This is a genomic window from Borborobacter xinjiangensis (assembly GCF_047739745.1).
Classification (GTDB): domain Bacteria; phylum Pseudomonadota; class Alphaproteobacteria; order Rhizobiales; family Rhizobiaceae; genus Pseudaminobacter.
This window is the reverse complement of record NZ_JBLLVA010000005.1, coordinates 1-57671: the sequence shown is the minus strand read 5'-3', so window position 1 is coordinate 57671 and position 57671 is coordinate 1. Positions and strand designations below refer to the sequence as shown.

The following is a 57671-nucleotide window of genomic DNA, read 5'->3' as shown; positions in this document are numbered from 1 at the left end:
CCACCGGCGTCATCGCACGGGCGAAGGCCGCCTCGCCTCGGTCGCTTGCCGCTTCGTCAAAGGAGCGCGCAAGCCGGAACGAGAGCGCCGTCGCCCCCGCGACATCCAACGCCATGTCGGCAAGCACGCGCTGCATCAGCGGCTGCTCGATCAGCGCAGTGCCGAAGACATGGCGATGACGCGCGTGATGCACGGCTTCGGCCAGTCCGGCGCGCATGATGCCCGACGAGGCTACGGCGCAATCGAGTCTGGTCAAGGTGACCATGTCCATGATCGTCCTGATGCCGGCCCCCGGCTCACCGATCATCTCACCAATGGCGTTGACGAATTCAACTTCCGACGAAGCGTTGGAGCGGTTGCCGAGCTTGTCCTTCAGACGCTGGAAGCGAAAGCCGTTACCGGAGCCGTCGCCGAGGATGCGCGGCACCAGGAAGCACGACAATCCTTCCCGCACCTGCCCCAACACCAGAAAGGCATCCGACATCGGCGCGGACATGAACCATTTATGGCCGGTGAGCTTGTAGAAGCTGCCACCGGCGCGCTCCGCCTTCGTCGTGTTGGCACGTACATCGGTGCCGCCCTGCTTCTCGGTCATTCCCATGCCGAGCGTGAGCCCGGCCTTCTCGACGGGTGGCTTCTGCGACTGGTCGTATTTGCGCGTGGTGACGCGCGGCGCCCATTCGCGAAACAGCTTTGGGCTTGCCATCAACGCGGCCAGAGAGGCGCTGGTCATGGTGATCGGGCATAGATGCCCCGATTCCAGTTCGGCAGTGAGATAGAACCGTGCAGCGCGGACCTGGTGCCGCTTTCCGGTTTCACCGGCACCATTCTCCCACACCGACGAGTGCAGCCCACCGGCTATCGAGCGGCGCAGCAGTGCGTGATAGGCCGGATGATACTCGACGATGTCGATCCGATTGCCAAAGCGATCATGCGTCTTCAGCCTGGGCACTTCGATATTGGCGAGCCGTGCCAAATCCTGCGCCTCGGCCGACATGACGAAGCGGCCAAGGCCATCGAGATCCTTGCGCACGGACTCGGAAAAATCCTCCGCCAGTTGCACCAGCAACGGATCGTCCCGCCAGGCATTGCTTCCGGTCAACGGCGGAGACTGGTTCGTTGCCTCGTCGGTCACGCGCAATCCTTATACGACATTCTCGACGCCGGGCGAATCCGGCGCGCTCGGTCGGCTTTATAGCCCATGCACCGTTGACTGCGCGATTAAAAAACCCGGTGGAAATTGCCGCCAGCCGGTGCGAATGCTTGCGATGCCTTTCACGCACGCCTATAGCACGGCCTTGAGATGACAGACGCCTCGTCCCTGCCCCTATATCCGCACCGCCATCTGCTCGGCATACGGGAGCTATCTCCCGTAGATATAGAAATATTGCTCGACCGAGCCGACGCCGCGGTAGCTGTGTCACGCCGGCCGGAAAAGAAGATGTCGACGCTGCGCGGACGCACGCAGATCAATCTGTTCTACGAGGCATCGACGCGTACGCAATCCTCCTTCGAACTTGCCGGCAAACGGCTCGGCGCCGATGTCATGAACATGTCGGTGGCGAGTTCGTCGGTGAAGAAGGGCGAGACGCTGATCGACACCGCAATGACCTTGAACGCGATGCGACCGGACATATTGATCATCCGGCATGCCTCCGCGGGTGCTGCGGCCCTGCTGGCACAGAAGGTCGGCTGTTCGGTGGTGAATGCCGGCGATGGCGCGCATGAGCATCCGACACAAGCCTTGCTCGATGCGCTTACGATACGCCGCGCCAAGGGCCGCATTGCCGGCCTGACGGTCGTCATCTGCGGCGACATACTGCATTCGCGCGTCGCGCGCTCCAACATCCTGCTGCTCAATGCGCTTGGCGCCGGCGTGCGCGTGGTGGCGCCCTCCACGCTGCTGCCGTCGGGCATCGCCCAGATGGGCGTCGAGGTCTGCGCCACCATGGCCGAGGGCCTGAAAAACGCCGATGTCGTGATGATGCTGCGGCTGCAGCGCGAGCGCATGGAAGGTGCCTTCGTGCCTTCGGTGCGAGAATATTTCCGCTATTTCGGGCTGGACGCCGAAAAGCTGAAGGCCGCGAAGGAGGATGCGCTGGTCATGCATCCAGGCCCGATGAATCGCGGCGTCGAGATCGCTTCCGAGATCGCCGACGGCCCGCAAAGCGTCATTCAGGAACAGGTGGAAATGGGCGTTGCCGTTCGCATGGCGGTGATGGAGGCGCTGCTCGACCCGCGCCGCAACCCCGACGAGAGCGAACGATGAGCGTCACCGTTTTCAGCCGCGCCCGCATCGTCGACCCGTCGCGCGGCCTCGATGAGGTGGGTACCGTCATCGTGGACGGCAGGAAGATCGTAGCCGCCGGCGCTGACGCCCTCAACCAAGGCACACCCACAGGCGCCGAGACCATCGACTGCGCCGGCAAAACCATCATTCCGGGTTTGGTCGACGGGCGCGTTTTCATCGGCGAGCCGGGCGCTGAGCATCGCGAAACAATCGCCTCGGCAAGCGTTGCCGCCGCCGCCGGCGGCATTACCTCGGTCGTCATGATGCCGGACACGCATCCGGTTATCGACAATGTGGCGCTGGTGGAGTTCGTGCTGAGAACCGCGCGCGACACCGCGATCGTCAATGTCTTTCCGGCAGCCGCCATCACCAAGGGCCTTGAAGGCCGCGAGATGACCGAGTTCGGCCTGCTGCGCGAGGCCGGCGCGGTCGCCTTCACCGATGGGCGCCGCACCATAGCAAACGCGCTGACCATGCGCCGGGCGCTGACCTATGCCCGCGACTTCGGCGCAACCATCGCGCATGAAACGCAGGATCGCGACCTGGCCGCCGCCGGCGTCATGAATGAAGGGCTCTATGCAAGCTGGCTCGGCCTTTCCGGCATTCCGCGCGAGGCGGAAGCCATCCCGCTGGAACGCGACCTGATGCTGGCGCGCCTGACCGGCGGCAGCTATCACGCCGCCAAGATCTCCACCGCCATGGCGGCAATGGCAGTGGCCCGCGCCAAAGCGGACGGCGCCAAAGTCAGTGCCGGCGTGTCCATCAACCATCTGGCGCTCAACGAAAACGACGTCGGTGAGTATCGTACCTTCTTTCGCCTATCGCCGCCGCTTCGCGCTGAAGAAGACCGCCTGGCGATGGTCGAGGCTCTCAGGGACGGAACCGTCGATATCGTCGTTTCCTCGCACGATCCGCAGGATGTCGATACAAAGCGCCTCCCGTTCGCCGATGCAGCCGACGGGGCGATCGGTCTGGAAACGCTGCTTGGCGTGACGCTGCGGCTTCATCACAACGGCGACATCCCACTGTTGCGTCTGATCGAGGCTGTGTCGACCGCACCGGCAAAACTGTTCGGGCTACCGGGCGGCACGCTGAAGCCAGGAGCTACCGCCGATCTCGTTCTGGTCGACCTCGATGAGCCCTGGATCGTTCGCGAGAACGCCATTCTTTCACGCTCGAAAAACACCTGCTTCGAGGGTGCGCGTCTGCAGGGCCGGGTCTTGCAAACGCTGGTGGCCGGCCGCACAGTCTTTTCAGCCTGAGTTTTGGGGGAAATGAATGGCTGATTCCGCGCTACAGATTTCCTTACCCTACCTCCTTGTGGCGCTGGCCTTCGGCTATCTGCTGGGGTCCATTCCCTTCGGCCTGCTGATCACGCGTGCTGCCGGGCTCGGCGATGTGCGCAAGATCGGATCGGGCAATATCGGCGCAACGAATGTGCTGCGCACTGGAAACAAGGGCCTTGCAGCCCTTACCCTCATTCTTGACGCGCTGAAGGGCACGGCCGCAGTGCTGATCGCAGGTTCCTTCGCTCCCGAGGCGGCGCTGGCCGCCGGCTTCGGCGCTTTCATCGGCCATCTGTTTCCCGTCTGGCTCGGCTTCAAGGGTGGCAAGGGCGTCGCCACCTATCTCGGTGTGCTGATCGGCCTTGCCTGGCAGGGTGCGCTGGTCTTCGCGATCGCATGGCTCGGCGTCGCGATTATCACGCGCTATTCGTCACTGGCCGCGCTGATCGCCGCGGTCGCGGTGCCGGTAGCTCTTTATATTCTTGGCTTCCCGACCATCGCGGCGTTGTTTGCGCTGATGAGCTTGATCGTGATCGTGAAACACCGCGCCAATATTTCCAGGCTGCTTGCCGGCACGGAATCGCGGATCGGAGCGAAATGATGAATGTCGCCGCCGGTCCACGTCTCAGCGACCGGCAACGGCTCAACTGGCTTCGGCTGATCCGCACGCCGAACATTGGCCCGGCCAGTTTTCGCGATTTGATAAACCGCTTCGGCTCGGCCGAAACGGCCATCGAAATGTTGCCGGAATTGATGCGCTCGGGCGGCGCAAGGCGCAGCGCGCATGTTCCCTCGATTGCACAAGCCGAAGCCGAAATGGAAACGGCGCGCAAATTCGGTGCGCGTTTCATCGGCGTCGGCGAAGCCGATTATCCACCGGCGCTGCGGCGCATCGAAAACCCGCCGCCGCTCCTGGCGGTCAAAGGCTCGAGCACCGTCTTCACACCGACACCGGTGGCGATCGTCGGGGCACGCAATGCTTCTTTAACCGGCGTGAAGATGGCGCGCATGCTGGCCACCGATCTCGGTCGCGACGGCTGCGTCGTAGTCTCCGGGCTGGCGCGGGGCATCGATACGGCAGCCCATCAAGCGAGCTTGCCGACAGGCACCATCGGCGTTCTCGCCGGTGGACTTGATCGTATCTACCCGCCGGAAAACGTCGGCCTCTGCGAAGAAATCGCGAAAAATGGCGGCGCGCTGGTCTCCGAGATGCCGTTCGGTTGGGAACCGCGCGCCCAGGATTTTCCGCGCCACAACCGCCTCATCGCCGGCATCGCGCTTGGGCTGGTGGTGGTCGAGGCAGCCTTGCGTTCCGGCTCGCTGATAAGCGCGCGGCTTGCCGGCGAAATGGGCAGGTTGGTGTTTGCGGTGCCCGGCTCGCCGCTCGATCCGCGCGCCGCCGGCACGAACGGCCTGCTCAAGGACGGGGCGACGCTGGTGACCAATGCGCGAGATATTGCCGAGGCATTCGCACCCCTAGCCGGCATGAGACAAGAGCCATCTTCGTCGCTCCAGGAGCCTCCGGACTTCGCCGCCGCGCATCCACCCGCCGACGACGATCGCGCCCGCGTGGTCGAGGCGTTGGGGCCGGCGCCCGTTGCCGTCGATGACCTTGTACGCCACACAGGTCTGCACCCGGCGCAACTGTTCATGATCCTGCTGGAGCTCGATCTCGCTGGCCGGCTGGAGCGCCACTCAGGAGGAGCGGTATCGCTGCACGCGTGACGGCCGTTCACCGCGAATGATGTCGCTTGCCTCGATGTAGGCCATACCTATGAGATAGGCGAGCATGTCGCATCGTTCAGCCTCGGCCATCGTACGTAACTGGCCAAGCATAGATTGCAAATAATCCAGCGTGTCCGTACGTCTTGTCGTGAAGGCCTGCTGCATGCGCACTACTCCTCCAGCCTGCGCGGCACATTTGCCATGACGCAGGGTCATGTGACATGTTCGGTTCGGCCGAACTCGCTAGGGTCGCTCAGGCCATCATCAATAAGGTACATTGAATATACCAAGGATTGCAACACGTAAGTTATACAATCAAAAATTGTAAGCCTGTCGCAGCGCCCGTTTTTCCACCCCGCCACTTGACCGAACGGGAAAGCGCAGCCATGTGACTGACCATCAAGGAAAATCTGTCGCGCGCCGCGTTCGGTACGGCGCGGCCCGGAAATGCGAGTAAATATGGACGTCGTCGTCGTCGAATCGCCCAACAAGGTCAAAACCATCAACAAATATCTGGGCAGGAACTACAAGGTTCTCGCCTCCTTCGGGCACGTTCGCGATCTGCCGGCAAAGGATGGCTCCGTCAGGCCTGACGACGATTTCGCCATGTCGTGGGCCGTGGACACGGCTTCGTCCAAGCGCCTCACCGATATCGCCAAGGCGGTCAAGGACGCCGACGGCCTGATTCTCGCCACCGACCCGGATCGCGAGGGCGAAGCGATTTCCTGGCACGTGCTGGAGGTGCTCAAGCAGAAGCGCGTATTGAAGGACAAGTCGATCAAGCGGGTCGTCTTCAACTCCATTACGAAACCCGCAGTCCTCGAAGCAATGGCCAATCCGCGCGAGATCGATCCGCCGCTGGTTGACGCCTATCTGGCGCGCCGCGCGCTGGATTATCTGGTCGGCTTCACGCTTTCGCCGGTTCTGTGGCGCAAGCTTCCGGGCGCTCGCTCGGCAGGGCGCGTGCAGTCCGTGGCTCTGCGTTTCGTCTGCGATCGCGAGGCGGAGATCGAGCGTTTCGTGCGCGAGGACTACTGGCTGATCGCCGCCATCCTGAGCACGCCGCGCGCGGAAAATTTCGAAGCGCGCCTGATCGTCTATGACGGCAAGAAGCTGCAGAAGCTCGACATCAAGAGCCAGGAGCAAGCCGACGCAATCAAGGCCATGCTCGACGGCGCAACCTTCAAGGTCGCATCGGTCGAAGCCAAGCCGACCAAGCGCAACCCCGGCCCTCCCTTCACCACCTCGACCCTGCAGCAGGCTGCCTCGTCGCGGCTCGGCTTTTCGGCCAGCCGTACCATGCAGGTGGCGCAGAGGCTTTATGAGGGCATGGACATAGGCGGCGAGACCGCCGGCCTGATTACCTACATGCGTACCGATGGCGTCCAGATGGCGCCGGAGGCGATCTCGGCTGCCCGCGATGCGATCGGCAAGGAGTTCGGCGCAAGATATGTGCCTGACAAGCCGCGCTATTATTCGGCAAAAGCCAAGAACGCGCAGGAAGCGCACGAAGCCATTCGCCCGACCGACTTTTCGCGCACTCCGACCCAGATGCGCCAATATCTGGACGCCGACCAGGCCCGTCTCTACGAAATGATCTGGAAGCGTGCCATCGCCAGCCAAATGCAGCCGGCAGAAATCGAGCGCACCACGGTTGAGATCGAGGCGCGCAACGGCGCGAACACGGCGGAACTGCGGGCTGTGGGCTCGGTCGTGCGTTTCGACGGCTTCATCGCCGCCTATACCGACCAGAAGGACGAAGACGCCGAAGACGAGGAGAGCCGCCGGCTTCCCCAGCTTCGTGCCGACGAAACGCTCGCCCGGCAATCGGTCAACGCCACTCACCACACCACAGAGCCGCCTCCCCGCTACTCGGAAGCCTCCTTCATCAAGAAGATGGAGGAGCTCGGCATCGGTCGGCCCTCGACCTATGTCGCGACGCTGAAAACGCTGGAAGACCGCGACTATGTGAAGATCGAGAACCGCAGATTGGTACCGCAGTCCAAGGGGCGTCTCCTGTCGGCGTTTCTGGAGAGCTTCTTCGAGAAATATGTCGAGTATGATTTCACTGCGTCGCTCGAGGAAAAGCTCGACGAGATTTCCGACGGCAAGCTCGCCTGGAAGGATGTGCTGCGCGATTTCTGGAAGGACTTTTCCGGTTCCGTCGACGACATCAAGGAATTGCGCGTCACGGACGTGCTGGATGCGCTGAACGAGGAACTCGCGCCGCTGGTGTTTCCGGAGCGCGAGGACGGTTCGAACCCACGCATCTGCCCGAAATGCGGCACCGGCAATCTGTCGCTGAAACTCGGCAAATACGGTGCTTTCGTCGGCTGCTCGAACTATCCCGAATGCGGCTACACCCGTCAGCTTGGCGACGCCGCCAATGGCGACGGCGAGGCGGCCAATGGCGAAAACGGCACCAAAGTTCTCGGCAAGGACCCGTATACCTCCGAAGACATAACCCTCCGCAGCGGTCGCTTCGGCCCCTATATCCAGCGCGGTGAAGGCAAGGAGGCCAAGCGCTCCAGCCTGCCCAAGGGATGGTCGCCGGCAACCATCGACCATGAGAAGGCCTTGGCGCTCTTGGCTCTGCCGCGAGATGTCGGCAAGCACCCGGAAAGCGGCAAGATGATTTCGGCCGGCCTCGGCCGCTACGGTCCGTTCGTGCTGCATGACGGCACTTACGCCAATCTCGACTCCATCGAGGAGGTGTTCTCGATCGGCCTCAACCGCGCGGTTTCGGTGATCGCCGAAAAGCAATCCAAGGGCAGAGGCGGACGCAACGGCACGGCGGCCGCAGCCCTCAAGGAGCTTGGCGACCATCCGGACGGCGGCGGCAAGATCGTGGTGCGTGACGGCAAATACGGGCCTTACGTCAATTTCGGCAAGATCAACGCCACCCTGCCCAAGGGCAAGGACCCGATGTCCGTGACCGTCGAGGACGCCGTGGCGTTGATTGCCGAGAAGGAAGCAAAGGGCGGCGGCAAGAAGCCGGCGCGCGCCAAGACGACCGCAGCCAAAAAGCCCGCTGCAAAGAAGCCGGCCGCCAGGAAGGCGGCAGCGAAAAAGCCTGCGACGAAAAAAGAGGACTAGGCCCCGTTGGCAAGGAACATCTCCGGGCGGAAAGCCTCTGGCGGCAAGAGCCGCCCATCCGCTGCATCCGGCTCCGGAGATGGATCGCGCGATTTTCGCCCCTCGCGCGACGACATCCTGCGCTATATCGCCGACAACCCCGACAACAGCGGCAAGCGCGAGATCGCCAAGGCCTTTTCCCTGAAGGGCGAAGGCCGCATCTGGCTGAAGGATATGCTGCGGGACCTGCAGGACGAGGGCCTGCTGGCGAAGGATCGCAAACGGCTGAGGCGGCCAGACGCCCTGCCCAATGTCGCGGTTCTCGACATTTTCGCGCGCGACGCCGATGGCGGGCTTCTGGCCCGCCCGACCGAACAGCCGGAAGGAGCAGCGCCGATCGTCGTTTCAATCCGGGCGTCGCGCAATGGACCTACTGCGGGGGTCGGCGACCGCGTGCTGGCCAAGACGTTTCCGACCGAGGCGACGCAAGGCCCTGCCTATACGGCGCGCGTGATGAAGGTGTTCGAGAAACGGAGCGAAGCCGTTCTCGGCGTCTTCCGCGTGCTCAAGGATGGAAGCTTCCGCATAGAGCCGGTCGAAAAGCGGCAAGCCGAGTTGGTCGTCGAGGAAGAACATCGCAACGGTGCGAAGAACGGCGATCTCGTCGAGGTAGAGCCGCAGCGCGCCTCACGCTACGGGCTCGCGCGCGCCAAGGTGCTGACGGTTCTCGGTTCGCTGACCAGCGAAAAGGCGGTCTCGATGATCGCCATCCACACGCATGACATTCCGCATATCTTCCCGTCCGAGGTTCTGGCCGAAGCCGATGCCGCAAAGCCCGCAGCCATGGAGCGGCGCGAGGACTGGCGCGACATTCCGCTGATCACCATTGACCCGGCGGACGCCAAGGACCACGACGACGCTGTGTTCGCCGAACCGGACACGGACGAAAAGAACCCCGGCGGGGTCGTTGCAATCGTCGCGATCGCCGACGTCGCGGCTTATATCCGCTTTGGCACGGCGCTCGACCGCGAGGCGCTGAAGCGCGGCAATTCGGTCTATTTTCCCGATCGCGTGGTGCCGATGCTCCCCGAGCGCATCTCCAACGACCTGTGCTCGCTGAAGGAGAATGTCGACCGGCCGGCGCTTGCCGCCCGCATGGTGTTTTCGGCTGACGGGCGCAAAATTCGCCATTCCTTCCACCGCATCATGATGAAGTCGGCGGCTCGCCTTGCCTATTCGCAGGCGCAGGCGGCAATAGACGGCGTGCCGGACGATGTGACCGGACCCATTCTGGAACCGGTGTTGAAGCCGCTGTGGGCGGCTTACGAGGTGTTGAAGCGCGGTCGCGAATCGCGACAGCCGCTCGAACTCGACCTGCCGGAGCGCAAGATTCTGCTGAAACCCGACGGCACGGTCGACCGGGTCATCGTGCCGGAGCGTCTCGACGCTCACAAGCTGATCGAAGAATTCATGATCCAGGCCAATGTCGCCGCCGCCGAAACACTGGAGGCGAAAAAGCAGAGCCTGGTCTACCGCATCCATGACGCACCCTCGCTGCTGAAGCAGGAATCGCTGCGCGAGTTTCTCGCCACGCTTGGGCTTTCCCTTGCGCATGGCGCGCAGATGAAGCCGTCGCAGTTCAACCAGATTCTGAGCCGCGTTCGCGGCGCCGAAAATGAGGCCCTGGTCAACGAAGTCGTGTTGCGTTCGCAAAGCCAGGCGCTGTATTCGCCGGAGAACCTCGGGCATTTCGGGCTGAACCTGCGCCGCTATGCGCATTTCACCTCACCGATCCGACGCTATGCGGACCTGATCGTACACCGGGCGCTGATCGGCGCGCTGAAGCTTGGTCCGGACGGGCTGACGCTGGCCGAGGAAGAGCGTCTCGACGATATTTCCGAGCTGATTTCAGCAACGGAGCGCCGCGCCATGGCGGCCGAACGCGACACGGTCGACAGGCTTATCGCCGGCTATCTCGCCGGGCGGCTGAACGACACGTTTGACGCGCGCATTTCCGGCGTGACCAAAGCAGGACTTTTTGTCCAATTGCCGCAGTTCGGCGCGGATGGTTTCATACCCGTGTCATCCTTGGATGGCGATTACTACGTATACGATGAAATTGCCCGAGCCCTTTTTGGAGATCGTACAGGCCAAGGATATCAGCTCGCCGATCGCGTCGAGGTTCGCCTCGTCGAGGTCGCGCCGCTTGCAGGCGCCATGCGCTTCGAGATGCTGACCGATCCGAAACCCCTGCCCGGCTCCAAGAGGTCGTTCCACAAGGCGAAGGCGCAGAAATCGCGAAGCCGCGCGGCGCAGGCGCGCAAGCCGGAACGCAACAGGAGACGGTGATGGAAGAGCAGGTATTCGGCGGCGAACATCACTCCGGCAGGCCTGCGCGCCCAATCTGGACCGCAATGAAGCGAGGGCTTCTCGGCCGCTGCCCGCATTGCGGCGAAGGCAGGCTGTTTTCGTCTTTCCTCAAGGCGGTGCATCAGTGCGAGCATTGCGGAGAGGAAATGCACCACCATCGCGCCGACGACCTCCCGGCCTATCTCGTGGTGGTGATCGTCGGCCATATCGTCGTCGGCGCCTTCATGGGCGTCGAGGCGACCAGCACCATGTCCACCTGGCAGCATCTTGCGATCTGGGTGCCTTTGACCATCATCATGGCACTCGCCATGCTACGCCCCACCAAGGGGGCCATCATCGGCCTGCAATGGGCACTTTATATGCACGGCTTCGGTGGCGAGGACGATTTAATCGAGTCGCAGCCCGAAGCCTGAAAACTGGAGCAATGTCCTCCCTTGGAATAATTCCGTCTTCAGCGAGTTTTCCCTAAAGCATGATCCCGAGTTGGGAACCGGCTTTCGGAAAAGATCATGCTCCAAAGGAAAGATAGACGCCGATTCCGATTCACCCGAAAAGGAACAGGCTCTAAGGTGCGCATATGGACGGAATGACGAAATCCCAGGTGGATAGGGCCGAAGCGCGCGATTCCGCGCTCGGCCCCGGTCCGAAAAGGCCCCGCGACGCCGCAACCCTCATGCTTCTCGACCGCCAGGGCGGTGAAGTTCGGGTGCTGATGGGCCGTCGGCACGCCCGTCATGCCTTCATGCCCGGAAAATTCGTCTTTCCCGGTGGCCGCACCGATCCCTCCGACAGCCGCATACCGGTCATCGACGGCATGCATCCCGCCGACGAGGCCAAGCTGATCGCAACGACCGCGCGCGCAAGCATCGCGCGTGCCCGCGCCATCGCCTTGTCGGCCATTCGCGAAACCTATGAGGAAGCGGGCCTGCTGATCGGGCGCAGGCAACCCTTCGCCACTCCCAAGCACGACTGGCAGGGCTTTGTCGAACACGAGGTGCAGCCAACGCTTCGGCCACTGCGTTTCATCGCCCGAGCAATCACCCCTCCCGGACGCGTTCGCCGGTTCGATACCCGCTTCCTTTCCGCCTGGAAGGAGGATGTCGCCGTGGAGTTGCCTGACGGCGGACCCACCAACGAACTAGAGGAGCTGGTCTGGCTGCCATTGTCCGAGGCCAGAGAGGCCGACATTCCGGCGATCACCCGTACCGTGCTCGGTGAACTTGAAAAACGGCTGGCCGACGATCCCGACCTCAACCCGGGCGCACCCGTGCCTTTCTACCGCATGCTCCACAACCGCTTCGTTCGAGCCGTTCTCTAGGACTAATCGACATTCAGAAATGACAGTGAGTTCCCAGCCGGTTGCCGACGACGTTCCCATGCGTTGGCTGTCGATTTCGGCAGCCGTCGCTTCCATCAGCGTTGTGGGCATTGCTATCGGGCTCGGCATGCCACTGCTCAGCATCATCCTCGAAACGCGCGGCCATTCCGCATCGATGATCGGCCTGAACACCGCCGTGGCCGGCATAGCTTCGATCGCCGCGGCACCCTTGGCGACACCGCTTGCGGTGCGTTTCGGTGTTGTCTGGACGATGCTGGCGATGATCCTGCTCGGCGCATTTGCCTTTGTCGGCTTCTATTTCGCACCCGCATTCTGGATGTGGTTCCCGCTGCGCGTCTTGCTGCACCTTGCCTTGACCGTCCTGTTCATCCTGTCCGAATTCTGGATCAGCAGTTCGGCTCCGCCGCGCCGGCGCGGGCTGGTGCTGGGCATCTACGCAACAGTGCTGTCGCTCGGCTTTGCCGCGGGTCCCTGGCTTTTCGCCCAGATGGGCAGCACCGGCTTCCTGCCCTTCGGCACGGTTTTCGCGCTGGTCGTGATCGCCGCCGTCCCGGTGCTTGCCGCATGGCGCGAAAGCCCGGAAATCGTGGCGGAAGGCGGTTCGGCCGGCTTTATACGCTACACCTGGCTGATACCCACCGCGACGGCGGCGGTATTGGTGTTCGGAGCGGTCGAAACCGGCGGCTTCGCGCTGTTTCCGGTATATGGCAGCCGCGTGGGCTATTCGGAAGGCGACGCGGCGCTGCTCTTGACGATGATCGGTCTTGGCAATGTGCTTCTGCAGATACCGCTCGGCATGGTTTCCGACAGAATCAAGGATCGCCGCCATCTGCTGCTTGCCTGCGCCGGCGTCGGGCTGATCGGAATGCTTGCCCTGCCCTATATAGACGTCAACTGGCATTTGATGGCGGGCCTGCTTTTCGTGTGGGGCGGCGTGGTCGCCGCGCTCTACACTGTCGGGCTGGCGCATCTCGGCTCGCGCCTTGCAGGGCACGAGCTTGCCAACGCCAATGCCGCCTTCGTTTTCTGCTACGGATTCGGCATGATGCTCGGCCCGCAGGTCATCGGCATCGGTATGGATCTATTCGGCGTCGACGGCTTTGCCTGGTCGCTCGCGCTGTTTTTTGCCGCCTACATTGTGCTGTTGTTGAACCGACTTGCCCGGCCCAACTGCTGACAGACTTGACTTTCCGCGCACGTTCTTTATGTGTCGCGGCAAGTTTTCCGCGTCCGGCTTTTGCCGTGGTCAGGCGGCCCGAACTCTAGAACTCAACGGACAAGCAAAATGGCCAAAGCCGCAAACATCAAGATCAAGCTTCTGTCGACCGCAGACACCGGTTTCTTCTACGTGACGAGCAAGAACAGCCGTACCAAGACCGACAAGCTGTCGTTCCGCAAGTACGACCCGATCGCGCGCAAGCACGTCGAGTTCAAAGAGACGAAGATCAAGTAATCTTCGCCACTCCTGCGAGATCGAAAAGCCGCCTTTGGGCGGCTTTTTCATTTTTGCGGATCGGGGGCCGATCGGCGATCTGGCAGCGGTACGAGGAGGCCACTATATGCCAGTGCCGACCGGCCGACCCCACGGACCCAGGAGATGCGGCGGACCTGAGCATCATGGGGTATGCGAAGACCTGCGGGGTGGATCTCCATGCCCGCGCCGTCTTAGGCTGTCAGGTAGACAGTCGCGCGAGAACGCTTGGAAATCAACACTTTCTTAACCACTCCGGTCAATTCGCGTGCATTAACGTAAACGGCTAACCAAGACCTATTGACGCAGGCATCAGGCTGCCTTGGCAACCACACGATTGCGTCCCCCGATCTTGGCTTCGTAGAGTGCCACATCCGCTCGCTTCATCAGGTCCTCCACCGAATCGCTCCCCCGCCGCAGTGACGAAACGCCGATGCTGATAGTGACTTCCAGCGTTTTGCCATCCTTGCCGATCGGAAACGGCGTCTGCGCAATTTCGGCGCGGATCCGCTCCGCGACCTTTTCCGCCACCGGACCATCGGTATCGGGCATGACCACGACGAATTCCTCGCCCCCGTAGCGACAAGCCAAATCAATGCCGCGCACATTCTTGCGCAGGCGTCTGGCGAACTCGCGTAGCACATCGTCCCCGCCATCATGACCGTAGGTGTCGTTGACGTTCTTGAAGCGGTCGAGGTCGGTGATCATCACCGATAGCGAGCGACGGCGCGCCACCGCGCGGTCGAACAATGTCTGGAGGTGACTGTCCAGATAGCGGCGATTGTGGAGGCCGGTCAGCCCGTCAGTCACCGCCATCTCGATGGTCTGTGTGACGCTGGCACGAAGATGATCGTTGTAGCGCTTGCGTTTCACCTGCGTGCGCAGACGCGCGGTCAGCTCCTGCTGGTCGATCGGGCGGACCAGGAAGTCGTTTACGCCAAGATCGAGGCCACGAATGATCCGGTCCTCCTCGCCGTTCTCCGCCAGAAGAATGATCGGCACGAAGCGCGTGCGGTCGAGCGAGCGCAATTGCGAACACAGCCGCAGGGGATCGAAATCCGCAAAGCTGGTCGAGACGATGATGCATTCATAGGCCGCTTCAGCCGCCTGGAAAAACCCGGCATGCGGGTCGGTCGCCAGATCGATTTCCGCCGTCTGGCGCAACATCTGGCGGATGCGCTCATGAGACGACGCTCGTTCGTCTACCAGCAGCACCTTCGCCATCATCTCCTGCGAGGGCTGACGGCGCGACAGCAATTCCTCGATGCCGATATTGCGTGTCGTGGAGGCGCGCAGGCGAAGTTCGTCGGTCAGCATTTTCAGCCGCACCAGGCTCCTGACCCGCGTCATCAATTGCAAATCGTTGACCGGCTTGGTCAAAAAGTCGTCGGCGCCCGCCTCAAGCCCGCGAATGCGATCCGATACCTGATCAAGCGCGGTGATCATGACCACGGGAATGTGAGAGGTTGCCGGATCGCTTTTCAGGCGTCGACAAACCTCGAACCCGTCCATGTGCGGCATCATTACGTCAAGCAGGACGACGTCAACCTTGCCATTCTCGCAGGTTTCGATCGCATCGAGGCCATTGGTTGCCGTCAGAACTTCGAAATACTCGGCCAGCAAGCGGACCTCGAGCAGCTTCACATTGGCCGGGATGTCGTCGACGACCAGAATTCGCGCGGTCATGATATTACTCGATCACGTATGGAAATGCGGACGGCCATCAAGCGTCGCCAAGGTAGGATTTGATGGTCTCGATGAAGCGCGGCACCGATATGGGCTTTGAAATATAGGCTTCGCATCCGCCCTGCCGGATGCGTTCCTCGTCGCCCTTCATGGCAAAAGCGGTAACCGCAATGACGGGAATGACATGGAGTTCATCGTCCTCCTTCAGCCACTTCGTCACTTCGAGGCCGGACACTTCCGGAAGCTGTATGTCCATGAGAATCAGGTCCGGGCGGTGTGTCCGGGCCAGTTCGAGGGCTTCAAGGCCATTGCGCGTGCGCACGGTCTCGTAGCCGCTTGCTTCGATCAGGTCGCGGAAGAGCTTCATGTTAAGCTCGTTGTCCTCGACGATCATAACCTTCTTAGCCATTGATTTCCCGTCCCGACTGCCGCTCGCGGCAAGCGCGAAAATGGGCAGCCTTTTTGCCGACCGGCACCAAACCCGTCGTCAGACTAACTCAAGATGATTGATGAAACGGAAACCCCAGGCGAATGGCAAGCCCGGCTTTCAACCGCAGGCGTTTTTCTGGACTTCGCAGCTTGCATGGGTAGGATGCGCCGGCGCCGCCGGCGGTGGAACCAGGCCCAAAAACAGGAAAGACGCCCGAATGATTTCCTCGTTGCCCTCACGCGAACACGCCGAGGCTCTCGCAATCCAAGCCTTGTCCTTCATTGCCGCCGATCCGGAGCTTTTGCCACGTTTCCTGGCCCTCACCGGCATCGAAGCGCAGGCCATTCGGGCGGCTGCGCGCGAACCTGGTTTCCTGGCCGGCGTATTGCAGTTCATTCTTGCGCATGAACCTACGCTGCTGCGGTTTTGCGAGGAGACCGGTATCGCACCGGGCAGCGTCGGTGAGGCGTATCGGCATCTGCCGCTTGGCGACGAACGCCATCAAACCTCGGTGTGACGGGTACACTTCAGAGTAGAAAAACAGGAACCACAAGTTCCGCCATTGGTTACCTCTCATCCTCAATCCACCAAAGGACGATGAAGATGAGACCAATCGCTGCAATGATAGCTGCTGTATCAGTGACTGCCTTGGCATCCGGAACAGCCTTTGCCGCCTGCCCGGAAACGACAGGTTCCGTTTCCAACGAAACGACTGCCACCGCAGGCATCGCCAAGGATGGAACGCATGCGCCGCTGGAGACAGACGCCGAGGCCAAGTCGGGCATGAATGCCGATACGGCTCAAAAGGACGGCAAAACCATGCCTCTGGCCGAGCAGGAAGCTGGCGGAAACAAAGACCTTGCTACATCGCAGCAGGACGTAGAGGCGCAACAGCAGGGTGAACAGACAGCAGCAGCCGAGGCGGAAGACGAGGCTTGCAAGGAGTGAACCTAGCTGTCCGGAAGGGCCGAGCCGATAAGCACGCAGCGCAGATTGGGGCTGTCGCGAACCCGGCAGCCCCTTTTCTCTACTTATCTCGCGATGCCGGAAATCGATTTGAGGATCGATGTGCCGACAGTGTATTTCGGGTCAACCATATTGCCGAGCCGGGCGCGTCCCGCCTGGGTCAGCAGCATGTAGGCGTCGAGCTCCTCGAAGCCGAAATCCGCAGCCAGCCAGCGCACCAGTTCGCGATAGGCCTGACGCGCAGCATCTTCCATCGGGCGGGCCGAGCCGATGGTCATGTAGAACTTATCGTTTTCCAGACGCGGCGTCTTGATCGTCCATCCCTTGATCAGGTCGACCTGAACCGTCGTCACCGTCGGATGCTCGATGGCGACGCCGCAGAGCTCGCCATCGCCTTGTGCGGCATGACAGTCTCCGAGATAAAGATATGCGCCGGCGGTCTGTACGGGCAGATAGATGACCGCCCCCGGCGCCACATCCGGCAGGTCCATATTGCCGCCGTAATAGTCCGGAACCAGCGCGCTGATTACCTCGATTTCGGGCGCAGTCCCGATGGTGCCGATGAACGGCTCATAGGGCAGCGTGATGCGATCGTTCCACTTGACGCCCTTCTCGGCATCGATATGCACCTTCTTGACGATTTCCGGCAGCGGCGAGTTGAGCATGGCGGTATCGCCGGTCGGGACGAGGCCGCCAAATTCGGGCATCAGAACCGTGGTGCCGGAGGGCTGCGCACCGCGAGGCCTTATATCCTTGATCAGGACGGCGAGTGTATCGCCCTTTTCCGCACCCTCGACGCGGATTGGCCCGTTTTGCGGGTTCAGGAACGGAAAGTTCAGGATCTCGGAGGGCTTGTCCGTTTCCTTGGCGATCTTTCCCTCGAAGGCGTCATGCGTCTCGGCGGAAATCACCGCGCCCGGCTCCACCGTCAGAACCGGCTCCGCATAGGGGCCGTAGACATAGTGATACTTGCCCTGCGTGGCCTCGGTGATTGCGTAGGATGTTCCTGCCTTGCCCTTGGCCACGCCCTTGCGTGCCATGATGGACTCGTCAAACCAAGACATTACGTACTCCTTGCATGCGATTTTCGTTTGAATTGAAGGGGCGTTAAACGGCCAGATATCTGCGCACGGTCTCGCGATCCTCGAGCATCTCGGGCGTCAGCGTCGCGGTGATCCGCCCCTTGTCCATGACATAGCAGCGCTGGGCCATGGCCTTGATCATGTCGATGTTCTGCTCGACCAGAACGATCGAAACACCGGTCTTTCGATTGAGATCGACCGACAGCCTGGCAATATCCATGACGATGGAGGGCTGAATGCCTTCCGACGGCTCGTCGAGCAGAATCAGCGAGGGCTTGCCCACCAGCACGCGCCCGATGGCCAATTGCTGCTGCTGGCCGCCAGACATGGTGCCGGCACGCTGGTTGCGCCGCTCGGCCAGGATCGGGAAATGGCCATAAACTTCCTCGAACACCGCCTGCGACGACGAACCCGAGATAGACAGGCCAACAGCCAGGTTCTCTTCAACCGACATGCGCGGAAATACGTCGCGGCCCTGCGGCACGTAGCCGATACCGAGACGGGCACGCTTGTGCGCGGCCAGTTTGGCGAGCGACTGGCCTTTGAAGTCGATAGTGCCGCGATCTGCAGGCAGAAGACCGATCAAACTCTTCATCAGTGTCGACTTGCCGACGCCATTGCGGCCGATCACCGCCACGATCTCGCCGGCGCGCACCTGCATGTCGACGCCTTGAAGCACCGGCTTGCCGCCATATCCGGCCCAGAGACCACGTGTTTCCAGGAGAATGTCGCTATGCATCGCTCTGCCCCAGATAGATTGCGGCGACGCGATCGTCGCTGATGATCTCGTCGATGGTGCCCTGCGCAAAGACCTTGCCGAAATGCAGCACCGTCACCTTGTGGGAGATCTGGCGCACGAACGACATGTCGTGCTCGACGGCAAGCACGGTCACACCCTCGGCATTGAGCGCCTGCACCATTTCGCCGGTGGCAAAGGTTTCGTCCGGCGTCATTCCCGCGGTCGGCTCGTCCAGCAGCAGGAGTTGCGGCTTGAGGCTGACCGCCATGCCGATCTCCAGCCACTGCTTCTGACCGTGGCTGAGATTGCCGGCGAGTTGATGCGCGGCCTCTTCCAGCTTGAGGAAAGACAGCAGCCGCGCAATCTCGTTCTTCAGAGAAGCGCCGTCCAGATGATGCTGCAGCGCGATCTCGAGGTTCTGGCGGACGCTCAGTGCCTTGAAGATGCCCGGAACCTGGAACTTGACGCTGATGCCGCGCCGGATGCGCTCGAACGACTTGGCGCGCGTAATCTCTTCGCCGCGATAGAATATCTGTCCGCTGGACGGCAGATATTCACCGAGGATCAGGCGGAAAAACGTGCTCTTTCCCGCGCCGTTCGGCCCGATCAAACAATGGATCTCGCCTTTCTCGAGGGTGAAGTCGACATCGTTGGTGACATGCAGGCCACCGAAGCGTTTGTTGAGGCCGCGTGTTTCAAGGATTGCCATCACGCCTTCTCCTTCCGCCGCGAGCCGCTCATGCGCGCCACGAGGCTGGCAATGCCAAGGATGATTCCCTCAGGCGCCAGCAAGACCGTGAAGACCAGCAACGCGCCCATCACGATCAGCGCATACTGGGCGCCATAGATCGTCAGCGCCTGAAAGCCGCCGAGAACCACAAGAGTGCCGATCAGGGTGGCGGTGATATCGCCGCGTCCACCGACCGCGACCCAGACGATCGGCAATGCGGCAGCCGTGATTCCCATGCTGGACGGGGTGATGTACTGACCCCACGAGGTGTAGAGCACGCCCGAAAGGCCCGCGAGCATGGCGCCGATGACGAATGCGCCGAGCTGGTATTTGCGCACGTCGTAGCCAAGCATCTCGGCACGCTGCGGGTTCTCGCGGATGGCGACCAGAACGTTGCCGAAGGGCGAATTCACCAGAATGCGCAGGCCGAGATAGACGAGAACCACGAGCGCAAGCACGACATAGTAAAGAGCGACGTCGGCATAGAGCACGATATCGCCGCCGAACCAGGGAATGGTCAGTGGCGGCATGCCGCTCATGCCGTTGAAGCCGTTCAACCTGGCCGAACCGATCGCCCATTCCGGGCCGCCGGTCTGCGCCATGAAGCGTTCGAGAACCAGCGTTATGGAAAGAGTCACGATACCGAGGAAGACGCCGGTGATCCGGCCGAAGAACAGGAAGTAACCGATCACCGCCGCAAACACGCCAGCCAACAGCATGGCCAGAAGCAAAGCCGCGATGGTGAAACCGTAGGCATCGCCGATGTTGATCGTCAGGATGCCATAGGCGTAGCCGGCGACGCCGAAAAAGGCAGTCTGACCGAATGACAACGCACCACCGTAACCCCAGATCAGGCTGAGCCCCATGGCCATGAAGGTCCAGGTGAGGAAGTAGACGGTGTTGCCGATCGTGTATCCGTCGGAAAACAGCGGATAGGAAGCGGCCGCCGCCACGACAATGGCGAACCCGGTCCAGAAGAGCGGACCGCGCCCCTTGGTCTGGGGCCCTTCAAGGCGCTCGAGAAGCTTGAAACTCATCAGCTGCGCCCCCGCAGAATGAAGCCCGACAAGCCGTTCGGCAGCAGGCGGATGACGATGATGACCGCAACCAACAGCCCGATCTGTCCAAAGAGCTGGCCGTGCCAGGAGGTGAGCGCGGCCTTGACGACGGCAAGGATTGCCGCAGCCGGCGCGGTGCCCAGGAATACGTCCGCTCCGCCCACCACGACGGTGACGAAAGCCTCGACGATGAAACTCGCGCCCATGGTGGGTACAAGTGTCATGGTCGGGGCGTAGAGGCCGCCTGCGAGCCCCGCGAGTGCCGCACCCAGACCAAATGTCAGCGCATAGACGTAGCTGGTATTGACGCCGAGGCTCTTGGCCATGTGCGGCACCTGAATGGTGGCGCGCGCCAGCACGCCAAAGCGCGTCTTGTTGAATATGAGATAGAGCCCGGCCAGGATGGCGAACGCGGCCAGCATCAGGACGATCCGATAAAGTGAGAACGACAGGGCGCCGAACGTGAACGACCCGAGCGGCGTGCCGACGCCCTGCATGGTCGAACCGAGCAGGATCAGCGTGCCCTGCGTTGCCATAAGGCTGATGCCCCAGGTTGCAACGATGGTATCCAGCGGGCGGCCATAGAGATGGCGAATGACCAGGCGCTCAAGCACGATGCCGATGAGACCGGCGACAAGCGCGCCGCAAAGAATTGCCAGCGGCAGCGGCAAGCCGGCATTTTTGGTCATCACGGTGACGTAGGCGCCGCACATGATGAATTCGCCGTGGGCGAGATTGATGACGCCCATCATGCCGAAGATGATGGCCAGGCCGCAGGCGGAAAGCACCAGGAAGGCGAACGCGTCGCCGAACTGGTAAAACGCGGCAAAGAGGGAACTCAAAAGCTCCATCGTGGAAGATCCCTAAAACTGGAGGCTGCAGGTGATGCAGGCAGGTCCCGGCGCGGGCATTGCCGCGCCGGGAGTTTGGTCGTCAGTCCTTGGCGGGAGGATTGGACGGCGTGTACTGCTCGCTCGGGTCGCTCTTCGTCAGGTCGCAACCGGCGTCGCCAAGCCAATAGGGCTTAACGTCGTTCCAGACCTTTGGGAAGGTGACCGAGTGATCGGCCTCGACCTTGGCGAGATAGATCGTGTGCGACATGTGCTGGCTCTTCGGGTCGAGGCAGACATTGCCGGACGGACCGTCGAAGCAGACATCGCCTTCAGCCATGACCTTGCGCAGGTCGTCGCGCTTGGTCGAACCATCGGCGCGTTCCACCATCTGCTTGTAGAGGTTCAAGCCGATATAGGAGTTCGCGGCTTCCTGGTTGATGTATGGCTCGTCCGGGAATTTGGCGCGGAACTTCTCGATGAAGGCCTTGCTCGCCGGCGAATCGACTTCCTCGATGTAGTTCGTCGTCACATGCATGTTGGCCAGGCTTGGTGGCGTGAAGCGCTTGTGCTCGTAGCCCTGCCCGACATTGACCGAAGATGCCATCGGCAGATTCAGGTTCGCCGAAGCGGCCTGTTCGTAATAGGAAGCCTGGGCGGTGCCGACGAGCAGCGTAACCACAAAATCCGGCTTCGCCGTCTGGATGTTCTGGATGGTCTGCGAGAACTGCGACACGCCGAGCGGGATGAACTCCTCGCCGACCATTTCGCCACCCGCTTCCTTGACGATATTGCGCACCCACTCGGCCGAAATCTGGCCGAAATTATAGTCGGCAGCGATCGTGTAGACCTTCTTGCCGTAGGTCTCCATCATCCAGGGGATGAGAGTGGAGAACTGCTGCTCGGGCACGGCGCCGGTGACGACCATGTTGGCGTCGCAAACGCCGCCTTCATACTGATTGTTGTAGAAGGCGAAGCCGTCGAACTGGTTGACGATCGGGCGATAGGCCTCACGCGAAGCGGAAGAAAAACCGCCGAAGATCACGTCCACCTTGTCGCGCTGGATGGCGCGGCGCGTGAACTCCTGGAAACGCGTGTTATCGGACTGGGTATCGTAGATCACCAGTTCGAGCGGACGTCCGGCAATGCCGCCACCGGCGTTGATCTCCTCGGCGGCGAGCTGCAGCGCGTGCACCTTACCGATTACCGGCACGACGAAATCGCCTGACTGGTCCTCCAGAACGCCGATCTTGATCGGCTCCTGAGCCGTGGCTGCGCCTGAAAAAAGCACAATCGAACCCATCGCCGCGAGCGCGGCGTTTTTCAGTATCCTGGGCATATCTCTCTCCCTCGGGGTTAACTCGCGACCATCGGCCTTTCTCAGGCTCTCGATCGCTGCTGGGCACTTCGGTCCATCTGCCGGACGAAGTGTTCGGAAAAAGCCTCGACGCTCAGTCGGGCCTTCATGCTTTCTCGACGCAGCAGATTGTAGGCTTCGTCGTCGTCGACACCATGAATGCGCATGATTTCGACGATTGCCTTGATGACGCTGTGGCGCTGGCGCCGGCGTTCCTCGTGAAGCGCGATCGAAGCTTCCATCTGCTGCTGTCGCTGGTAGGCGTTCACCGCCAGCACCAGCGCGGAATAGACGATGGCGCCGTGAACGGGTTTGCGCAGTATTGCCGTGGCGCCGAGCTGAAACAGGCCCTTGAGCCGGCTCGGCGCCTCGATGCCAACCAGCCCGATGATAGGCACCACCGTGGTTTCGCTGACTTCGCTCACCGGCAGATCGAGCGGGTTGTTGAGGTCGCCATCCACCAGCAGGATGTCGCGCTCGCAATCCAGGTCGCGGGCTTCGAGCGCGGCTCGATCTCCGCTCAGCGGAACGTAGGACACCGAGAGGCCGAGCTTCATCAGCGTCTGGTCGAGAGCCTCGAGCGCGCGGCTGTCGCGCGACACCACGATGGCCCTTCTGTTCTTGAAATTCTGGATGAAGCGAGGCGCGTTCATGACACGATCCTCAGTGTCGGCCGGCCGTGCATCCGGGGTGCCGGAGCCTCGACCGAAACAAGATAGGGATCAGGCCGCACCGGGCCGGCCGCCTCGGCAAGAATCTCGAACTGCCCTGCCCTGTCTGACCGGCCGATCCGGGGCGTGAGGTAGGCATGATGCGTTTCGGGGTCGATCGTGACCAGGCCTTGGGGAGCCTGCATCTTGAGCCCCGCCACCGCCGCGCGTGCAGCCAGCGCGTCATCCGAACCTATCGCCTGAAGTGCGGCGCCAAGGAATTTCGTCGCGATATAGGCCGCCTCCCCTTCTGCCGAGGGGGGCGGACCATCCGGAAATTCCCGCTCATGGGCGGCGACGAACCAGCGGTTCTCGCAGGAGGGCAGCGAGGCGAAATAAACGCTGGAACTGATATGGCCGTCGCGGCAATCCTCCGCGACTTCCGAAAGGTCGGGTTCGGTCAGATTGCAGCTTGCGATGGGAAAGCGAACGCTCTGGTCTATGCCGCGTGCGATGCACGCGCGCCGGAATTGCTCGAAGAAGGCATAGGAAGAGCTGCCGATCAGCGCGTTGAAGACGAAGTCAGGCTCCTCCTCGAAGATCATGTCGATGACCTGGGCAAGGTCTGTCTCACCGACGGCAATGTAGCGTTCGGCCATGACCTGGCCGCCGCGCGGCGAAATATACTCGCGAAGCACCCGAATGCTTTCCCAGCCCCAGATATAGTTGGAGCCGACGCAGAGCGTTTTCTTGCCGTAGGTGTCGAGCAGGAAATCCATCAGCGGCGACATATGATGATTGGGCGCCGCGCCGGTGTAGATGACGTTGGACGAGCTTTCGAAGCCCTCGTAATGCGCCGGATGCCACAGCAGCGCATCGTGCTTTTCGAAAAGCGGAATGACTTCCTTGCGGCTCGAAGACGTATAGCAGCCCACAATATGCCGGATTCCCTGGTCGAGCATCGTCTTGGTAGCTGGCGAATAGGCGCTCAAATCGCCTGCAGGGTTGCTGTGCTGCGGAACCAGCGTGATCGTCGAAGCCGGGTCGTCATTGATCTCCCGACACGCCAGCAGCGTACCGTTCAAAATGGACCTGCCCACCGTTCCGTAGGAACCGGTGGTGGAGATCAGTATACCGATGGGGTAAACCGCCCTGCCCATGTCATGCCCAAAAACAAAAAGCCCGCCAGCACACAATGTGCTGCGGGCGACGCTGCCATCTTCGATTATCAGAAACTGTTGCAACGCATTGATGAGCTACATTGCCCTGCGTGCAACGCCAAGTAGGACCAATATTACAGACATGTCAAGCCCTGGCGCCTGGCAGTCCACAGGCAGCGACGTTACAGATAAGCCAAGGCGCAAGTTCCCGGTGATCTCTTGCGGTCCAACCGCTCGCTATTGGGCGAATTCAGGTTCCCGACGCGTCAGTATCCGCTTTACACTTTCGAGGTGCAGGCGAGCGCTTTCCGGGTCGCCGTCACGCATCTGTTCGTAGCATTTTTGCGCCACATCGGCGCTGACGGGCTTCAGTTTGCGGCCGGTGCTCATGGCCTTGAGTTGCACTTCGCAAGCGCGCTCAAGATAGTAAAGGTCGTCCCAGGCCTCGGCGATGGTCGGCCCGATCACCATGACCCCATGGTTCTTCATGAACAGAAGATCGGCCTGCCCCATGGCGGCGCTGATGCGATCGCCCTCGCTCTCGTCCAGCGCCAGACCGTTATAATCCTCGTCGATGGCGGTGCGTCCATAGAACTTCAGTGCCGTCTGACCCGCCCAAACCAGCGGCTCGCCCTCGAGCATGCTGAGCGCGGTGGCGTTTGGCATGTGGGTGTGAAAGGCCGCCCGTGCCCGCGGGTTGTTCTTGTGCAGTCGTGCATGAATGTAGAATGCGGTCGCCTCCGGCATGTCCTCACCAGCGACGACATTGCCCTCGAAGTCGCAGATCAGCAGGCTCGACGCGGTCACCTCCTCGAAGGCCAAGCCATAGGGATTGACGAGGAACAGATCGTCATGCCCCGGCACCATGGCTGAGAAATGGTTGCAGATGCCCTCCTGAAGCCCCAGCCGCGCAGCCATGCGAAAGCACGCGGCAAGATCGACCCGTGCCTTGCGAATTGCCTCGTCGTCATAGCTCGCGTTGCGCAGCGCGGCCGCTGCACCTTGCCCCCTGGGGGTGAATTCGTGAGCCATTCTGTCTTCTCGCTTGCTTTCGATATTGCTCTTGAAGGTTCAGACGATTCTCTGCCGCGCTGCTTCCAGAATGAATTCCTTCATGCGGGCTGCGGCTGGCGACAGCATGCGCTGACGAAGCTGCAGGACGGATATGTCCCGACTGATCATCGGTTCGACGAGTTCGACCGTCTTGACGTTGACTGCCGTGGCAAGCTGGCGCGAATTTTCCGGCAGGATCGAGACACCGAGCCCCTCGGCTATCATACTGATGGCAGTGGTGGAAAAGCGTACTTCGTATTTGGTCCTTATGTCGGAGCCAACCGCAATCAACGTATGGTCCACCAGGTCGCGTAGAGGGTTTTCCTTGGCCAGGCCGATCAGTGTCTCGCTGGACAAATCGGACCAACGCACCGAGCCTTTCCGGGCAAGAGGATGATCGGCATGGCAGACCAGGGTGAGCCGGTCACGCATCAAAACCGACGCGTCGATCTCCTCGTCTGTCCCGGACACCGTGCCGATACCGAGATCGACCTCGTTGTGCTTCAGCGCCGGCCTGATCTCCTCTTCCGGCATGTCGCGGATCTGGACCACGATATCGGGATAGCGGTTGGCGAAACGGGCAATCACCGGCGGGAGCATCGTCGCAGCCAAGACGATCGCGGCGGCGACGGTGACGCGACCTCTTCGCAAGGTCGCCAGTTCCTGGATGTTGCTGACGGCGAAATCGAGATCCGTCAGGAGGTTCCTCGCATGCGGAAGGAAATCACGACCTGCCTCCGTCAGGCCCACCATGCGGGTGTGCCGGTCGAACAGCCGCACCTTGAGTTCGGCCTCCAGTTCCTTGACCAGCATGCTTATGGCCGATTGGGTGAGATTGAGACGTCCGGCCGCCAGATTGAACCTGCCGAGATCGGCTATCGCGACAAAGGCCTGTATCTGCCGGAGGGTCAGGTTCACGCGCGCATGTCCATCAGTGTTCTGGGCCGGGAACGGCCCGCTTGGCGGGGCTGAACCATACAAGCCGGCTGACTTGCTCTGCAAGGCGTTGGACGAAAACGTTGCCGACAACTTCACGTCCCTCGCCTTACTCACATCCTCACAGAGGACATGATCGGCCCACCTGAAGGCCCTGCATATCAAACCCGATGCGCAAAGGCGGCCAGTATTTCCGGCTGGCGCTCAAGCCGGATGAGCCGCGGCCAGCTTCTCGGCTTCGGCAGTGTTGCCGGCCATCAGCAGCCCCATTTCCTCCAGCCGCGCGCGGTCTGGCGGGAGTTCACCAAGCAGACGCCCTTCATAGATCACCATGATGCGGTCGCAGACGCCGAACAGTTCCTCCAGTTCGGTGGAAATCAGCAATATGGCCTTGCCGGCGTCCCGTTCCTTCAGAACTCGTTGCATGACCAGTTCCATGGCGCCGATGTCGATGCCGCGAGTAAGCTGATTGATGAGCAGGAAATCGGGATTGCGCGCCAGTTCGCGGGCCACCACCAGCTTCTGCTGATTGCCGCCGGACAGGTTCTCGATCAGTTCATTCTCGCCGGCTGTCTTGACCTTGTAGCTGCGGATCAGTTCGCGCGTGTGCTCCGCAATCTCGTTCGACTTCAGCAGGCCGCGCGACGAAAATGGCGCCTGATCGTAGCGATGGAGGATCGTGTTTTCGGTCAGCGGCAGCGGCAGCACGATGCCCATCTTGTGCCGATCCTCGGGAATATGCGCCATCGGCAGGCGATTGATCTCGCTGCTTTTCAAACCGGCAATTTCAGACCCGTTGAGCTTCACACTGCCCGAATCGATCGGCAAAAGCCCGGTCAGCGCCAGCGCCAGCTCGCTCTGGCCATTGCCGGAGACGCCGGCAATTCCGACGATCTCGTTTTCGCGCACGTCGAAAGAGACATCCTTTACCGCCGGCAGACCAAGCTCGTTGGCGCAGTTCAGGCCCCGAACCGACAGCACCACCCTGCCCGGCGCCAGCTGCTTGCGCGGCAGGTCCATCAGCACGTCGCGCCCGACCATCATCCGCGCCAGTTCGCGCGGGTTGGTGTTGGCGGTTTCAGTGGTGAAGACCACCTTGGCATCGCGCATGACGCTCACGCGGTCGCTCACCCGCATCACCTCGTCGAGCTTATGCGAAATGAAGATGACCGTCTTTCCGTCGGCGACCAGATTGCGCAGCAGTTCGAGCAGCCGGTCGGTTTCCTGCGGCGTCAGCACGGCGGTCGGTTCATCGAGGATCAGAAGGTCGATTCCATGGAAAAGCACCTTGAGGATTTCGACCCGCTGCTGTTCGCCCACCGAAAGATCCCGCACAATGGCCTCGGGCCGGACGTCCAGCCCATAGCGCTCGCTGAGTTCTCGGATGCGCGCGGAGACCTCCTTCAGATCGCGTATGACCCTGAGCGGCGAGCCCTGGCCCAGCATGTAGTTTTCCGCGACCGACAGGTTGGGCACCAGCATGAAATGCTGGTGCACCATGCCGATGCGATGGGCGATGGCCTCGCGCGGTGAGCCAAGCTTCAGCGGCAAGCCCTTGAAGATGATCTGCCCCTCGGTCGGCGATAGCACGCCGCACAATATGTTCATCAGCACGCTCTTGCCGGCACCATTCTCGCCGAGCAGCGCATGGATTTCGTTTTCCTCGACTTCCAGCGTCACGCCAGCGCTGGCGATGACCGGACCGAAGCGCTTGTGGATGTTGTCCATTCGCAGGAAGGGCTTGCTGTTCATCTGCGATCCTCATGCCTTTCGATAAGGAATGCCGAGCATGCGCGGGGTGTCGGTGCGGCTGCGCACCAGGATGAGCGCGACGATCGTCATCACGTAAGGCAGCGCCTGCAGCGCTTGATAGGGAATGGCGAGTTGCGGTTGCGCCTGCAATTGCAGTTGGAGCGCGTAGAAGAGCCCGAACAGCAGCGACACGAAAAAGGCGCCGACCGGCGACCAGCGGGCAAAAACCACCACAGCCAGCGCAATGAAACCCCTGCCCGAGGTGATTCCCTCGACGAACTGGTTGGAGTGGGCAAGCGTCAGATAGGCGCCGCCGATTGCCGCCAGCGCAGTGCCGATAAGCACCGCGCCATAGCGGTAGAGCGCAACGCTGCGGCCGGAGATGTCGACCGCCTTCGGATGCTCGCCGACAGCTCGCAGCGTCAGTCCGAACGAGGTGCGATAGAGCACGAAAAGGGCGGCCGGCACCAGCAGCAACGTGCTGTAGACGACAAGATTGTGCCGGAAGAAAGCGTCGCCGAGGAACGGCAGGTCGCTCAGTCCCGGTATGTGAATAGACGGGGCGCTGTTGATGCCACGTCCTGTCGATACGAAATAGGTGCGAAAGAGAAAGGCGGTCAGTCCAGCGCCAAGCAGGTTGACGGCGGCACCCACCACGATCTGGTCGGCCTTGATGGTGATGGTGAAGAAGGCAAACACCAGTCCCATGGCCATGCCGGCGAGCATTGCCACCAGAAAGCCGAGCGGCAGGTTTCCGGTGGCAAAGACTGCTGCGAAACCGGCGAAGGCGCCGACCAGCATTACGCCTTCAAGTCCGATATTGAGAATGCCGGCCCGCTCGGAAAATACCTCGCCGACGGCGGTGAAAATGAGAGGCGTTGCCAGCCGCCAGGCCGCGCTGATCGTGGCGGCCGCCAATGTGAGGAATGTGAGTTGATCCATATCCGGCCTACTCCGTTGAGCGCGACGAGCGGAATTTGTAGACGCCGAAGGCGACGACCGAGAGGATCACCATTCCCTGGATGACCGAGACCAGCACCTGCGGCACCTGGGCGGTGATCTGCATCAGCTCCGAGCCCGATCTCAGCGCGGCGAACAGCGTGCCCGAAAAGATCGCTCCGATCGGGTTGTTATTGGCGAGAAGCGCAACGGCGATACCCTCGAAGCCATAGCCCGGCGAGATGTTCTGGTAGAGCCGGAAGGTGACGCCGGCGATCTCCATCGCTCCGGCAAGCCCTGCCATCGCGCCGCTGATGCAGATCGCCAGCATGATGTTGCGCGATACGTTGATGCCGGCATAGCGGGCCGCATGCGGGCTGATGCCGACGACGCGAACGGCGTAGCCGGAGCTGCTGCGGAACAGGAAGACATAAGCCGCAATTGCGAGCGCCACGGCGATGAGAATGCCGATGTGAAGCCGCGTCGGCGGCATGATACGCGGCAGCCAGGCCTCGCGCAGCAGCCTCGCCGATTGGGGATAGGCGGCGGCTGCATCACGCAGCGGGCCGGTGACCAGATAGCTCGTCGAGATGATGGCGATATAGTTCAGCATGATCGTGGTGACGATCTCGCTGGCATTGAAGAAGACCTTCAACAGGCCGGCGATTGCCGCCCAGGCGGCTCCCGCCAGTGCCCCGGCCAATATGACCAACGTGACCAGCGCCCAGGAGGGCAGACCGTCAAAATAGACACCGACGACAGTGGCGGCGACCGCGCCGGCATAGAGCTGCCCTTCCGCGCCGATATTCCAGATGCTGCAGCGGAAGGCGATGCAGAGGCCGACGCCGATCAGGATCAACGGCGTTGCCTTCAGAAAGACTTCGGCGATCGAGCGCTGGTCCTGGAAGACGCTCGTCACCATGACGGTGAAGATGTCGCTGCCATTGAAGCCGTTGAGGCTAAGCAGGACCGCCCCGCTCAGCAGCGCCACGAACACTGCCGCAATCGGGACCGCGATCGATTTGACGATTCCGACGATTTTCGTGCGCAAGCCGCTGCCGGCAACAATGACGCCCTGCTCTTCAGAGGGGTTCTTTACGTCCACATTTGCCATGAAATCCTACCGCCACGAAGACAATGTGAAGGCAGGTCGCCCAACGGCGGCCTGCCCGAGCATGAAGCGTGATCATCTCTCACGCGTCTGGATTTCCCCGGCAGCGATCTTGGTCCTGACCTCCTCGACGTAGTTGCGGATGTCTTCCGGCACTGCGTTCGTCGCCTTGTCGTTGAAACTGAATTTCATGACATCCGGGTCGTTCAACCCGAATTCGATATTGGATTCAGCAACGAAGCTGCCATCCTTTATCTGGGAAACGATGCGCACGATGCCCTGGCCATAGTCGGCGACATAGGTGCCGAGGATGTTCTGCGGGGCGACATCGGTGTAGTCGCTGTAGACACTGAAGGTCTGCACATCGGGGCCCGCTTCGCGCGCGGCTTGTATCGTGCCAAGACCCGCGGCATTAGCGTTGGGCACCACGATCTGGGCGCCCTGCGCCATCATGCTGAGCGCCGCCTCCTTGGCGGCGGTCGCATCGGTGAAGCTGTTGATATAGATTTGCGAGATCGGCAGGTCCGGATCGACGCTTTTCATTCCGTTGATGAAGCCCTCGAACGATTGCTTGATCGGCGGGATTTCCATGCCTCCGACAAGTCCTGCCCGCGCGCCCAACTTCGCCGTGATGACGCCCATGAGATAAAAGGGTTGGCTGGAATCGGTGTTGAGACCGATGACGTTGCCTTCATGGATGTAGCTGGACGAAATCAGGAATATCGTGTCGGGATATTCCTGCGCCACGGTCAGGGCGGCATCCTGGAACTGGAAGCCATGGCCAAGCACGACCTTGTAGCCTTGGCTTGCATAGTCGCGGAAGGCCGTCTCGAAAGCGGCCGGGTTCTCATGTAGCTCGACATAGCTGATCTTGGCGTCGAGCTCCTTCTCCACCCGCTTCAGCGCCTCATAGGCAATGCGGTTCCAGCCTTCCTCGGCCACGCTGCCCGGCACGAGCAAGCCCATTTTGAATTCGTCTTCGGCAGAGGCAGGGCCGAGACCGGCACTCAAGGTCAACGCCACCAGCCCCGCCAGACAGTCCCGTCTTGCGATCCTCATGATATCCCTCCCGATTTCCTGCGAGACTACCTCTTGCGGGTCTGTATCTCGCCGGCGGCAATCTTCGCCTTCACGTCCTCGACATATTTGCGAACGTCTTCGGAGACGGGATTTGGTGCCTTGTCGTTGTAGCTGAACTTCATGACATCCTGGTCGGCAAGGCCGAACTCGACATTGCCTTCTGGCCGGTTGCCTTCCTTGATGCCCTTGACGATGCGCACCACGCCCTGGGCATAGTCCGCGATATACATGCCAAGAATGTTGTCGGGCGCGACTTCAAGATAGTCGCTGAAGATACTGAAAGTCTTCACCTTCGACCCGGACTCGGCAATAGCCTGGAAGCCGCCGATGCCAGCACCCGACGCATTGGGAAGCACGAACTCGGCGCCCTGCGAGATCATGCTGAGCGCGGCTTCCTTGGCAGCGGTCGTGTCGGTGAACGAGCCGATATAGGCTTCGGAAATCGGGAAATCGGCCGAGACGCTGCGCGCGCCGTTGGTGAAGCCCTCGAATGCCTGCTGGATCGGCGGAATTTCCATGCCGCCGACCAGGCCAGCCGACTTGCCGGTCTTGGCCGCGATAACGCCCATCAGGTAGAAGGGCTGGCTGGTATCGGTATTGAGACCGATGACATTGTCCTCATAGATGGTGCTCGAGGAAATCAGGAAGGTGACGTCCGGATATTCCGGACCGACGGTCAGCGCCGCATCCTGAAGCTCGAACCCGTGGCCGAGGATGACGTTGTAGCCCTGGCTGGCGAAGTCCCGGAACGCCTTTTCGAAGGACGCGGGGTTCTGCTGCAATTCGACATAGCCGACCTTGACGCCGAGCTCTTTCTCCACGCCCTTCAGGGCGTTGTAGCCGATGCGGTTCCACCCCTCCTCCGTGACGCTGCCCAGCACCAGAAGGCCCATCTTGAAGTCTTCTTCAGCCAATGCGGGGCTGAATGTTGCGCTTAATGTCAGTGCGGCAATGCCGGCAAGGCATGCTCTTCTTCCCAAATTCATGATGCTCCTCCCAAGATTTTTCTCATCATGCTGTGAATAAGGCTGCTTAAGGCTCAAGGCTCACGCCGTGCGGCGAGCGACGGATGCATCCTCCTCTGTATCCGCGCCCCAGTTCACGTGAACCGGTTTGCCCTTCGCCAGAACCACCATCCGGTCGGGTCCGCCAGCGACGAGGCGGTCGACGTCCTCGCAATCCGTGACGACCAAATCAGCCCGCGCGCCGGGCCGGATGCCGTAGTCACCGCCAAGGCCGATCAGCCTTGCCGGAATATCCGTGATCATCGAATAGACCACGTCGAGTTCGCTGGCATGCAGATGGCCGGCCAGCATCGTCCAGCGGCCGATTTCCAGCATGTCGCCGGACCCCGTCGGCACGAACGGGTCCTGAATGTTGTCGGAAGCGGCAGCGATCGGTACGCCCGCGCGTGCCAGTTCGGCCACGCGGGTCAGGCCGCGCGGCGGCAGCATCTCATGAGAGCGCCCCTGCAAATAGAGATTTGCGGCAGGCAGCGTGATGACGCCTATGTCGAGCTCCAGCAACTGTTCGAGGATTTTCTGGAACTCGCTGCGCGGCAGCGCGCTCAGCACCGAAGCGTGGCTCAATACCGTGCGGCCCTGCATGCCGTATTTGCGCACCCGCTCGAACACCGCCTCGAACAGCGGACGCTCGGGATTGAGGTGCTCGTCAAGATGAAAATCGAGCGGCAGATCGTGGCGCACCGCCGCTTCGAACAGGATATCGAGATAGCGAAGAGGATCCTCGCTGACCGCCGGCGTGCCGCCTACGGCGTCGGCGCGTGACGCGGCAGCGTCGATGTTACTGGTGAGCCAATCAAGGTCCTGATTGGGGTGCGGCGTCATGAAGGCCACGAGTTGCACCGTCAACCGATCCGCCCATTGCATGCGCAGTTCGCTCAGCGCATCCAGGCCGACAAAGCCCGCATCCTTGTCGACATTGGTATGGCTGCGGATCGCCGTCGTGCCGCGCGCCAGGCAGCGCGCCATCGTTTTCGACGCACGCTTTGCCACATCTTCCGGTGGCGCGTTGCGCGCATAGAGAGCGAATGCCTCCCGCGCGCCCTGCAAGGTGCCGGAGGGGTTGGGCGCAAGCTTTACGACTCCGGTTTTGTCGAGATGCTGATGCGCGTCGATGAAGCCGGGCACGATCAGGGCGCTTGAAGCGTCGATGCGGTCTATGCCGGCTGCAACCGACAGATGTTCGCCGACCTCTTCGATACGGCCCTCGGGGGAGATCAAAATATCCGCACGCCGGACCTCACCCTTCGGTCCTGCAGCGATGCGCCCACCTTCCAACAGATACGGACGATTGCGGTCCCGAATACCGGCCCAATCGGCGATGCAAACGCTTGGCTGCAATGCGAGTTCCTCCCCAGGCACGACAATGCTGCCAGCAGCCAAGCAGCATTTCATTGTCCAGTCAATTTCATTATTGGGATAAATAATTCAGATATGCGTAATAATCGAACGCAACGCCTCCGAACGCGGCTGGGCGCCGTTTGTCAGGGTATATGCTCCCATATCCGCACACTTCGGCTTTTTTCTTTATATATTACTGAAAAAAACACGACATGTTCTAAACTGACTTAGGCATAATACCTTTTGTATATCATAGTTAAGCAGGAATACGACCTACAATGTTCATTCATTACGTAAAACGCATCTATTGTACCCTCGTTTATGCATAGAAAAGAAAATTGTTGACAATCTTTTCATCGCGTGGATTGTTGACAATCGAAGCAGGGAGGAGATCGGACAACATGGCAAGTTCGCCGTTTCGTCATGCCCGTAACGCGTCGGTTCCGCCCGGCGCCGCGATGAGCGGTCCGGAAGCCGAGGAGCGCGTCGTCAGCGCGGTCGTGGAGGCGATCCTCAGCCATCGCATCGCGCCTGGCGCCCGGCTTATCGAACGTGAACTCGCTTTGGCATCGGGAGCCAACCGCTCGGCAATCCGCAACGGCCTGATACGACTGGCCCATAGCGGGCTGGTCGAGCTCAGCCCCAACAAAGGCGCCACCATCGCCATGTGCTCGCCCGAGGAGGCCGCGCAGATTTTCGACGCGCGTGTCGTCATCGAGGCTTCGACCGTGCGGAGCCTGACTCTCAACGCCAGCGCCGCCGAGATCGCCAAGCTGCGCGCATTCGTCGAGGAGGAGCGCCTTGCCTATGAAGCCGGGAAGATGGAAGACGCAAGACATCTCTCGCGCCGCTTCCATCTGCTGCTTGCGGAACTCGCCGGCAATGCGGTGCTGACCGGCATCGTTCGAGACCTGATCAACCGACAGCCGCTGCTGTCATGGTCGCGTAAAGCCACCAAGCCGCGTTTCTGCGGCAATCACGCTCATTCCGACATCGTCGATGCGATTGAGCGCGGAAATGTTGACGAGGCTGCGCGGCTCAACACCGAGCATTTGCGCGAACTGGAGCGCGAGTTGCGTGCCGATCGTGAATCGGCGCCGGCGAAAGCCAGTCGGACCACGCACAGCTCCGATCAGGAATTCTCATAAAAATCAAAAGTATAGGGAAGAGACGGAACAAAAGGGATGAGACGCTTTCATTATCACGAGCCGCAAAGTCTTGCCGAGGCATCCGCGCTGCTTATCAAACTGGGCAGCGCGGCCCACGTCATGGCCGGCGCCACCGACCTGCTGGTCGAAATTCGAGAAGACCTGCGTTCCTGCGAGCACGTCGTCAACATCAAGAAGATTGCCGGACTGGCGGAGTTTTCCTGCGACGCCGAGCATGGGCTGCGGTTCGGAGCGTTGGTGACCGCGCGCCGGATCGAGACCTCGCCGGAGGTGATCGCTCTTTACCCGAATCTTGCGACGGCTGCCAGCCAACTCGGCTCCATCCAGGTGCGCAACCGCGCCACCGTGGTGGGCAACATCTGCCGCGCCTCGCCGTCGGCCGACACGATCCCGCCACTCATTGCCGACGGTGCTCGGCTGACCGTCTATAGCGAGGCGGGCGAGCGCGAAGTGGCGATCGAGGACTTCTTCACCGGTCCGGGCAGGACCGTGCTGAAGCCGGGCGACATCGTCACCGGGGTCACGGTTCCGCCGCCGGCGGCGTCAAGCGGTCGCTCCTACATCAAGCACGGCAGGCGAAAGGCGATGGAGCTCGCAACTGTTGGGGTCGCCGTCAGCCTTGAACAGAAAGACGGCAAATGTCGCGACATCCGCATCGCGCTCGGTGCGGTGGCGCCCACACCGATCCGTGCCAGGAAGGCGGAGGCCCTCTTGCGGGGCCGTGCCATCGATGCCGTCCTGCTTGCCGAGGCAGCAGAGACGGCAATGCTTGAATCGACACCAATCAGCAATGTGCGCGCGAGCGCCGCCTATCGCCGCGAAATGGTGGGCGTGCTTACCCGTCGCGCGATCGGCTATGCGATGGAGACCGCCCGATGATCCAGACCGTTTCCACCACCATCAACGGCGAAGAATGCGAACTGGCGGTTGCGGGCTATCGCAGCCTGCTCGACGCGCTGCGCAATGAAGGCGGGCTGACCGGCACCAAGAAAGGCTGTGACGTTGGCGATTGCGGCGCATGCACGATCATGATGAACGGCAAGCCGGTGAATGCCTGTCTGGTACTTGCGGTCGAAGCCGAAGGCGCGACGATCGAGACCATCGAAGGCATCCAGGCAGCACCCGACCAGCCGAGCCTGCTTCAGGAAAAGTTCATGGCCCATGGCGGCGCCCAGTGCGGCTTCTGCACGCCCGGCATCATCATGATGGCTAAGGCGCTGCTGGACGAGAACCCCGATCCGAGCGAGCACGAAATCCGCTTCGCCATTTCCGGCAATATCTGCCGCTGCACCGGCTACACGAAAATCATAGATGCGATCCGCGCAACGGCGGACGAGATGAAAAGGGGGAGAGCACTGTGACAGTTCATGACCGCACCGTCGTCGGCACGATCGACGGCACCCCTCGCGACCTGTCGATCGTCGGCAAGAGCGTCAAGCGTTCCGACACCATCGAAAAGGTAACCGGGCAAGCCAAATATGCCGGCGACATTCCCCTGCCCGGCCTGCTCTACGGCAAGATCAAGCGCAGCGACATCGCTCACGCGCGTATAAAGAACATCGACGTCTCCAAGGCGCTGGCGCTCAAGGGCGTGAAGGCGGTGCTGACGCATCACGACGTGCCGCGCGTGCTGCACTATGGCTCGCCGCATCCACGCTCGGCCTCCTGCACCAAGGACCAGTACATACTCGACGACCGGGTGCGCTATTGGGGCGAAGGCGTGGCGGCAGTCGCCGCCGTCAGCGAAGAGATCGCCGAGGAGGCGCTTTCCCTGATCGAGGTCGAGTACGAACCCCTGCCCGCCGTCTTCACCATCGAGGACGCGATGGCCGAGGGCGCGCCTGCGCTTCACGACAACGGCCTCGAGCAGAACAATGTGCTGCCGCCGGTGATCGTTACGCGTGGCGACATCGAAAAGGGCTTTGCCGAAGCCGATCTCGTGCTTGAAGGCGAATATGAGCTCGGCCGGCCGACGCCTGCCTATATGGAGCCCAATGTTTGCGCCTGTCAGTGGGACGGAAACGGCAAGCTGACCATCTGGAGTTCGACGCAGACCGCCTTCATGGTGCGCGGCGCACTCGCCGAGGTGCTCGGCGTTCCGCTCAACAAGGTGCGGGTGATCGTCGACCATATGGGCGGCGGCTTCGGCGCTAAGCAGGACCTGTTCCAGCATGAGTTTCTTTGCGCGTTGCTGGCGAAGCAGACGTTGCGCCCGGTGCGCATGGAGTTCACCCGCAAGGAAACATTCCTCGGCGGACGTTCGCGTCATCCCGGCAAGATCTGGCTCAAGCAGGGCTTTCGCAAGGATGGGACGATCACGGCACGTCACGCGGTGATCACGCTGAATTCCGGCGCCTACGGCTCCCACAGCCCCGGTGTGACCAATGTCGGCACCGCGTCGCTGACATCGCTCTTCCGCTGCGAGAACGTTCATCTGGAAGGCCGCGCAATCTACACCAACACGCCGATCGCCGGTGCCTTCCGCGGCTATGGTGTCGTACAGGCCTACTACGCGCTCGACCTGCAGATGGACGAAGCGGCGGAGCGCCTCGGTTTCGACCCGGCCGAATTCAAGCTTAAGAATGCGGTGCGTGAAGGCGATATCGCCCCGTCCGGCCATCCGATTGTCGGGCATGGCCTCGAAGACTGCATCAAGCGCGGCATGCAGGAGGTGGACTGGCAGGAAGCACGTAGTCAACGCAAGGGCGACGGCGTCAAGCGCCGCGGCTGGGGCATCGGCTGCGAAATGCACGGCAGCAGCGCCTATCCGGGCATCAAGGAACAGGGCAACGCCATCGTGAAGATGAACGAGGACGGCACGGTGACGCTGCTCACGGGCACGGCCGGCCTCGGTACCGGAGCGCATACGGCGCTGTCGCAGATCGTCGCCGAAGAGCTCGGAGTGCCGTTCGAGCATATCTCGGTGGTCCAGGGCGATACCGACATTGTGCCTTGGGACATCGGCGCCTTTGCCAGCCACACCACCTATATGGGCGGCAGGGCGGCACAGATCGCGGCGGCCGAGGTGCGCAAGCAGGTCCTCAATCATGCCGCACCGATGCTCAATGTCGCGCCCGAGGAACTCACGATCCGCGACGGCCTGATCGTCGTCAAGGAATCGAACCGCAGCATCAGCCTGCGCGAGGCGGTCGGCCCGACCAAGGGCATGCCGGCGATCCAGCTCGTCGGCGTCGGCACCTATACGCCGACCAAATCCTACTCCTTCGGTGCGCATTTCGCCGAGGTGGAGGTCGACACGGAAACTGGCGAGATATCGGTGCTGCAAGTCGTGCCCGTTCATGAGATCGGCAAGGTCGTGCATCCGATAGCCGCGCAAGGCCAGATCGAAGGCGGCATCCAGCAAGGCATCGGCCATACGCTCAGCGAGGACTATCAGATCGACCTGAAGACCGGCCGTTCGCTCAATCCGGCATTCGTCGACTACAAGATGCCGCTGTCGATGGACATGCCGCCGATCCGCACCATTATCCTGGAAACGGCGCCCGACCCCGGCGGTCCCTTTGGCGCCAAGGGCGTCGGCGAAGACCCGATTATCGCCATCGGACCCGCCATAGCCAACGCCATCTACCATGCCATTGGCGTGCGGTTCCGCCATTACCCGATCACGCCGGAGCAGGTGCTCAACGCCCTCAAGCAGACCAACCACGAAGCGAGCAAGTGATGCAGACCTACGAGAACCCGCAGAGCAAGATCCCGGTCACCATCCTGACCGGGTTTCTCGGAGCAGGAAAGACCACGCTGCTCAACCACATCCTGACGGAGCGGCACGGCCACCGCATTGCCGTCATCGAGAATGAGTTCGGCGAAGTGGATGTCGATTCCGACCTCGTCCTGGCATCGGAAGAGGAAATCTACCAGATGCAGAACGGCTGCATCTGCTGCTTCGTCGACGTGCGCAACGATCTCATCGACATCCTGCAGAAGCTGCTCGCCCGCAAGAACAAGTTCGACCACATCCTCGTCGAGACGAGTGGACTGGCGGACCCAACCCCTGTGGCGACTGCCTTCTTCATCGACAACGAGATCGGCAGACAGGTGAAGCTCGACGGAATCGTGACGCTGGTAGATGCCAAGCATATCGGCCAGCACGTCGATGATCCCGTGCTCGACGGGCGCGACAACCAGGCGGTAGACCAGATCGTCGCCGCCGATCGCATCGTCATCAACAAAATCGACCTCGTCTCGGACGATGAGATTGAGCCGCTGGAGCGCAATATGCGCAAGCTCAACCAGACGGCGGAAATTGTGAGGTCAAGCTACGGAAAAGTCGAGCTGTCGAACATTCTCGGCATTAGCGGCTTTGCCCCGTCCTACGTCGCTGAACGTGCCAAGCTGCTTGATCTCGACCAGCATCACCACCATCACCACCATGATCACATGCATGATCCGACGGTCGGCTCAGAATCCTTTGTCTTCAACCGGCCGTTCGACCATGACCGCCTGCACGCCTTCATGTCCGACTTGCTGAGCAAACACGGTGACGATATTTTCCGGTCCAAAGGGATATTGGAGATCGAAGACGACAACCGCTTCTATGTCCTGCAAGCGGTGCACAAGCTCATGGATTTCCGGCCGGACCACGCCTGGGGCATGGACAGACCCTACAGCAAGCTGGTGTTCATCGGTCGTAATCTGGATCGCGTGGAGTTGGAAAAAGGCCTTTCAGCCTGCCTTGCCTGAATGGCTATAGCTGCGGATCAACCGAAAGGCCGGCGGCAATGCCGGCCTTTTTCGTTGACCCTAGTCTCCGATTGGCGCCGCAACTGCCGCACGACGGCCAGTCCAACGGTGCGCCAGGCCGACATCGATATCGAAAAGGTCGAGCACGCGCCCAACGGTGTGGTTGATCATCTCGTCAAGCGTGGCCGGTCGGGCGTAGAAGGCCGGAACCGGTGGGCAGATGATGGCGCCGGCCTCGGTCGCCTGAGCCATGGAGCGAACGTGGCCGAGATGCAGCGGCGTTTCGCGCAGCATCAGAACCAGACGGCGGCGTTCCTTTAGCGTCACATCGGCGGCGCGAGAGAGGAGGCTGGAGGTCACGCCGGTCGCGATTTCGGACAGCGTCTTGACCGAGCAAGGCGCGACGATCATGCCGAGCGTCCGGAACGAGCCGCTGGAACAAGCCGCCCCGATATCCTTGTTCGAATGAACCACGCTCGCGAGGTTCTCGACATCGGCCAGCTTGAGATCGGTTTCCATTGCCAGCGTGATCTGGGCGGCGCGCGACATCACCAGATGGGTTTCCACATCGAGGTCGCGCAGAACTTCGAGGAGACGAATGCCGTAGATCACGCCCGAGGCGCCGCTGATGCCGATGATGATGCGTTTACGTTGCTCTCGATCCGCCCTCATGGCTTCATCCTTCGTGCATCAAATGCCCTATGATCGGCTGAGCTTCGCCAGAATTGCCGATGCGCGTGCAAAAGCATCGTCGCCGATCCTGGCCAGCACGCCGTGGAAGTCCGGACCTCGCGTGGCGTCGAGCCCCATGCGCGAGGTCGTGCCGATGCCTGACGCGGAGGGGTCGAGCGCATTGCCCGGCAGGCCCTCGATGATGACGACATCCCGATGTGGCTGGAAATGGGTCGAGAGCGCCCACAGCACATCGGAATCGCGCGTGACATCGACATCGGCGTCGACCGCAATCACCGTCTTGAGATAGGCATCCCAACCCAGCAGTCCGAGCATGACCTGGCGGGCCTCGCCCGGCCGCATCTGATTGAGCGCGACATAGGCGTGGAAATGCGTACCGGACGCCGGATAGTGCACCGCGGTGACGCTTGGGAAACGCTGCTTCAGCTTCTCCACCATCTCGGCTTCGCGTGGCACGCGGCCGAGATTGAGATGCTCGGCCGAATTGCCGCCGGCGACGCTGACCAACATTGCATCCTTGCGGCGCAGGATCGTCTCGACGCGGAACAGATTATTGGTGGAACGATCGGAGGAATAACCGGTAAACTCACCGAACGGCCCCTCTTCTACATGCGCCTCCGCGTCAATGACGCCTTCCAGCACAATCTCCGCATGCGCCGGCACCCGAATGCCATATTTCGGCGTTCGTACTACATCCAGCGGCTCGCCGAGCAGCCCGCCGGCAACGTCGCGCTCGTCTTCGCCGAAGGCAAGTCGCGCGGAGGCCGCAATCATGAACAGCGGATGGGCGCCGATCACCATGGCCACCGGCATCGGCTTGCCGCGCTCCTTCGACATGTTAAGCAAGCGCCACAGATGGCCGCGCGAATGCAGGCTGGTCGCCAATTCGTTCTTCGAATGGATCATCGCCCGGTGATAGCTGAGATTGCCGGCGCCGGTTTCGGGATGCTCGGCAATGATGATGCCGCTGGTAATGTACTTCGCCCGATCGGTCTCGAAATGCTTCAGCATCGGCAGCGTTTCGAGGTCGATGCTGTTTTCCTGGACCAGTTCGGTCACCGGGCCGGCGCTGAGCAGCTTCGGTTCGACTGCGTTTCGAGATCGCGCCTGATAGGCGGCGTGAAGATTGTCGGCCGTGGTGCCGAACAGCCGCGCTATGCGCTCGCGAGAGCCGAAGACGTTGCTTGCAACCTCGACGCCGATATGGTCGACATTCTTGAAGTGCAGCATCGGCGCCCTGCCCTCGGCACTCAGTTTCCAGATGAAGGCGGTGACGTCCTGATCGTCGGAGATCCGGTCTTCAATCGTCAGCACATCGTCCGGATGGGCGCTCCGGTACTCGGTCAGGAACTGCCGAAAATCCTGTCCACCATAGCGAACTGCCTTATCCATCGTGGCGCTCCTGCCTCGAAAGTCTGCTTGAGTAACAAGAAAGGCGGCGGCCAGGCCCAGGCCGCCGCCAGCCGGCGTCAGGCGGGAACGGCCTGACCGGCGCCACGCCTGACACCCGCATAGGTATCCGTCAGACGCGCCTTCGCCTCTTCCATAGTCCGAGGCGGAGGGGTGGGATCGATCCCGACCAGTTTGGCGATGTTGTTGCCAAGATAGCCTTCGAGATCGTCTTCCGAGAGCCCGAGGCCCTGCGGTGGCTCGTGGCAGAGCACTTCAAGCTCGCGCAGCCACATGCCGGGCTCGTTCGGCGGGGAATCGGTGCCGAAGACGATCTTGTCCTTGGGCAGTTCCTTGGCGAATTCGACAATGCGCGACTGGAAGCACCAGCCGGATTCGCAATAGACATTGGGTGTATCCATCGCCATCCAGAACGACTCGAACGAGTAGTTGCCGCCGGTCTGGATGCCGAAATGCCCGATGATGAAGTTGACCATCGGGAACTCCCGGATGATCGGGTAGAACATGGTCGGGATCGTATAAGGCCCGTCGCCGGTATGGATCAGCACGACGACGCCGAGCTCGGCGCATTTCTTCATGGCAGGGCGCAGCCAGTCGAGCGCCCGGTCCGGCCGGTAGCCATGCATGTTGGCGTGCAGCTTCAGCATCTTGAAGCCGTATTCCTTGACGTGGAATTCCAGCTCCGCCGCGCCGTTTTCCGGGCCCCAGCGGGGGTTGTAGGTGAAGTTGCCGATGAAGCGATCCGGGTATTTCTGGCACAGCTCGGCAATGTAGGACATGTAGTCGCGAATGCCCTCGCGTCCCATGCGGTTGCCGTCGCGATAGCCGGTATTGCCGGGCGGCGGTTGGATGAAGCCCATGTCGATGCGGCGCGGCTTGCCGTTGATCATATAGGGTCCATCCATCAGCTTGAGCATGCGCTCGCCGTTGAATGGCGTTCCGGTGTGGCGCCAGGCCTCATCGACCAGATTGGTCGGATGAAGATGGGTATCGATAATCATTTCTGGTCTCCGAATTCCTGAGTAAGCACGGGGCGCGCGCGTCAAGCCGGCTGAAGGCTGGCGTAGGTGTCCTTCAGACGGGCCTGCGCCTCTTCCATGCTGCGCGGCGGCGGCGTCGGCTCGATGCCGATCATGCGGGCGACGTTGTTGCCGAAGTAGTCTTCGAGCGTATCCTCATCGAGGTTCAGCCCCTGCGGCGGTTCATGACACAGCACTTCCAGCAGTCGCAGCCACATGCCGGGTTCGTTGGGCGGCGTGTCGGAGCCGAACAGGATCTTGTGCTTGGGCAACTCCTTGGCGAACTCGACGATGCGCGACTGCAGGCACCAGCCCGACTCGCAGTAGATGTTGGGCGCATCCATCGCCATCTGGAACGGTTCGAAGCAGTAGACGCCGCCCGTTTGCACGCCGAAATGGCCGAGGATGAAGTTGACCGACGGAAATTCGCGGATGATCGGATAGAACTCGGTCGGGATGCTGTAAGGACCGTCGCCGGTGTGAAGCTTCACCAGCAGACCAAGATCGGCGCATTTGCGCAGCGCCGGCCGCAGCCAATCCAGCGCACGGTCAGGCCGGTAAGCGTGCATGTTCGCCTGGAACTGCACCATCTTGAAGCCGTATTCCTTCACGTGATGCTCGATTTCCTCGGCGCCGTTCTGCGTGCCGTAGCGCGGGTTGTAGACGAAACAACCAAGGAAGCGGTCGGGATATTTCTGCACCAGTTCGACGGTGTAGGCCATGTAGTCGCGAATGGCTTCCTTGCCCGTCAGGTCGCCATAGCCATCGGTGTAAATGGTGTTTCCCTGCGGCGGTTGGATGAATGCCTTGTCGATGCGGCGTGGCTTGCCGTTCACATGGAACGGTCCGTCCATCATCTTCAGCAAGCGCTCGCCGGTGAACGGGTCCCCATCATGCCGCCACGCCAGGTCGACCACCTTGGTGGGATAGCAGCTAAGATCGATTATCATCAGTTGTCTCCAAAGTTGGCAACGCTCCGTCGACACGGTTTCCCGTGCGTGGAGAGACCACTGCGACCGACGGTGTTCGTGAGGTGACGATTAGAAGCACTGTCGGGCGCGATTTACTTGATCGCTTGCCAGCAATTCCCGACCGGAATTTCTCGCGTGCTACGCGACCGTAATTCGGTTTGCGCTTCTACTGACAATAAGAGATTCCTAGAACATTCGAAGATCGAAAGAAAGCCCTCCTTTCATAAGAATATAAAATAATTTCCGAATGTCAGTTTATATTCATCCATGTTTGCGACATGAATTTCACGTTGACTTCGGAGTTACTTTCCGAAGCCCCAATTGGGGAACATTCTTCCCGTCGACGCAGCAAAGATCGATCTGCCGCGCCGGCGGTTAATCCGAGGTCAGGCCCTAGTTCTTCGCCCCTATCTGCGGGGTGTCGGCTCGTGCCTCCGCAATCTTTTCGCGCAGTTCGTGAACGACGTCGTTGAACTCGGAACTGTAGGTCACCTCGATCGGCCGCGGACGCGGGAAGCCGACTTCGCGCTCCAGGAGCACCCTGCCCGGCCGCGCGCTCATTACGAACACCCGATCCGCCAGATAGACCGCCTCGCGCAAATCGTGAGTCACCAGGATGACGGTGAAGCGCTTGGCTTGATGCAGGTCGCGGATGACGCCCCACAGTTCCTCGCGGGTGAAGGCGTCGAGCGCGCCGAACGGCTCGTCCAGCATCAGCAATCCCGGCTCATGGATGAGCGCACGGCAAAGATTGGCGCGCTGCTGCATGCCGCCGGACAGTTGCCAGGGAAATTTCTGGCCAAAGCCCTTCAGGCCGACCAGCTCGAGCATCGCTTCCGCCTTGGCGCGATACTCGTCTCGGTTCTTCTTCAGCCGCTCCCGGTGCGGCGAGACGATTTCCAGCGGCAGCATGACATTGTCGAGCGTCGTACGCCAGGGCAGCAGCGACGGGTTCTGGAAGGCCATTCCGACGATGTTGAGCGGTCCGGTCACCGGCTTGTCCTTTACCGCGATCTGCCCGACTTGCGGTATCACCAATCCGGTGGTGAGCTTCATCAGCGTGGATTTTCCGCAGCCGGACGGTCCGACGACGGCGGCGAATTCTCCCTCCCTCACTGTCATGGTCAGCTTCTCGACGGCGAGCACGCCGCCGGGGCCACCATAAGTGAGGTTTACATCGCTGATGCTGACAAAGGGGTTCGTCGGCTGCGCCTGCGCGTCGCCCTCGTCAACCGGCCATTTCAAGGCGAGATTTGAGTCTCGTGCGGCCATTTTCTTCTCCTCCCCCGGCGCTGAAGGCCGGTCATCTCCTGGAAATTTGCACGAAGTTGCCAACTCAGCGGGTTTGCGAACGGTGCGCCCAACCGGTGTATCGCTGCTCGATCAGCGCGGTGATGGCGTAGAGCAGGATGCCGAGCGCCGACAGCACCAGAAGAGCGGCGAAAATGATCGGCACCTGGAAAGCTGCCTGCGCATCAAGCATCAACTTGCCAAGGCCGACGCTCGCGCCCGAGGTTTCGGCAACAACCGCACCGATGAAGGCCAGCGTTATGGCGATCTTGAGCGAGCCGAAGAAATGCGGCAGCGAGCGCGGCACGCCCACCTTGCGCATGACCTCGAATTTCTTCGCGCCGAGCGCGCGCAGCACATCCTCCAGCTCCGGCTCGACTGTCGCCAGGCCGGTCGCGACGTTGACGACGATGGGAAAAAACGAAATCAGGAAGGCAGTCAGGATAGCGGGAACCGTTCCGAGCCCGAACCAAAGGATCAGCACCGGCACCACCGCAACCTTCGGGATCGAGTTGAAGGCGATCAGCACCGGATAGACGGCGGAATAGACCGCCCGATGCCAGCCGACAGCCACGCCCAGCAAAAGGCCGACCACGATCGCCAGGGCAAAGCCGACCAGCGTGGTCCACAAGGTCACGATCGCATTGTCCCAAAGGACGCCGCGAAACTCCCAAAGCGCCTTGAAGGTGGCCGAAGCGGTCGGCAGGATGGCCTCCGGCACGCTGAAAACGCGGCAGACCACCTCCCAGACCACGAATACGCCGATTGTGAACAGCACCGGTGAGACGATCGTCTCGACGTGCCGGCCCCAGTCCGGTCTCCATTTTTCCGGCAAGGCCGGGTTGCTTTGCGTCTGTGCAATGTCAGTCTGTGCCATTTATCCGATCCTGTGTAGGGTCGCTGTTCGGGTGAGCCGTTGCCTTTCTGCGATGGTCACTTGACCATTCGCTCTTCCTTCGGCGGCAGGAACTCCGAGGTGAAGACATCCGTTGCTGCCGGCTTGTTCTTGAAATCGAAAGCTATGCCCAATTGGTCGATGGACCTTGAGAGACGTTCCACGTCGGCATCGCCGAAGCCGTTCTGGCGCACATCATCGGTAAGAAAGCTTAGCTTGGTGACCAGCTTCAGCCGCTCGAGTTCGATGTCGGTCTTGGCCACCGGATTGTGCTTGAGAATGCTTTCAATCGCACCTTCGGGATCGGCGAAAGCATCGAAGAAGCCTCGAATGGTCGCCCGGACGAAGCCCTTCACCGCCTCGGGATTGTTCTGCATGAAGGTCGGGTTGACCATCAGCGCGCTGCCATAAAGGTCGAGGCCGAAATCACGCATCAGCAGCATGCCGGCCTCCTCTTCCGGTACGCCCGCCGCCTTGACACCCAGAAGGTTGCTGCTGAAGGCGGTCACCGCATCGACCTGTCCTTGGGCCAGTAGCGCCTCGCGCACCGGAAAGCCGACATTCTCGATCTTCACCTTGGAGCTATCGACGTTGTTGAGCTCGGCCAGGATTGGCCAATGCGCGTAAGCCGCATCGGCGGCAGGAGCGCCGAGGATCTTGCCCTCCAGGTCCTTGGGGCTGGCGATGTTGTTCTTCTTCAGCGTCAGTATGGCAAAGGGCGGCGAGTTGTAGGTGATGAGCACCGCCTTCACCTGCGTCGCCTCCTTGGCGTCGCGATATTTGATCAGCGCGTTCAGATCCATCTGACCGATGTCATAGGTTCCGGCCGCGATCCGGTTGATGCCGTCGACGCTGCCGGTGCCGGGATCGATGGTCACGTCGAGGCCTTCCTCCTTGTAGTAGCCCTTGTCCAGGGCGACGAGGAACGGAGCGACATGGCCCTCGAAGCGCCATTCGTGGATGAAGCGCACCTTGGTCAAATTCTGGGCCGTTGCAGGAAGCGTGAACGCGACAAGCACTGCCGCGAGGACCACGCGAAAAGATCCGCGCATTGTTTTCCTCCCATTGTGGTGCAGCCGCACCATCCTCCACGGGCGGTCCAGACGTGATCCGGTCAGCAATCTTTGCGTCGCTGTGCCGGCGCGTTTGGCCGCGTCACGAGTCGCGGCGTTCGGAATCTTTGAGTCGAGAAGCAATTGGCGTGAGCGCACTCAACTCATTGGTTTCCCAACGGTGAGCAATTATCTCCCGGTAAGGTACGGGATTTTGACGCTTATACCCACGCGACGATCAAAGGTTAGCGTCAGCGATTCGCGATGTCAAAGAAAGATTTGCGCCCAATTTCGCCATGGCCACGCGTCAAGGCATAGGAACCTCGCCGCCTATTGTTCCGTTTGACGGAGATCAGGCTGTCAGATTGGCAGCACAATCGGAGATGCGAGATGGCCACGAATCTGAAGGACGGAAAGACCGCTAAAAAGCCCGAAGGCACCCATGGCGGCAATTGCGGCGGCGATCAGTCGAAGAAAGATGAACAATCGAAGAGGAGCAGCCAGGCGGCGGGCAAGGATCCGCACCGCGGCAAAAACTGATTGCTGCGTAAGGAGGCTGAGATGACAAGAGACCGGAAAAGACGCCGAGATTTCCAAGACCACAGGTACAGACACTGTCCACGAGAGAAGAAAGGCCAACCCGAACGCCAAGGATATGTCCGATCCGAAGGAGGTTTGGAAGGCGGCGGAGACCTCACCGTCCCCCAACCGGAATGCCAGCGCCGAATCCGGCAGACATGGCCGGGTGGCGGACAGCGGCGATCTGGGTAAGGGCCAGGCCTCACCTTATTCCACCGAGACGCAAGCCGACGCGCTTGCGAAGCAGACTGACCGCAAAGACGATCCCCGCAGCATCGAAAAACCGAAGCAATAGGTGAAGAGGCCTCTTCAGGGCTGCTGCGTCGGTTTCGATGGGCATTTGCATTCCTGTTGAAAAGCCCGTGGATTTCTCGGAGGTATGGGGGGCGCTAAGTCGGGCGGAATGACGATGATGCGGCCGCGTTTCACGACGTGTAGCGCGCACCATGTAACGGGCGCGCGGTGCATCAAAACCCGTGGAAGTTCCCATCTTTGTCCGAATGGAGAAATGGCGCACCCGACACGATTCGAACGTGTGACCTCTGCCTTCGGAGGGCAGCGCTCTATCCAGCTGAGCTACGGGTGCCTGCCTGAAACGACAGCCGCCGCTTCAGAAAATCCCAGCCGGATATTCATCCAGCCAACGGTCTCTTAGCCGATGCCGTTGATGGCTTCAACGGGGAAATGGAGATGCGCTGTTCCAGGTCAGCGCGGAAAAAGCTTGGGCAGTCTCCCAAGAATGTCTCGAACGAGAATCCACCAAATGATTCGCGGGGCTCCTACTTCTGCTTGTCTACAGGCGGATCGCAGCACGGACTGATTGTTAGGGGTTCAAAAAGTCGACACATATGGTAGTCTCGAAATGTTACCTCACGACATATTTCGTAATGTCAAAAAGAAGGAAAGAGCTTATGTCTCAAACAGAGAGCCTTTCAGAGCGCTGGGAAAAATATCGTCCTTCAAAGACTTTGTGGATATGGTCCGTCATCGGCGCAGCGGTTGCCACGATGATACTCGGCTTTACCGCCGGCGGATGGACGACCGGTGGAACGGCCGCCGTAATGGCCGAAAAAGCAGCCAAGGATGCCCGCATTGAACTGGCGGCATCCCTTTGCGTCCAAAAGTTCGTGGAGGCGGAGGATGCTGCTGCAAAGCTCGCCGCTCTAAAAGAAACCTCTTCGTGGGAACGTGACAGTTTCGTCGAGGAAGGCGGCTGGGCGAAATTGACTGGCATGGAAAAGAGCATTCCAGGCACGGCTGATCTTTGTGCCGAGGAACTGGTTGCAATGGACAGCCTCCCCGCGCCTACGGGCGAACCCGTCGTCACCGGTGGATAATTGCCCTTGGCCTCCCGTTCTGGCGGGAGGCCGCTGTTGTTGCTGGGTTCTGCTTTGAAAATACGGAGCAGCCTTTGACATTCAATTTCAGGTCAATCCTCGAGTGCGCCCTTGGTGGTTTGGCGCTTTTTCTAGCTGTTCTACCCGCTGACGCGCAGAGCCGTATGTGGATCGACAGCGAAAGCAACAAGAGACGAACCTGTCCCTCGATTGAGTGCGGGATCGTGGGACGCTTTTTCATGGGCGAGTCCGTTACCGTTTATCGGACGGTAAATGGATGGTCCCAGGTCTCCGGCTACTATTCTGCCGGTTGCAATGATGGCCGTTCTGCCTTCGTCGATTCGGGCCGCCGCGACTGCACGAAGGAGAATGGAATTCACAAAGGTGAATTTGCCGAGTGGGTTCGATCGGATTTCCTGACTGCCGAGCGCCCGGGTGATTCTCGGTGAGAACTTTTTAGCCGCGATGTTACGAGACCTGGCATCCCATCTGCCTGCGCCAGTTGCGCTACGGATGCCCGGTGATGGCTTCAATGAACGTAGTAAGCCTTAGAGCATCGTGCATTCAGAATGTATCCGACGCTTTGAAGTAGTTTTGGCATTCTGCTGGCGTGTAGAGTGCACAGATGTCGCCGATTGCCTTTCAAGGGTTGTCGATCGTTCGGATGGCGCGGGCTTTGCCACTAATTGCGCCATGCGCAAGCGACGCCTTTGCACGCGGCAGGCCATCGCGCATGATTCAGTGTGCCCCGGCTTGTGAGTGGCGGGCGGCTGTCCTATGCTCAATGTTCCTCCTACGTTCGCAGCCATGGTCACGCCCGCCAACGACCCAAGCCACGGTTTTTGCCGCGACTGCCTGACCCTCCAGCGCAGCACCGCGAAGCGTTGCGAAGCGTGCGGAAGCCCCCGGCTTGCGCGGCATCCGGAGCTTTACCGCCTGCATGTCGCGCATATCGACTGCGATGCCTTCTATGCCGCCGTGGAAAAGCGCGACAATCCCGAACTTAAGGACAAGCCCGTCATCATCGGCGGCGGCAAGCGCGGTGTCGTCTCGACCGCCTGCTATATCGCCCGAATCAATGGCGTACGTTCGGCCATGCCGATGTTCAAGGCACTGGAAGCCTGTCCCGAAGCGGTGGTCATCAAGCCCGACATGGAAAAATACGTCCGCGTCGGCCGCGAAATCCGCACCATGATGCAGACGCTGTCGCCGCTGGTCGAGCCAATCTCGATTGATGAGGCATTCATCGATCTCGCTGGAACCGATCGCCTGCATGGCCGTCCGCCCGCGCTCGTGCTGGCGCGATTCGCGCAAGCCGTCGAAAAGGAGATCGGCATCACCGTTTCGGTCGGGCTGTCCTATTGCAAGTTCCTGGCCAAGGTCGCCTCCGACTTTCGCAAGCCGCGCGGCTTTTCCGTGATCGGCGAGGCGGAAGCAATTGGCTTCCTTGCCGTGCAGCCGGTGACCTTGATCTGGGGAGTCGGCAAGGCTTTTGCCGCGACGCTCGAGCGCGACGGCATCAAGACGATAGGCCAGATTCAAGGCATGGAGCGCGCCGAACTAATGCGCCGATATGGAACGATGGGCAACAGGCTCTATCGGCTGTCGCACGGCGAAGATGACCGGATCGTTCAGCCCGATCACGACGCCAAGAGCGTGTCGGCGGAAACGACGTTCGACACCGATCTCGCATCCGCTGCCGATCTGGTGCCGATCCTGCGCGCGCTGTCGGAAAAGGTTTCGGCGCGCCTGAAACGCTCCGGCCTTGCGGGCCGCACCGTGGTGCTGAAGCTCAAGACGCAGGACTTCAAGATCCGCACGCGAAACCGCCGGCTTGCCGATCCGACGCGGCTTGCCGACCGGATTTTCTCGACCGGGCTCCAACTGCTGGAGAGGGAAACCGACGGCACCAAATATCGGTTGCTCGGCATCGGCGTCAGCGACATTTCCGACGCCGACAAGGCTGACCCGCCGGACCTCGTCGATACAGGCTCACGCAAGCGCGCGCTGGCCGAAGGCGCCATCGACGCCTTGCGGCAGAAGTTCGGGAACAAGGCGGTGGAAACCGGATACACCTTCGGCAGGGGCCATCGTGGCCGCCCTGCCCGCCCGGATGAGGAGGACGGACCCGAAGTCCAGCATCCGTGGGAACGGAGTTGAGTGGCGGACGGTAGCGCGCCCGGTCATTGTTATCGACCGCTGCGCAGCCCTCGACATGCTCCTCGTACCAGGCGAGCCAATGCACGCGGTAGCGGGCGGTGAAGCGCGAGCCGGCGCCGGACTTGTGCTCCGGCACGCCGCAGCCGAGAGCATTGGTAACACCGATGTAGATCGTTCCCATGTCTCGCTGCGCCTCGAGGATGACGAAGCGGCGGATGGGCGACGGTGTGAACGCCGATGGCAACCTCCCGTCGTGAATTGACCCAAGGCTGGCCGCGTTAGGAAACTGAATGTGGTTCGGTGTAAGATCGGTTTCGCCAAGCAAGCGCGTCGAGGCACCGCCGGGACCGGCCGGGGCTCTGGCGACCGGTTCCGGATATCGAAGCGCAAGAACGAATCCAAACTCCGACCCGAGGAGGTGGCCAATGGACATTCGATCGACACTGACGGAGATATGTGCAGCCTTCAACGCTCACGATCTTGATCGCATCATGGCGTTCTTTTCCGACGATTGCGTCCTGGAGATGCCAAGGGGAAGCGAGCCCTGGGGTTCTCGGTTCGAGGGCAAACGAGACGTACGAGCAGCATTGGCGACACGCTTTGAAGGCTTGCCCGACGTCCACTATGGCGACGACGAGCATTTTATCGATGCGGCCGCCAATACCGGAATTTCGAAATGGACCCTGACAGGCACCACTCGTGACGGGGTGCGAAAGGAGGTTCGAGGCTGCGACTTCTACACGTTTCGAAACGGCAAGGTGATCCGCAAGGATGCCTACTGGAAAATCGTGGAGTGAAATTGCTCAAGGAGTTGGTTCGCTGTGCAGCGAAAAATCCAGAACGTTGTAAGGCTCGAGACCGCAGCTCGCCTGGGGTCAAGCCCTGCGCATACGGCGGTTGCCGATCACACCAGTTCCACTTCCACCACGCCGGGCACCGCGCGCATGGCGGAGGCGATCTGCGGTGAGATGCGGTAGCGGTTGGGCAGTTCGATCTCGACCTCGCCCTGAGCACCATCCTTGATTACCACGAAACTCACCTGTCCGTCTCCCTTCGCCGCCAATTGCCCGGCCAGCGTGCCAAGCGGTGACGGGTCGCGCAGATAGACCCGCAAAGCGGTTTGTATGCGGCTTGCCTCGTCTTCCAGCGAATGCACCGTCTGGATGCGAAGATTGATGCCTTCCGGCCGGTCTTCCGCAGCAACGGTGATGACCACCGAACGCCCCGCCTCGAGGAGGTCGCGATACTGCGCCAGACCTTCCGAAAACAGCACGGCCTCATACTGGCCGGTGGTGTCGGAGAGCGCCACCACGCCCATTTTGTTGCCGGTGCGGGTCTTGCGCTCCTGCTTGGAAGTTACGGTGCCGGCAAGACGCCCGGCGGTAGCCCCGCCCTTGACGGCCGCCGAAAACCTGCTCCAGCTTTGCACGCGCATCTTCTCGAGCGCGGCCTTGTATTCGTCGAGCGGATGGGCCGACAGGTAGAAGCCAACGACCTGGAACTCGCGGTGAAGCCTTTCGGCAGGCAGCCAGGGGTCGGCCGCCGGCAGATGCAGCGTCTGGGTCTGGCCGCTGAAGGCGCTGCCGAATATGTCCACCTGGCCCGAAGCGGCATTTTCCTGAGCACGCGACGCCATGCCCATCATGCGCTCGACGCCAGCCATCAGCGCCGCGCGTTCGTGGCCGAAACAATCGAAAGCCCCGGCCATGATCAGGCTCTCGAACACACGCTTGCCGACAATCTTCGGATCGATCCGCTCGCAGAAATCGGCAAGGCTGGCGAACGGCTTTTCGCCACGCACGGCGACAATATGGTCGACTGCTGCCTCGCCGACGCCCTTGAGGGCTGCCAGCGAATAGAAAATGCGGTTTTCGCCGACCTCGAAATCGCGGAACGACGTCATCACCGAAGGCGCGACCACATCGATGCCGAGGCGCAGCGCATCCTGGCGGAAATCGGCGAGCTTGTCGGTATTGGACATGTCGAGCGTCATCGACGCGGCGAGGAATTCGACCGGGTAATGCGCCTTGAGATAGGCCGTCTGATAGGACACCACCGCATAGGCCGCCGCGTGGCTTTTATTGAAGCCGTAGTCGGCGAATTTCGCCAGCAGATCGAAGATGAAATCGGCCTGCGGCTTGCTCACCCCGCGTTCGACCGCGCCGGAAACGAAACGCTCGCGCTGCTTGTCCATCTCGGCGCGGATCTTCTTGCCCATGGCGCGGCGCAACAGGTCGGCTTCGCCAAGCGAATAGCCGGCAAGCTCCTGGGCGATCTGCATCACCTGTTCCTGGTAGACGATGACCCCTTGGGTCTCCTTGACCAGATGATCGATCTTGGGATGGATCGAGGCGATCTCCTCCTCGCCATGCTTGCGCGCGTTGTAGGTGGGGATGTTCTCCATCGGCCCCGGCCGGTAGAGCGCCACCAGTGCGATGACGTCTTCGATGCGGTCGGGCTTCATGCCGATCAGCGCCTTGCGCATGCCGGCGCTTTCAACCTGGAAGATGCCGACCGTCTCGCCGCGCGACAGCATGGCATAGGTCTTCTGGTCGTCGAGCGGAATGCGGGCCAGGTCGATCTCGATGCCGCGGCGGCGGATGAGGCGCACAGCCTTGTCGAGCACGGTCAGCGTCTTCAGGCCGAGGAAGTCGAACTTCACCAACCCGGCATCTTCGACCATTTTCATGTTGAATTGGGTGACCGGCATGTCGGAGCGCGGATCGCGGTACATCGGCACGAGCTCCGACAGTGGTCGGTCGCCGATGACGATGCCAGCGGCATGGGTCGAGGCATGGCGATAGAGCCCTTCCAGCTTTTGCGCCATGTCGAGCAGGGTTTGGACGATCGGCTCCTTCTCAACCTCCTCGGCAAAACGCGGCTCGCCCTCGATCGCCTGGGCAAGGGAAACCGGGTGCGCCGGGTTCTGCGGCACCATCTTGCACAGCCTGTCGACCTGGCCATAGGGCATCTGAAGCACGCGGCCGACATCGCGCAGAACGGCGCGCGCCTGAAGCGTACCGAAGGTGATGATCTGGCCGACCTGATCGCGCCCGTAGCGGCTTTGCACATAGCGGATGACTTCCTCGCGCCGGTCCTGGCAGAAGTCGATGTCGAAGTCGGGCATCGACACGCGGTCGGGGTTAAGGAAGCGCTCGAACAGCAGCGAGAAACGCAACGGGTCGATGTCGGTGATGGTCAGCGCATAGGCGACCAGCGAGCCGGCGCCTGAGCCGCGCCCCGGCCCGACCGGAATGTCATGCGCCTTGGCCCATTTGATGAAGTCGGAGACGATGAGGAAATAGCCGGGGAACTTCATGCGCTCGATGACGCCGAGCTCGAATTCCAGCCTTTCGACATATTGGCCTTCGGTGAATCCCTCGGTCAGCCCGGCGGTCTCGAAACGACGCTGCAGGCCCTCTCGCGCCTGGCGGCGCAGTTCATCGGCCTCCGCCTTCTGTGCGGCTTCAGGGTTGGTGGCATCGCCGGTGAAATGCGGCAGGATCGGCGAGCGCTTCTTCGGATAATAGGAACAGCGCATGGCGATCTCGACCGTATTGTCGAGCGCCTCGGGAATGTCAGCGAAAAGCGCCGACATTTCGGCTTGGCTTTTCAGATAGTTGTCGGGCGAAAGGCGCCGGCGGTCGTCGGACGCGATCACAGAGCCTTCGGCGATGGCGACCAACGCATCATGCGCCTCGTAGTCGTCGCGAGCCGGAAAGAACGCCTCGTTGGTGGCGACAAGCGGAAGCTGATGACGATAGGCCAGATCGATGGTCGCTGCTTCGAGGCCGCGATCATAGCCGCCGAGGCGCTCCAGTTCGACATAGAGCCGATCGCCGAAAAGGTCTTTCAGTACTTCCAGGCGTGTTTCGGCGAGATCGGCGTGATTTGCCTTGAGTGCCGCGCCGATCGGCCCGCGCGGTCCGCCGGTCAGGCAAATCAGCCCGCCGGACAGCCCCCGCAGCCACGCGGCGGTGATCCGCACCGCCTCGCCGGGCGGCGTTTCCAGATAGGATCGGCTGACGAGCCGCACGAGATTGGCATAGCCTTCTTCCGTCGCGGCAATGAGCACCACCGGCTGGAGCTCGGCACCCTGCCTGCGTTGGCCCATGCCGCGCGAGGAGTTGTCTGCCTCGCCGTTGAAGATCAGGTCCGCCTGGCAGCCGATCAGCGGTTGCACGCCATCCTTCACCGTTTTCTGCGAGAACTCGAGCGCGCCGAACAGATTGTTTGTGTCGGTGATGGCGATTGCCGGCGCTTCGTCCTTGACGGCATGGGCAATGATCTTGCCGACGGGCAGAGCCCCTTCGAGCAGAGAATAGGCGGAATGGACGCGCAAGTGGATGAAGCTTCGCCCGGCGTTTTGCTCCATAGCGAGAGCCCCATTCGTCGGCGCAAGCCTGTTCATGACCGCCCAACCTTTCGTCCATCGAGTGTCGAGATGCTCAGGCCGAGAATCTCCGTGTTCAAAGTCATTTTCCGGAAACAGCAGAGCCCCGTCCAGCGCACAAAGCGATAATCGTCAGCTAAATAACGCATCGGCCGCCGGTTGTTGAGCTCTCCTCGGGAATGTCACGAGCAAGGAAAAGGTGCCAATTTGCGATCGCCCTGAGACCCGCTCACGCGAATTCCATGATCACCGCATCGACCGCGAGGCTTTCCCCCGGCTTGGCGTTGATTGCCTCGATGGTGACGTCGCGATCGGCGCGCAGCACGTTTTCCATCTTCATCGCCTCGACCACGGCGAGCGTTTCGCCGGCCTTCACCTCCTGGCCGACGATGACGGCGATTGAAACCACCAGACCAGGCATCGGGCAAAGCAGCAGTTTCGACGTATCCGGCGCCGTCTTGGCGAGCATCAGGCGGTCGAGTTCGGCGATGCGGGGCAGCATGGCGCGCGCGGTAACCGACATGCCCTTCCAGGCGATCCGGGCGCCATTTTCGATGGGTCGGACTTGCGCCGAAACATGGCGCCCGCCGATGGTTCCATGCCAGAGAATTTCGCCCGGTCGCCAGTCGGAGCGGACGGTCATCGGCTCACTGCCGGCGACGGACAAATCGATCTCCATCGGGATCGAGACCATGCCCTCGCCGATCGAAACCGGAATATAGTCGTCTCCGAGCCACACCACCCAATCCGGTTTCAGCAGGCCGGAATGCGGAGCCAGCCGACCGGTCAAGCGATCAAGCCGATCCCGCCGCAGCAGTTCGACGGCGGTGGCGATCGCCGCCAGAACCGACCGGTCCTCCGCGTCGGGCAGGATCGTCGAAAAACCATCGGGATATTCCTCGGCGATGAAAGCGGTGGAGAGCCGCCCTTCCCGCCAGCGCGGATGCTGCATCAGCGAAGCGAGAAAAGGAATGTTGTGCTCGATGCCGTCGACCACGAAATTGTCGAGCGCATCCGACATGGCATCGATCGCCGCCATTCGCGACGGCGCCCAGGTGCAGAGCTTGGCGATCATCGGATCGTAGAACATCGAGATTTCCGAACCCTCGGTGACCCCGGTGTCGTTGCGGACGACGATATCGCCGAAGCGCCCCTCCTCGGGCGGGCGATAGCGCGTCAGGCGGCCGATCGAGGGCAGGAAATTGCGGTACGGATCCTCGGCGTAGAGGCGGCTCTCGACCGCCCAGCCGTTCAGCTTAACGTCTGCCTGCTTGATCGCCAGCTTCTCGCCGGCGGCAACGCGAATCATCTGCTCGACCAGGTCGATGCCGGTGACCAGCTCCGTCACCGGATGTTCGACTTGCAATCGCGTATTCATTTCAAGGAAGTAGAAGTTCTTCTCATTGTCGACGATGAATTCGACCGTGCCGGCGCTTTGGTAGTCCACGGCCTTGGCAAGCGCCACCGCCTGCTTGCCCATCGCCTTGCGGGTGCTCTCGTCGAGAAAGGGCGAAGGCGCCTCCTCGACCACCTTCTGGTTGCGGCGCTGGATCGAGCATTCGCGCTCACCGAGATAGATGCAGTTGCCATGCGCGTCGGCCAGCACCTGGATTTCGATGTGGCGTGGATCGACGATGAACTTCTCGATGAAGACGCGGTCGTCGCCGAACGAGCTTTTCGCCTCCGAACGCGCGCGCTCGAAGCCGTCGCGCACTTCGGCCTTGGACCAGGCGATGCGCATGCCCTTGCCGCCGCCGCCGGCCGACGCCTTGATCATTACCGGATAGCCGATTTCGCCGGCAATGGTTTCGGCATGCTCGGCATTCTCGATCTCGCCAAGAAAGCCCGGCACGGTGCTGACCTTGGCGGCGTTGGCGAACTTCTTGGATTCTATCTTGTCACCCATCGCGCGGATGGCCTTGGGCTTCGGCCCGATGAAGACGATGCCCTCCTTTTCCAGTTCCTCGCAGAAGCTCGCCCGTTCGGAGAGGAAGCCGTAGCCCGGATGCACGGCCTGGGCGCCGGTGAGCTTGCACGCCTCGATGATCTTTTCGGGCACCAGATAGCTTTGCGCGGCCGCAGCCGGGCCGATATGGACCGCCTCGTCGGCCATTTCTACATGCATGGCGTTGCGGTCGGCGTCCGAATGGACCGCAACCGTCGCTATTCCCATCTTCCGTGCTGTCTTGATGATGCGGCAGGCGATTTCGCCACGGTTGGCGATCAGGATCTTGGTGAACATGGAAACATTTTTCCCGCAATGGCCGTTCTGTTGTATGGAGTTAAAGGCCGCGGCTCAAGCCGGCGACCAGCAATTTCAAAGAACCCGGCAAGCCAGGTTGCGCGCCATGAGAGACAAAGGCTGTGTGACCAAATGCGTCATTCCTTCGTCCGGGGTTGATCGGGCGTTCAAAACCTGAAAGTTTGCCGCCGAATTTCAAGAGCTTTTGGGAGTTTGCTAATGAAAACCCGTGCCGCCGTTGCCGTTGGAGCCGGCAAGCCTCTGGAGATCATGGAGGTCGAC

At 61.2% G+C, this 57671-nt stretch carries 52 protein-coding genes and 1 tRNA gene (1 of these 53 running past the window's edge); 23 read left to right on the top strand and 30 right to left on the bottom strand.

From position 1 onward, the window contains the following. A protein-coding gene (locus tag ACLKMW_RS08195) for an acyl-CoA dehydrogenase family protein (protein ID WP_415723931.1) crosses the window boundary here: on the bottom strand, positions 1-1135 show its 5' portion. It extends 491 nt beyond the left edge of the window; 1135 of the gene's 1626 nt are visible here — the first part of the coding sequence; it begins with the start codon at positions 1133-1135; its stop codon lies beyond the left edge, outside the window. A 168-nt stretch (positions 1136-1303) separates the two neighbouring features. Between ACLKMW_RS08195 and ACLKMW_RS08190 the strand changes: the two genes are divergently transcribed. Genes ACLKMW_RS08190 through dprA form a run of 4 tightly spaced genes read left to right on the top strand, consistent with a single transcriptional unit; the run spans position 1304 to position 5301 of the window. Further along, the gene (locus ACLKMW_RS08190) at positions 1304-2269 is read left to right on the top strand and encodes an aspartate carbamoyltransferase catalytic subunit (protein WP_415723930.1); all 966 of its coding nucleotides are present in this window, start codon (positions 1304-1306) and stop codon (positions 2267-2269) included. Continuing rightward, positions 2266-3552 carry a dihydroorotase gene (locus ACLKMW_RS08185; protein WP_415723929.1) on the top strand — a complete coding sequence of 429 codons (1287 nt, stop codon included), beginning with the start codon at positions 2266-2268 and terminating at the stop codon, positions 3550-3552. Before ACLKMW_RS08190 ends, ACLKMW_RS08185 begins: the two co-directional genes overlap by 4 nt. A gap of 16 nt (positions 3553-3568) precedes the next feature. After that, the gene (gene plsY / locus ACLKMW_RS08180; RefSeq protein WP_415723928.1) at positions 3569-4177 is read left to right on the top strand and encodes a glycerol-3-phosphate 1-O-acyltransferase PlsY; all 609 of its coding nucleotides are present in this window, start codon (positions 3569-3571) and stop codon (positions 4175-4177) included. Further along, positions 4174-5301 (top strand): DNA-processing protein DprA, encoded by a 1128-nt coding sequence (dprA, locus tag ACLKMW_RS08175; protein WP_415723927.1) that lies wholly within the window; start codon positions 4174-4176, stop codon positions 5299-5301. The genes plsY and dprA overlap by 4 nt, the downstream gene beginning before the upstream one ends. Here dprA and ACLKMW_RS08170 read toward each other — a convergent pair. Then, a complete protein-coding gene (locus ACLKMW_RS08170; protein ID WP_415723926.1) occupies positions 5272-5466 on the bottom strand; it encodes a hypothetical protein in 195 nt (64 codons plus the stop codon). The two genes, dprA and ACLKMW_RS08170, sit on opposite strands and share 30 nt — an antisense overlap. A 294-nt stretch (positions 5467-5760) precedes the next feature. On the opposite strand from ACLKMW_RS08170, the gene topA reads away from it, so the two are divergent. The 6 genes from topA to rpmG all read left to right on the top strand — a co-directional run bounded on the left by topA (position 5761) and on the right by rpmG (position 13538). After that, on the top strand, positions 5761-8397 hold the full coding sequence (gene topA, locus ACLKMW_RS08165; RefSeq protein WP_415723925.1) for a type I DNA topoisomerase: 2637 nt from the start codon (positions 5761-5763) through the stop codon (positions 8395-8397). Between the two features lie 6 nt (positions 8398-8403). Beyond that, a complete protein-coding gene (gene rnr, locus ACLKMW_RS08160) occupies positions 8404-10725 on the top strand; it encodes a ribonuclease R (protein WP_415723924.1) in 2322 nt (773 codons plus the stop codon). Continuing rightward, positions 10725-11159 (top strand): DUF983 domain-containing protein, encoded by a 435-nt coding sequence (locus ACLKMW_RS08155; RefSeq protein WP_415723923.1) that lies wholly within the window; start codon positions 10725-10727, stop codon positions 11157-11159. The genes rnr and ACLKMW_RS08155 overlap by 1 nt, the downstream gene beginning before the upstream one ends. 164 nt (positions 11160-11323) lie before the next feature. Continuing rightward, positions 11324-12064 carry an NUDIX hydrolase gene (locus ACLKMW_RS08150; protein WP_415723922.1) on the top strand — a complete coding sequence of 247 codons (741 nt, stop codon included), beginning with the start codon at positions 11324-11326 and terminating at the stop codon, positions 12062-12064. Between the two features lie 58 nt (positions 12065-12122). Then, complete coding sequence (locus tag ACLKMW_RS08145; RefSeq protein ID WP_415724103.1) at positions 12123-13262, top strand: MFS transporter; 1140 nt, start codon at positions 12123-12125, stop codon at positions 13260-13262. Positions 13263-13370: 108 nt separating this feature from the next. Beyond that, a complete protein-coding gene (rpmG, locus tag ACLKMW_RS08140) occupies positions 13371-13538 on the top strand; it encodes a 50S ribosomal protein L33 (RefSeq protein WP_128625673.1) in 168 nt (55 codons plus the stop codon). A 330-nt stretch (positions 13539-13868) separates the two neighbouring features. Here rpmG and ACLKMW_RS08135 read toward each other — a convergent pair whose 3' ends face one another. Both ACLKMW_RS08135 and ACLKMW_RS08130 read right to left on the bottom strand, forming a co-directional pair. Continuing rightward, entirely contained in the window at positions 13869-15242 is a 1374-nt protein-coding gene (locus ACLKMW_RS08135; protein ID WP_415723921.1) for a PleD family two-component system response regulator, read from the bottom strand. A 37-nt stretch (positions 15243-15279) separates the two neighbouring features. Then, a complete protein-coding gene (locus tag ACLKMW_RS08130; RefSeq protein ID WP_415724102.1) occupies positions 15280-15636 on the bottom strand; it encodes a response regulator in 357 nt (118 codons plus the stop codon). Positions 15637-15889: 253 nt separating this feature from the next. On the opposite strand from ACLKMW_RS08130, the gene ACLKMW_RS08125 reads away from it, so the two are divergent. Both ACLKMW_RS08125 and ACLKMW_RS08120 read left to right on the top strand, forming a co-directional pair. Beyond that, positions 15890-16189: a DUF3572 domain-containing protein gene (locus tag ACLKMW_RS08125; RefSeq protein WP_415723920.1), complete on the top strand. Its 300-nt coding sequence runs from the start codon at positions 15890-15892 to the stop codon at positions 16187-16189. Between the two features lie 86 nt (positions 16190-16275). Next, entirely contained in the window at positions 16276-16620 is a 345-nt protein-coding gene (locus tag ACLKMW_RS08120; RefSeq protein ID WP_415723919.1) for a hypothetical protein, read from the top strand. Between the two features lie 83 nt (positions 16621-16703). Here ACLKMW_RS08120 and ACLKMW_RS08115 read toward each other — a convergent pair whose 3' ends face one another. From ACLKMW_RS08115 to ACLKMW_RS08040, 16 genes are all read right to left on the bottom strand, one after another. Continuing rightward, positions 16704-17702 (bottom strand): acetamidase/formamidase family protein, encoded by a 999-nt coding sequence (locus ACLKMW_RS08115; RefSeq protein ID WP_415723918.1) that lies wholly within the window; start codon positions 17700-17702, stop codon positions 16704-16706. Between the two features lie 43 nt (positions 17703-17745). After that, positions 17746-18459, bottom strand: coding sequence for an ABC transporter ATP-binding protein (locus ACLKMW_RS08110; protein WP_415723917.1), 714 nt, complete (start codon positions 18457-18459; stop codon positions 17746-17748). Next, on the bottom strand, positions 18452-19168 hold the full coding sequence (locus ACLKMW_RS08105; RefSeq protein WP_415723916.1) for an ABC transporter ATP-binding protein: 717 nt from the start codon (positions 19166-19168) through the stop codon (positions 18452-18454). The genes ACLKMW_RS08110 and ACLKMW_RS08105 overlap by 8 nt, the downstream gene beginning before the upstream one ends. After that, positions 19168-20226 (bottom strand): ABC transporter permease subunit, encoded by a 1059-nt coding sequence (locus ACLKMW_RS08100; protein WP_415723915.1) that lies wholly within the window; start codon positions 20224-20226, stop codon positions 19168-19170. The genes ACLKMW_RS08105 and ACLKMW_RS08100 overlap by 1 nt, the downstream gene beginning before the upstream one ends. Continuing rightward, complete coding sequence (locus ACLKMW_RS08095; protein ID WP_415723914.1) at positions 20226-21098, bottom strand: ABC transporter permease subunit; 873 nt, start codon at positions 21096-21098, stop codon at positions 20226-20228. Before ACLKMW_RS08095 ends, ACLKMW_RS08100 begins: the two co-directional genes overlap by 1 nt. 82 nt (positions 21099-21180) lie before the next feature. Next, complete coding sequence (locus ACLKMW_RS08090; RefSeq protein ID WP_415723913.1) at positions 21181-22416, bottom strand: urea ABC transporter substrate-binding protein; 1236 nt, start codon at positions 22414-22416, stop codon at positions 21181-21183. 41 nt (positions 22417-22457) lie between these two features. Further along, the gene (locus tag ACLKMW_RS08085) at positions 22458-23087 is read right to left on the bottom strand and encodes an ANTAR domain-containing response regulator (RefSeq protein ID WP_415723911.1); all 630 of its coding nucleotides are present in this window, start codon (positions 23085-23087) and stop codon (positions 22458-22460) included. Next, entirely contained in the window at positions 23084-24244 is a 1161-nt protein-coding gene (locus tag ACLKMW_RS08080) for a transporter substrate-binding domain-containing protein (RefSeq protein ID WP_415723910.1), read from the bottom strand. Before ACLKMW_RS08080 ends, ACLKMW_RS08085 begins: the two co-directional genes overlap by 4 nt. Before the next feature lie 237 nt (positions 24245-24481). Next, positions 24482-25276, bottom strand: a complete 795-nt coding sequence (locus tag ACLKMW_RS08075; RefSeq protein WP_415723909.1) for an aldolase — start codon at positions 25274-25276, stop codon at positions 24482-24484. Between the two features lie 39 nt (positions 25277-25315). After that, positions 25316-26215: a LysR family transcriptional regulator gene (locus ACLKMW_RS08070; RefSeq protein ID WP_415723908.1), complete on the bottom strand. Its 900-nt coding sequence runs from the start codon at positions 26213-26215 to the stop codon at positions 25316-25318. A gap of 222 nt (positions 26216-26437) precedes the next feature. Beyond that, a complete protein-coding gene (locus ACLKMW_RS08065) occupies positions 26438-27985 on the bottom strand; it encodes an ABC transporter ATP-binding protein (protein ID WP_415723907.1) in 1548 nt (515 codons plus the stop codon). 9 nt (positions 27986-27994) lie between these two features. After that, positions 27995-28927 carry an ABC transporter permease gene (locus ACLKMW_RS08060; RefSeq protein WP_415723906.1) on the bottom strand — a complete coding sequence of 311 codons (933 nt, stop codon included), beginning with the start codon at positions 28925-28927 and terminating at the stop codon, positions 27995-27997. A 7-nt stretch (positions 28928-28934) separates the two neighbouring features. Beyond that, entirely contained in the window at positions 28935-30038 is a 1104-nt protein-coding gene (locus tag ACLKMW_RS08055) for an ABC transporter permease (RefSeq protein WP_415723905.1), read from the bottom strand. A 72-nt stretch (positions 30039-30110) separates the two neighbouring features. Continuing rightward, entirely contained in the window at positions 30111-31094 is a 984-nt protein-coding gene (locus ACLKMW_RS08050) for a BMP family lipoprotein (RefSeq protein ID WP_415723904.1), read from the bottom strand. A 26-nt stretch (positions 31095-31120) separates the two neighbouring features. Continuing rightward, a complete protein-coding gene (locus ACLKMW_RS08045) occupies positions 31121-32101 on the bottom strand; it encodes a BMP family lipoprotein (RefSeq protein WP_415723903.1) in 981 nt (326 codons plus the stop codon). A gap of 60 nt (positions 32102-32161) precedes the next feature. Beyond that, positions 32162-33418, bottom strand: a complete 1257-nt coding sequence (locus ACLKMW_RS08040; RefSeq protein WP_415724101.1) for an amidohydrolase family protein — start codon at positions 33416-33418, stop codon at positions 32162-32164. A gap of 461 nt (positions 33419-33879) precedes the next feature. On the opposite strand from ACLKMW_RS08040, the gene ACLKMW_RS08035 reads away from it, so the two are divergent. The 5 genes from ACLKMW_RS08035 to ACLKMW_RS08015 are packed head-to-tail and all read left to right on the top strand — an operon-like array spanning position 33880 to position 39348. Then, on the top strand, positions 33880-34626 hold the full coding sequence (locus ACLKMW_RS08035) for a GntR family transcriptional regulator (protein WP_415723902.1): 747 nt from the start codon (positions 33880-33882) through the stop codon (positions 34624-34626). A 36-nt stretch (positions 34627-34662) separates the two neighbouring features. Then, on the top strand, positions 34663-35526 hold the full coding sequence (locus ACLKMW_RS08030) for an FAD binding domain-containing protein (protein WP_415723901.1): 864 nt from the start codon (positions 34663-34665) through the stop codon (positions 35524-35526). After that, positions 35523-36008, top strand: coding sequence for a (2Fe-2S)-binding protein (locus tag ACLKMW_RS08025; RefSeq protein ID WP_415723899.1), 486 nt, complete (start codon positions 35523-35525; stop codon positions 36006-36008). The genes ACLKMW_RS08030 and ACLKMW_RS08025 overlap by 4 nt, the downstream gene beginning before the upstream one ends. Continuing rightward, positions 36005-38329 carry a xanthine dehydrogenase family protein molybdopterin-binding subunit gene (locus ACLKMW_RS08020; RefSeq protein WP_415723898.1) on the top strand — a complete coding sequence of 775 codons (2325 nt, stop codon included), beginning with the start codon at positions 36005-36007 and terminating at the stop codon, positions 38327-38329. Before ACLKMW_RS08025 ends, ACLKMW_RS08020 begins: the two co-directional genes overlap by 4 nt. Beyond that, entirely contained in the window at positions 38329-39348 is a 1020-nt protein-coding gene (locus ACLKMW_RS08015) for a CobW family GTP-binding protein (RefSeq protein ID WP_415724100.1), read from the top strand. The genes ACLKMW_RS08020 and ACLKMW_RS08015 overlap by 1 nt, the downstream gene beginning before the upstream one ends. A 60-nt stretch (positions 39349-39408) precedes the next feature. Here ACLKMW_RS08015 and ACLKMW_RS08010 read toward each other — a convergent pair whose 3' ends face one another. From ACLKMW_RS08010 to ACLKMW_RS07980, 7 genes are all read right to left on the bottom strand, one after another. Further along, complete coding sequence (locus tag ACLKMW_RS08010) at positions 39409-40020, bottom strand: UbiX family flavin prenyltransferase (protein WP_415723897.1); 612 nt, start codon at positions 40018-40020, stop codon at positions 39409-39411. Positions 40021-40047: 27 nt separating this feature from the next. Then, complete coding sequence (locus ACLKMW_RS08005) at positions 40048-41433, bottom strand: UbiD family decarboxylase (RefSeq protein WP_415723896.1); 1386 nt, start codon at positions 41431-41433, stop codon at positions 40048-40050. Between the two features lie 77 nt (positions 41434-41510). Continuing rightward, on the bottom strand, positions 41511-42452 hold the full coding sequence (locus tag ACLKMW_RS08000; protein WP_415723895.1) for an amidohydrolase family protein: 942 nt from the start codon (positions 42450-42452) through the stop codon (positions 41511-41513). A gap of 41 nt (positions 42453-42493) precedes the next feature. After that, positions 42494-43420, bottom strand: a complete 927-nt coding sequence (locus tag ACLKMW_RS07995; RefSeq protein WP_415723894.1) for an amidohydrolase family protein — start codon at positions 43418-43420, stop codon at positions 42494-42496. Positions 43421-43834: 414 nt separating this feature from the next. Further along, on the bottom strand, positions 43835-44713 hold the full coding sequence (locus ACLKMW_RS07990; protein ID WP_415723893.1) for an ABC transporter ATP-binding protein: 879 nt from the start codon (positions 44711-44713) through the stop codon (positions 43835-43837). 64 nt (positions 44714-44777) lie between these two features. Next, positions 44778-45608: an ABC transporter permease gene (locus tag ACLKMW_RS07985; RefSeq protein WP_415723892.1), complete on the bottom strand. Its 831-nt coding sequence runs from the start codon at positions 45606-45608 to the stop codon at positions 44778-44780. Positions 45609-45664: 56 nt separating this feature from the next. Beyond that, positions 45665-46678, bottom strand: a complete 1014-nt coding sequence (locus ACLKMW_RS07980; protein ID WP_415723891.1) for an ABC transporter substrate-binding protein — start codon at positions 46676-46678, stop codon at positions 45665-45667. A gap of 390 nt (positions 46679-47068) precedes the next feature. Between ACLKMW_RS07980 and ACLKMW_RS07975 the strand changes: the two genes are divergently transcribed. Both ACLKMW_RS07975 and ACLKMW_RS07970 read left to right on the top strand, forming a co-directional pair. Beyond that, a complete protein-coding gene (locus ACLKMW_RS07975; protein WP_415723890.1) occupies positions 47069-47218 on the top strand; it encodes a hypothetical protein in 150 nt (49 codons plus the stop codon). 115 nt (positions 47219-47333) lie between these two features. Continuing rightward, the gene (locus ACLKMW_RS07970) at positions 47334-47552 is read left to right on the top strand and encodes a hypothetical protein (protein ID WP_415723889.1); all 219 of its coding nucleotides are present in this window, start codon (positions 47334-47336) and stop codon (positions 47550-47552) included. A gap of 214 nt (positions 47553-47766) precedes the next feature. Here ACLKMW_RS07970 and ACLKMW_RS07965 read toward each other — a convergent pair. Continuing rightward, a tRNA-Arg gene (locus tag ACLKMW_RS07965) sits at positions 47767-47843 on the bottom strand. 301 nt (positions 47844-48144) lie between these two features. Between ACLKMW_RS07965 and ACLKMW_RS07960 the strand changes: the two genes are divergently transcribed. The 4 genes from ACLKMW_RS07960 (at position 48145) to ACLKMW_RS07945 (ending at position 51551) form a co-directional block, all read left to right on the top strand. Further along, a complete protein-coding gene (locus ACLKMW_RS07960) occupies positions 48145-48594 on the top strand; it encodes a hypothetical protein (protein ID WP_415723888.1) in 450 nt (149 codons plus the stop codon). A gap of 74 nt (positions 48595-48668) precedes the next feature. After that, positions 48669-49043, top strand: a complete 375-nt coding sequence (locus tag ACLKMW_RS07955; RefSeq protein ID WP_415723887.1) for an SH3 domain-containing protein — start codon at positions 48669-48671, stop codon at positions 49041-49043. A 358-nt stretch (positions 49044-49401) separates the two neighbouring features. Then, positions 49402-50754 (top strand): DNA polymerase IV, encoded by a 1353-nt coding sequence (locus ACLKMW_RS07950; protein WP_458575170.1) that lies wholly within the window; start codon positions 49402-49404, stop codon positions 50752-50754. Between the two features lie 425 nt (positions 50755-51179). Continuing rightward, positions 51180-51551 carry a nuclear transport factor 2 family protein gene (locus ACLKMW_RS07945; RefSeq protein ID WP_415723885.1) on the top strand — a complete coding sequence of 124 codons (372 nt, stop codon included), beginning with the start codon at positions 51180-51182 and terminating at the stop codon, positions 51549-51551. Positions 51552-51658: 107 nt separating this feature from the next. Here the strand turns inward: ACLKMW_RS07945 and dnaE are convergent, their stop codons facing one another. Together dnaE and ACLKMW_RS07935 are read right to left on the bottom strand one after the other, a co-directional pair. Next, a complete protein-coding gene (gene dnaE / locus ACLKMW_RS07940) occupies positions 51659-55165 on the bottom strand; it encodes a DNA polymerase III subunit alpha (protein WP_415723884.1) in 3507 nt (1168 codons plus the stop codon). 211 nt (positions 55166-55376) lie between these two features. Then, positions 55377-57389 (bottom strand): acetyl-CoA carboxylase biotin carboxylase subunit, encoded by a 2013-nt coding sequence (locus ACLKMW_RS07935; protein WP_415723883.1) that lies wholly within the window; start codon positions 57387-57389, stop codon positions 55377-55379. Positions 57390-57671 lie beyond the last annotated feature (282 nt).

Bases quoted from the DNA above. Each gene is read 5' to 3' on its own strand.
- ACLKMW_RS07975 (WP_415723890.1), top strand. From the start codon at position 47,069: ATGGCCACGAATCTGAAGGACGGAAAGACCGCTAAAAAGCCCGAAGGC.
- ACLKMW_RS07980 (WP_415723891.1), bottom strand. From the start codon at position 46,678: ATGCGCGGATCTTTTCGCGTGGTCCTCGCGGCAGTGCTTGTCGCGTTC.
- ACLKMW_RS08155 (WP_415723923.1), top strand. From the start codon at position 10,725: ATGGAAGAGCAGGTATTCGGCGGCGAACATCACTCCGGCAGGCCTGCG.
- ACLKMW_RS08060 (WP_415723906.1), bottom strand. From the start codon at position 28,927: ATGGATCAACTCACATTCCTCACATTGGCGGCCGCCACGATCAGCGCG.
- ACLKMW_RS07960 (WP_415723888.1), top strand. From the start codon at position 48,145: ATGTCAAAAAGAAGGAAAGAGCTTATGTCTCAAACAGAGAGCCTTTCA.
- dnaE (WP_415723884.1), bottom strand. From the start codon at position 55,165: ATGAACAGGCTTGCGCCGACGAATGGGGCTCTCGCTATGGAGCAAAAC.
- ACLKMW_RS08100 (WP_415723915.1), bottom strand. From the start codon at position 20,226: ATGAGTTTCAAGCTTCTCGAGCGCCTTGAAGGGCCCCAGACCAAGGGG.
- ACLKMW_RS07935 (WP_415723883.1), bottom strand. From the start codon at position 57,389: ATGTTCACCAAGATCCTGATCGCCAACCGTGGCGAAATCGCCTGCCGC.
- ACLKMW_RS08010 (WP_415723897.1), bottom strand. From the start codon at position 40,020: ATGAGGGCGGATCGAGAGCAACGTAAACGCATCATCATCGGCATCAGC.
- ACLKMW_RS08150 (WP_415723922.1), top strand. From the start codon at position 11,324: ATGGACGGAATGACGAAATCCCAGGTGGATAGGGCCGAAGCGCGCGAT.
- ACLKMW_RS08005 (WP_415723896.1), bottom strand. From the start codon at position 41,433: ATGGATAAGGCAGTTCGCTATGGTGGACAGGATTTTCGGCAGTTCCTG.
- ACLKMW_RS08090 (WP_415723913.1), bottom strand. From the start codon at position 22,416: ATGCCCAGGATACTGAAAAACGCCGCGCTCGCGGCGATGGGTTCGATT.
- dprA (WP_415723927.1), top strand. From the start codon at position 4,174: ATGATGAATGTCGCCGCCGGTCCACGTCTCAGCGACCGGCAACGGCTC.
- topA (WP_415723925.1), top strand. From the start codon at position 5,761: ATGGACGTCGTCGTCGTCGAATCGCCCAACAAGGTCAAAACCATCAAC.
- ACLKMW_RS07985 (WP_415723892.1), bottom strand. From the start codon at position 45,608: ATGGCACAGACTGACATTGCACAGACGCAAAGCAACCCGGCCTTGCCG.
- ACLKMW_RS08125 (WP_415723920.1), top strand. From the start codon at position 15,890: ATGATTTCCTCGTTGCCCTCACGCGAACACGCCGAGGCTCTCGCAATC.
- ACLKMW_RS08045 (WP_415723903.1), bottom strand. From the start codon at position 32,101: ATGAATTTGGGAAGAAGAGCATGCCTTGCCGGCATTGCCGCACTGACA.
- ACLKMW_RS08050 (WP_415723904.1), bottom strand. From the start codon at position 31,094: ATGAGGATCGCAAGACGGGACTGTCTGGCGGGGCTGGTGGCGTTGACC.
- ACLKMW_RS08170 (WP_415723926.1), bottom strand. From the start codon at position 5,466: ATGCAGCAGGCCTTCACGACAAGACGTACGGACACGCTGGATTATTTG.
- ACLKMW_RS07950 (WP_458575170.1), top strand. From the start codon at position 49,402: ATGGTCACGCCCGCCAACGACCCAAGCCACGGTTTTTGCCGCGACTGC.
- ACLKMW_RS08095 (WP_415723914.1), bottom strand. From the start codon at position 21,098: ATGGAGCTTTTGAGTTCCCTCTTTGCCGCGTTTTACCAGTTCGGCGAC.
- ACLKMW_RS08000 (WP_415723895.1), bottom strand. From the start codon at position 42,452: ATGATTATCGATACCCATCTTCATCCGACCAATCTGGTCGATGAGGCC.
- ACLKMW_RS08030 (WP_415723901.1), top strand. From the start codon at position 34,663: ATGAGACGCTTTCATTATCACGAGCCGCAAAGTCTTGCCGAGGCATCC.
- ACLKMW_RS08185 (WP_415723929.1), top strand. From the start codon at position 2,266: ATGAGCGTCACCGTTTTCAGCCGCGCCCGCATCGTCGACCCGTCGCGC.
- plsY (WP_415723928.1), top strand. From the start codon at position 3,569: ATGGCTGATTCCGCGCTACAGATTTCCTTACCCTACCTCCTTGTGGCG.
- ACLKMW_RS08080 (WP_415723910.1), bottom strand. From the start codon at position 24,244: ATGGGCAGGGCGGTTTACCCCATCGGTATACTGATCTCCACCACCGGT.
- ACLKMW_RS08145 (WP_415724103.1), top strand. From the start codon at position 12,123: ATGCGTTGGCTGTCGATTTCGGCAGCCGTCGCTTCCATCAGCGTTGTG.
- ACLKMW_RS08085 (WP_415723911.1), bottom strand. From the start codon at position 23,087: ATGAACGCGCCTCGCTTCATCCAGAATTTCAAGAACAGAAGGGCCATC.
- ACLKMW_RS07945 (WP_415723885.1), top strand. From the start codon at position 51,180: ATGGACATTCGATCGACACTGACGGAGATATGTGCAGCCTTCAACGCT.
- ACLKMW_RS07970 (WP_415723889.1), top strand. From the start codon at position 47,334: ATGTCCGATCCGAAGGAGGTTTGGAAGGCGGCGGAGACCTCACCGTCC.
- rpmG (WP_128625673.1), top strand. From the start codon at position 13,371: ATGGCCAAAGCCGCAAACATCAAGATCAAGCTTCTGTCGACCGCAGAC.
- ACLKMW_RS08075 (WP_415723909.1), bottom strand. From the start codon at position 25,276: ATGGCTCACGAATTCACCCCCAGGGGGCAAGGTGCAGCGGCCGCGCTG.
- ACLKMW_RS08130 (WP_415724102.1), bottom strand. From the start codon at position 15,636: ATGATCGTCGAGGACAACGAGCTTAACATGAAGCTCTTCCGCGACCTG.
- ACLKMW_RS08015 (WP_415724100.1), top strand. From the start codon at position 38,329: ATGCAGACCTACGAGAACCCGCAGAGCAAGATCCCGGTCACCATCCTG.
- ACLKMW_RS08110 (WP_415723917.1), bottom strand. From the start codon at position 18,459: ATGCATAGCGACATTCTCCTGGAAACACGTGGTCTCTGGGCCGGATAT.
- ACLKMW_RS08035 (WP_415723902.1), top strand. From the start codon at position 33,880: ATGGCAAGTTCGCCGTTTCGTCATGCCCGTAACGCGTCGGTTCCGCCC.
- ACLKMW_RS08115 (WP_415723918.1), bottom strand. From the start codon at position 17,702: ATGTCTTGGTTTGACGAGTCCATCATGGCACGCAAGGGCGTGGCCAAG.
- ACLKMW_RS08120 (WP_415723919.1), top strand. From the start codon at position 16,276: ATGAGACCAATCGCTGCAATGATAGCTGCTGTATCAGTGACTGCCTTG.
- ACLKMW_RS08065 (WP_415723907.1), bottom strand. From the start codon at position 27,985: ATGAACAGCAAGCCCTTCCTGCGAATGGACAACATCCACAAGCGCTTC.
- ACLKMW_RS07990 (WP_415723893.1), bottom strand. From the start codon at position 44,713: ATGGCCGCACGAGACTCAAATCTCGCCTTGAAATGGCCGGTTGACGAG.
- ACLKMW_RS08135 (WP_415723921.1), bottom strand. From the start codon at position 15,242: ATGACCGCGCGAATTCTGGTCGTCGACGACATCCCGGCCAATGTGAAG.
- ACLKMW_RS08190 (WP_415723930.1), top strand. From the start codon at position 1,304: ATGACAGACGCCTCGTCCCTGCCCCTATATCCGCACCGCCATCTGCTC.
- ACLKMW_RS08105 (WP_415723916.1), bottom strand. From the start codon at position 19,168: ATGGCAATCCTTGAAACACGCGGCCTCAACAAACGCTTCGGTGGCCTG.
- ACLKMW_RS08055 (WP_415723905.1), bottom strand. From the start codon at position 30,038: ATGGCAAATGTGGACGTAAAGAACCCCTCTGAAGAGCAGGGCGTCATT.
- ACLKMW_RS08025 (WP_415723899.1), top strand. From the start codon at position 35,523: ATGATCCAGACCGTTTCCACCACCATCAACGGCGAAGAATGCGAACTG.
- ACLKMW_RS07995 (WP_415723894.1), bottom strand. From the start codon at position 43,420: ATGATAATCGATCTTAGCTGCTATCCCACCAAGGTGGTCGACCTGGCG.